At 65.4% G+C, this 52,851-nt stretch carries 61 protein-coding genes and 1 tRNA gene (1 of these 62 running past the window's edge); 41 read left to right on the top strand and 21 right to left on the bottom strand.

Annotation, left to right across the window (positions count from 1 at the left end):
• Positions 1–24 precede the first annotated feature (24 nt).
• The 10 genes from AC1RRP_RS03880 (at position 25) to soxB (ending at position 8,971) form a co-directional block, all read left to right on the top strand.
• Positions 25–1,338, top strand: coding sequence for an OmpP1/FadL family transporter (locus AC1RRP_RS03880; RefSeq protein ID WP_493033392.1), 1,314 nt, complete (start codon positions 25–27; stop codon positions 1,336–1,338).
• Between the two features lie 119 nt (positions 1,339–1,457).
• Entirely contained in the window at positions 1,458–1,775 is a 318-nt protein-coding gene (locus tag AC1RRP_RS03875) for a hypothetical protein (RefSeq protein WP_493033390.1), read from the top strand.
• A 101-nt stretch (positions 1,776–1,876) separates the two neighbouring features.
• On the top strand, positions 1,877–2,212 hold the full coding sequence (locus tag AC1RRP_RS03870) for an ArsR/SmtB family transcription factor (protein ID WP_493033388.1): 336 nt from the start codon (positions 1,877–1,879) through the stop codon (positions 2,210–2,212).
• Positions 2,213–2,268: 56 nt separating this feature from the next.
• Entirely contained in the window at positions 2,269–3,633 is a 1,365-nt protein-coding gene (gene soxC, locus AC1RRP_RS03865; protein WP_493033386.1) for a sulfite dehydrogenase, read from the top strand.
• Positions 3,617–4,723, top strand: coding sequence for a c-type cytochrome (locus tag AC1RRP_RS03860; protein WP_493033384.1), 1,107 nt, complete (start codon positions 3,617–3,619; stop codon positions 4,721–4,723). The genes soxC and AC1RRP_RS03860 overlap by 17 nt, the downstream gene beginning before the upstream one ends.
• 72 nt (positions 4,724–4,795) lie before the next feature.
• Positions 4,796–5,251: a thiosulfate oxidation carrier protein SoxY gene (gene soxY / locus AC1RRP_RS03855; protein ID WP_493033382.1), complete on the top strand. Its 456-nt coding sequence runs from the start codon at positions 4,796–4,798 to the stop codon at positions 5,249–5,251.
• 52 nt (positions 5,252–5,303) lie between these two features.
• Positions 5,304–5,615 carry a thiosulfate oxidation carrier complex protein SoxZ gene (gene soxZ / locus AC1RRP_RS03850; RefSeq protein ID WP_493033380.1) on the top strand — a complete coding sequence of 104 codons (312 nt, stop codon included), beginning with the start codon at positions 5,304–5,306 and terminating at the stop codon, positions 5,613–5,615.
• Between the two features lie 83 nt (positions 5,616–5,698).
• Positions 5,699–6,493: a sulfur oxidation c-type cytochrome SoxA gene (soxA, locus tag AC1RRP_RS03845; RefSeq protein ID WP_493033378.1), complete on the top strand. Its 795-nt coding sequence runs from the start codon at positions 5,699–5,701 to the stop codon at positions 6,491–6,493.
• Between the two features lie 15 nt (positions 6,494–6,508).
• Positions 6,509–7,165 (top strand): sulfur oxidation c-type cytochrome SoxX, encoded by a 657-nt coding sequence (gene soxX, locus AC1RRP_RS03840; RefSeq protein ID WP_493033376.1) that lies wholly within the window; start codon positions 6,509–6,511, stop codon positions 7,163–7,165.
• Between the two features lie 69 nt (positions 7,166–7,234).
• Positions 7,235–8,971 carry a thiosulfohydrolase SoxB gene (soxB, locus tag AC1RRP_RS03835; protein ID WP_493033374.1) on the top strand — a complete coding sequence of 579 codons (1,737 nt, stop codon included), beginning with the start codon at positions 7,235–7,237 and terminating at the stop codon, positions 8,969–8,971.
• 59 nt (positions 8,972–9,030) lie between these two features.
• Here the strand turns inward: soxB and AC1RRP_RS03830 are convergent, their stop codons facing one another.
• Positions 9,031–9,567, bottom strand: a complete 537-nt coding sequence (locus tag AC1RRP_RS03830) for a DsrE family protein (RefSeq protein WP_493033372.1) — start codon at positions 9,565–9,567, stop codon at positions 9,031–9,033.
• 170 nt (positions 9,568–9,737) lie between these two features.
• Here AC1RRP_RS03830 and AC1RRP_RS03825 point away from each other — a divergent pair, with 170 nt between their 5' ends.
• Complete coding sequence (locus AC1RRP_RS03825) at positions 9,738–10,217, top strand: hypothetical protein (protein WP_493033370.1); 480 nt, start codon at positions 9,738–9,740, stop codon at positions 10,215–10,217.
• A 5-nt stretch (positions 10,218–10,222) separates the two neighbouring features.
• Here AC1RRP_RS03825 and AC1RRP_RS03820 read toward each other — a convergent pair.
• The 5 genes from AC1RRP_RS03820 to AC1RRP_RS03800 all read right to left on the bottom strand — a co-directional run bounded on the left by AC1RRP_RS03820 (position 10,223) and on the right by AC1RRP_RS03800 (position 13,326).
• Positions 10,223–10,297 (bottom strand) — tRNA-Arg (locus AC1RRP_RS03820).
• 134 nt (positions 10,298–10,431) lie between these two features.
• Entirely contained in the window at positions 10,432–11,643 is a 1,212-nt protein-coding gene (locus AC1RRP_RS03815) for a vWA domain-containing protein (RefSeq protein ID WP_493033368.1), read from the bottom strand.
• 13 nt (positions 11,644–11,656) lie between these two features.
• The gene (locus AC1RRP_RS03810) at positions 11,657–12,250 is read right to left on the bottom strand and encodes a GNAT family N-acetyltransferase (protein WP_493033366.1); all 594 of its coding nucleotides are present in this window, start codon (positions 12,248–12,250) and stop codon (positions 11,657–11,659) included.
• A 1-nt stretch (position 12,251) separates the two neighbouring features.
• Positions 12,252–12,473, bottom strand: coding sequence for a hypothetical protein (locus AC1RRP_RS03805; protein WP_493033364.1), 222 nt, complete (start codon positions 12,471–12,473; stop codon positions 12,252–12,254).
• 10 nt (positions 12,474–12,483) lie between these two features.
• Positions 12,484–13,326: an AAA family ATPase gene (locus AC1RRP_RS03800; RefSeq protein ID WP_493033362.1), complete on the bottom strand. Its 843-nt coding sequence runs from the start codon at positions 13,324–13,326 to the stop codon at positions 12,484–12,486.
• A gap of 99 nt (positions 13,327–13,425) precedes the next feature.
• Between AC1RRP_RS03800 and AC1RRP_RS03795 the strand changes: the two genes are divergently transcribed.
• Complete coding sequence (locus tag AC1RRP_RS03795; RefSeq protein ID WP_493033360.1) at positions 13,426–14,091, top strand: c-type cytochrome; 666 nt, start codon at positions 13,426–13,428, stop codon at positions 14,089–14,091.
• 237 nt (positions 14,092–14,328) lie between these two features.
• Here AC1RRP_RS03795 and AC1RRP_RS03790 read toward each other — a convergent pair whose 3' ends face one another.
• The gene (locus AC1RRP_RS03790) at positions 14,329–14,763 is read right to left on the bottom strand and encodes a DUF1841 family protein (protein WP_493033442.1); all 435 of its coding nucleotides are present in this window, start codon (positions 14,761–14,763) and stop codon (positions 14,329–14,331) included.
• 24 nt (positions 14,764–14,787) lie between these two features.
• On the bottom strand, positions 14,788–15,573 hold the full coding sequence (locus tag AC1RRP_RS03785; RefSeq protein WP_493033358.1) for an IclR family transcriptional regulator domain-containing protein: 786 nt from the start codon (positions 15,571–15,573) through the stop codon (positions 14,788–14,790).
• A 75-nt stretch (positions 15,574–15,648) separates the two neighbouring features.
• Here AC1RRP_RS03785 and AC1RRP_RS03780 point away from each other — a divergent pair, with 75 nt between their 5' ends.
• The 11 genes from AC1RRP_RS03780 (at position 15,649) to AC1RRP_RS03730 (ending at position 26,386) form a co-directional block, all read left to right on the top strand.
• Positions 15,649–16,350, top strand: a complete 702-nt coding sequence (locus tag AC1RRP_RS03780) for a 3-oxoacid CoA-transferase subunit A (RefSeq protein WP_493033356.1) — start codon at positions 15,649–15,651, stop codon at positions 16,348–16,350.
• Between the two features lie 2 nt (positions 16,351–16,352).
• Positions 16,353–16,994 (top strand): 3-oxoacid CoA-transferase subunit B, encoded by a 642-nt coding sequence (locus AC1RRP_RS03775; protein WP_493033354.1) that lies wholly within the window; start codon positions 16,353–16,355, stop codon positions 16,992–16,994.
• Between the two features lie 13 nt (positions 16,995–17,007).
• The gene (gene pcaF / locus AC1RRP_RS03770; RefSeq protein WP_493033352.1) at positions 17,008–18,210 is read left to right on the top strand and encodes a 3-oxoadipyl-CoA thiolase; all 1,203 of its coding nucleotides are present in this window, start codon (positions 17,008–17,010) and stop codon (positions 18,208–18,210) included.
• An 87-nt stretch (positions 18,211–18,297) separates the two neighbouring features.
• A complete protein-coding gene (locus AC1RRP_RS03765) occupies positions 18,298–19,302 on the top strand; it encodes an NAD(P)-dependent oxidoreductase (protein WP_493033350.1) in 1,005 nt (334 codons plus the stop codon).
• Positions 19,303–19,305: 3 nt separating this feature from the next.
• Positions 19,306–20,655, top strand: a complete 1,350-nt coding sequence (locus tag AC1RRP_RS03760; RefSeq protein ID WP_493033348.1) for an amidohydrolase family protein — start codon at positions 19,306–19,308, stop codon at positions 20,653–20,655.
• Positions 20,656–20,734: 79 nt separating this feature from the next.
• Positions 20,735–21,682 (top strand): tripartite tricarboxylate transporter substrate binding protein, encoded by a 948-nt coding sequence (locus AC1RRP_RS03755; protein WP_493033346.1) that lies wholly within the window; start codon positions 20,735–20,737, stop codon positions 21,680–21,682.
• A gap of 72 nt (positions 21,683–21,754) precedes the next feature.
• Positions 21,755–22,672: an ABC transporter substrate-binding protein gene (locus AC1RRP_RS03750; protein WP_493033344.1), complete on the top strand. Its 918-nt coding sequence runs from the start codon at positions 21,755–21,757 to the stop codon at positions 22,670–22,672.
• Positions 22,673–22,691: 19 nt separating this feature from the next.
• Complete coding sequence (locus AC1RRP_RS03745) at positions 22,692–23,276, top strand: carboxymuconolactone decarboxylase family protein (protein ID WP_493033342.1); 585 nt, start codon at positions 22,692–22,694, stop codon at positions 23,274–23,276.
• A 72-nt stretch (positions 23,277–23,348) separates the two neighbouring features.
• Complete coding sequence (locus tag AC1RRP_RS03740) at positions 23,349–24,305, top strand: Bug family tripartite tricarboxylate transporter substrate binding protein (RefSeq protein WP_493033340.1); 957 nt, start codon at positions 23,349–23,351, stop codon at positions 24,303–24,305.
• Between the two features lie 13 nt (positions 24,306–24,318).
• Positions 24,319–25,194 (top strand): NAD(P)-dependent oxidoreductase, encoded by an 876-nt coding sequence (locus AC1RRP_RS03735; RefSeq protein ID WP_493033339.1) that lies wholly within the window; start codon positions 24,319–24,321, stop codon positions 25,192–25,194.
• 130 nt (positions 25,195–25,324) lie between these two features.
• Positions 25,325–26,386 (top strand): maleylacetate reductase, encoded by a 1,062-nt coding sequence (locus tag AC1RRP_RS03730; protein WP_493033337.1) that lies wholly within the window; start codon positions 25,325–25,327, stop codon positions 26,384–26,386.
• A 27-nt stretch (positions 26,387–26,413) separates the two neighbouring features.
• Here AC1RRP_RS03730 and AC1RRP_RS03725 read toward each other — a convergent pair whose 3' ends face one another.
• Complete coding sequence (locus tag AC1RRP_RS03725; protein WP_493033335.1) at positions 26,414–27,298, bottom strand: prenyltransferase; 885 nt, start codon at positions 27,296–27,298, stop codon at positions 26,414–26,416.
• Between the two features lie 259 nt (positions 27,299–27,557).
• On the opposite strand from AC1RRP_RS03725, the gene AC1RRP_RS03720 reads away from it, so the two are divergent.
• Both AC1RRP_RS03720 and AC1RRP_RS03715 read left to right on the top strand, forming a co-directional pair.
• On the top strand, positions 27,558–28,007 hold the full coding sequence (locus AC1RRP_RS03720) for a MarR family winged helix-turn-helix transcriptional regulator (RefSeq protein WP_493033333.1): 450 nt from the start codon (positions 27,558–27,560) through the stop codon (positions 28,005–28,007).
• A 36-nt stretch (positions 28,008–28,043) separates the two neighbouring features.
• On the top strand, positions 28,044–28,472 hold the full coding sequence (locus tag AC1RRP_RS03715) for an organic hydroperoxide resistance protein (RefSeq protein ID WP_493033331.1): 429 nt from the start codon (positions 28,044–28,046) through the stop codon (positions 28,470–28,472).
• 63 nt (positions 28,473–28,535) lie between these two features.
• Here the strand turns inward: AC1RRP_RS03715 and AC1RRP_RS03710 are convergent, their stop codons facing one another.
• Positions 28,536–29,531 (bottom strand): Bug family tripartite tricarboxylate transporter substrate binding protein, encoded by a 996-nt coding sequence (locus tag AC1RRP_RS03710; RefSeq protein ID WP_493033329.1) that lies wholly within the window; start codon positions 29,529–29,531, stop codon positions 28,536–28,538.
• Between the two features lie 141 nt (positions 29,532–29,672).
• Between AC1RRP_RS03710 and AC1RRP_RS03705 the strand changes: the two genes are divergently transcribed.
• Complete coding sequence (locus AC1RRP_RS03705; protein WP_493033327.1) at positions 29,673–30,158, top strand: c-type cytochrome; 486 nt, start codon at positions 29,673–29,675, stop codon at positions 30,156–30,158.
• Here AC1RRP_RS03705 and AC1RRP_RS03700 read toward each other — a convergent pair.
• From AC1RRP_RS03700 to AC1RRP_RS03680, 5 genes are all read right to left on the bottom strand, one after another.
• The gene (locus AC1RRP_RS03700) at positions 30,131–30,958 is read right to left on the bottom strand and encodes an alpha/beta fold hydrolase (protein WP_493033325.1); all 828 of its coding nucleotides are present in this window, start codon (positions 30,956–30,958) and stop codon (positions 30,131–30,133) included. The genes AC1RRP_RS03705 and AC1RRP_RS03700 overlap by 28 nt on opposite strands.
• A gap of 135 nt (positions 30,959–31,093) precedes the next feature.
• On the bottom strand, positions 31,094–32,059 hold the full coding sequence (locus AC1RRP_RS03695; RefSeq protein ID WP_493033323.1) for a tripartite tricarboxylate transporter substrate binding protein: 966 nt from the start codon (positions 32,057–32,059) through the stop codon (positions 31,094–31,096).
• Positions 32,060–32,099: 40 nt separating this feature from the next.
• Positions 32,100–32,564: a GlcG/HbpS family heme-binding protein gene (locus AC1RRP_RS03690; RefSeq protein WP_493033321.1), complete on the bottom strand. Its 465-nt coding sequence runs from the start codon at positions 32,562–32,564 to the stop codon at positions 32,100–32,102.
• 143 nt (positions 32,565–32,707) lie between these two features.
• Positions 32,708–34,366, bottom strand: a complete 1,659-nt coding sequence (locus tag AC1RRP_RS03685) for an FAD-dependent oxidoreductase (protein ID WP_493033319.1) — start codon at positions 34,364–34,366, stop codon at positions 32,708–32,710.
• 4 nt (positions 34,367–34,370) lie between these two features.
• Positions 34,371–35,300, bottom strand: a complete 930-nt coding sequence (locus AC1RRP_RS03680; protein WP_493033317.1) for a LysR family transcriptional regulator — start codon at positions 35,298–35,300, stop codon at positions 34,371–34,373.
• Positions 35,301–35,417: 117 nt separating this feature from the next.
• On the opposite strand from AC1RRP_RS03680, the gene AC1RRP_RS03675 reads away from it, so the two are divergent.
• From AC1RRP_RS03675 to AC1RRP_RS03635, 9 genes are all read left to right on the top strand, one after another.
• The gene (locus tag AC1RRP_RS03675; protein ID WP_493033315.1) at positions 35,418–36,248 is read left to right on the top strand and encodes an intradiol ring-cleavage dioxygenase; all 831 of its coding nucleotides are present in this window, start codon (positions 35,418–35,420) and stop codon (positions 36,246–36,248) included.
• Positions 36,249–36,298: 50 nt separating this feature from the next.
• Positions 36,299–37,390, top strand: a complete 1,092-nt coding sequence (locus AC1RRP_RS03670) for a C4-dicarboxylate TRAP transporter substrate-binding protein (RefSeq protein WP_493033313.1) — start codon at positions 36,299–36,301, stop codon at positions 37,388–37,390.
• A gap of 144 nt (positions 37,391–37,534) precedes the next feature.
• Positions 37,535–38,083, top strand: coding sequence for a TRAP transporter small permease subunit (locus AC1RRP_RS03665; protein WP_493033311.1), 549 nt, complete (start codon positions 37,535–37,537; stop codon positions 38,081–38,083).
• Positions 38,076–39,395: a TRAP transporter large permease gene (locus tag AC1RRP_RS03660; protein WP_493033309.1), complete on the top strand. Its 1,320-nt coding sequence runs from the start codon at positions 38,076–38,078 to the stop codon at positions 39,393–39,395. Before AC1RRP_RS03665 ends, AC1RRP_RS03660 begins: the two co-directional genes overlap by 8 nt.
• A gap of 13 nt (positions 39,396–39,408) precedes the next feature.
• Positions 39,409–39,714, top strand: a complete 306-nt coding sequence (locus tag AC1RRP_RS03655; RefSeq protein ID WP_493033307.1) for a YciI family protein — start codon at positions 39,409–39,411, stop codon at positions 39,712–39,714.
• A gap of 13 nt (positions 39,715–39,727) precedes the next feature.
• Positions 39,728–40,030 (top strand): Dabb family protein, encoded by a 303-nt coding sequence (locus tag AC1RRP_RS03650; RefSeq protein WP_493033305.1) that lies wholly within the window; start codon positions 39,728–39,730, stop codon positions 40,028–40,030.
• A 30-nt stretch (positions 40,031–40,060) separates the two neighbouring features.
• On the top strand, positions 40,061–40,678 hold the full coding sequence (locus AC1RRP_RS03645; protein WP_493033303.1) for a nuclear transport factor 2 family protein: 618 nt from the start codon (positions 40,061–40,063) through the stop codon (positions 40,676–40,678).
• Between the two features lie 47 nt (positions 40,679–40,725).
• Positions 40,726–41,724 carry a Bug family tripartite tricarboxylate transporter substrate binding protein gene (locus AC1RRP_RS03640; RefSeq protein WP_493033301.1) on the top strand — a complete coding sequence of 333 codons (999 nt, stop codon included), beginning with the start codon at positions 40,726–40,728 and terminating at the stop codon, positions 41,722–41,724.
• A 92-nt stretch (positions 41,725–41,816) separates the two neighbouring features.
• Complete coding sequence (locus AC1RRP_RS03635; protein ID WP_493033299.1) at positions 41,817–42,401, top strand: malonic semialdehyde reductase; 585 nt, start codon at positions 41,817–41,819, stop codon at positions 42,399–42,401.
• 298 nt (positions 42,402–42,699) lie between these two features.
• Here AC1RRP_RS03635 and AC1RRP_RS03630 read toward each other — a convergent pair whose 3' ends face one another.
• Complete coding sequence (locus AC1RRP_RS03630; protein WP_493033297.1) at positions 42,700–43,407, bottom strand: GntR family transcriptional regulator; 708 nt, start codon at positions 43,405–43,407, stop codon at positions 42,700–42,702.
• 37 nt (positions 43,408–43,444) lie between these two features.
• On the opposite strand from AC1RRP_RS03630, the gene AC1RRP_RS03625 reads away from it, so the two are divergent.
• On the top strand, positions 43,445–44,302 hold the full coding sequence (locus tag AC1RRP_RS03625) for a dioxygenase family protein (protein WP_493033295.1): 858 nt from the start codon (positions 43,445–43,447) through the stop codon (positions 44,300–44,302).
• Between the two features lie 19 nt (positions 44,303–44,321).
• On the opposite strand, the gene AC1RRP_RS03620 is transcribed toward AC1RRP_RS03625, so the two are convergent.
• Positions 44,322–45,194, bottom strand: a complete 873-nt coding sequence (locus AC1RRP_RS03620; RefSeq protein ID WP_493033293.1) for a fumarylacetoacetate hydrolase family protein — start codon at positions 45,192–45,194, stop codon at positions 44,322–44,324.
• Positions 45,195–45,244: 50 nt separating this feature from the next.
• Positions 45,245–46,222 carry a Bug family tripartite tricarboxylate transporter substrate binding protein gene (locus AC1RRP_RS03615; RefSeq protein ID WP_493033291.1) on the bottom strand — a complete coding sequence of 326 codons (978 nt, stop codon included), beginning with the start codon at positions 46,220–46,222 and terminating at the stop codon, positions 45,245–45,247.
• A gap of 283 nt (positions 46,223–46,505) precedes the next feature.
• On the opposite strand from AC1RRP_RS03615, the gene AC1RRP_RS03610 reads away from it, so the two are divergent.
• Complete coding sequence (locus AC1RRP_RS03610; protein ID WP_493033289.1) at positions 46,506–47,261, top strand: sulfite exporter TauE/SafE family protein; 756 nt, start codon at positions 46,506–46,508, stop codon at positions 47,259–47,261.
• 3 nt (positions 47,262–47,264) lie between these two features.
• On the opposite strand, the gene kefC is transcribed toward AC1RRP_RS03610, so the two are convergent.
• Positions 47,265–49,109, bottom strand: a complete 1,845-nt coding sequence (gene kefC / locus AC1RRP_RS03605) for a glutathione-regulated potassium-efflux system protein KefC (RefSeq protein ID WP_493033287.1) — start codon at positions 49,107–49,109, stop codon at positions 47,265–47,267.
• An 86-nt stretch (positions 49,110–49,195) separates the two neighbouring features.
• Here kefC and AC1RRP_RS03600 point away from each other — a divergent pair, with 86 nt between their 5' ends.
• On the top strand, positions 49,196–49,810 hold the full coding sequence (locus AC1RRP_RS03600) for a nucleotide-binding protein (protein WP_493033285.1): 615 nt from the start codon (positions 49,196–49,198) through the stop codon (positions 49,808–49,810).
• A gap of 163 nt (positions 49,811–49,973) precedes the next feature.
• Positions 49,974–50,429 carry a MaoC family dehydratase gene (locus tag AC1RRP_RS03595; RefSeq protein ID WP_493033283.1) on the top strand — a complete coding sequence of 152 codons (456 nt, stop codon included), beginning with the start codon at positions 49,974–49,976 and terminating at the stop codon, positions 50,427–50,429.
• A 6-nt stretch (positions 50,430–50,435) separates the two neighbouring features.
• Here the strand turns inward: AC1RRP_RS03595 and trmL are convergent, their stop codons facing one another.
• Both trmL and AC1RRP_RS03585 read right to left on the bottom strand, forming a co-directional pair.
• Complete coding sequence (gene trmL / locus AC1RRP_RS03590; RefSeq protein ID WP_493033281.1) at positions 50,436–50,903, bottom strand: tRNA (uridine(34)/cytosine(34)/5-carboxymethylaminomethyluridine(34)-2'-O)-methyltransferase TrmL; 468 nt, start codon at positions 50,901–50,903, stop codon at positions 50,436–50,438.
• Positions 50,904–50,913: 10 nt separating this feature from the next.
• Positions 50,914–51,609 (bottom strand): ComF family protein, encoded by a 696-nt coding sequence (locus tag AC1RRP_RS03585; RefSeq protein ID WP_493033440.1) that lies wholly within the window; start codon positions 51,607–51,609, stop codon positions 50,914–50,916.
• Between the two features lie 61 nt (positions 51,610–51,670).
• Here AC1RRP_RS03585 and AC1RRP_RS03580 point away from each other — a divergent pair, with 61 nt between their 5' ends.
• Both AC1RRP_RS03580 and coxB read left to right on the top strand, forming a co-directional pair.
• Positions 51,671–52,561: a biotin synthase gene (locus AC1RRP_RS03580; RefSeq protein ID WP_493033279.1), complete on the top strand. Its 891-nt coding sequence runs from the start codon at positions 51,671–51,673 to the stop codon at positions 52,559–52,561.
• 182 nt (positions 52,562–52,743) lie between these two features.
• Positions 52,744–52,851, top strand: partial view of a cytochrome c oxidase subunit II gene (coxB, locus tag AC1RRP_RS03575; protein WP_493033438.1) — the beginning only. 1,062 nt of this gene lie beyond the right edge of the window; the window shows 108 of its 1,170 coding nt (coding positions 1–108); it begins with the start codon at positions 52,744–52,746; its stop codon lies off the right edge, out of view.

Below are 52,851 nucleotides of genomic sequence, written 5' to 3'. Positions count from 1 at the left end.
GAATTTTTATAACAGGAGACAAACTTGAAGCAGAGTCATATTTTCCGCAAGACCGCCTTCGCCCTGGTCATGGCCGGTCCGCTGACAGCCGCCATGGCCACCAACGGCTATTTCTCGCACGGCTATGGCATGAAAGCCAAAGGCATGGGCGGCGCGGCCGTGGCCACGACCGACAGCGCCTTTGCGGGGGCCAACAATCCGGCCGCGGCCGCTTTTGCCGGCAATCGCCTGGAACTCGGGGTAGATGTCTTCATGCCCAAGCGTGGCTACAGCCGTACCGGCAGTGCCGGTGTCGGCGCGGGCAGCATCGACGTGGCGCAGGACAGCGACAGCAACACCTTCTACGTGCCCGAGTTCGGCTACAACCGTGCCGTCAGCGACACGATCGGCGTCGGCCTGGCCGTGTATGGCAATGGCGGCCTGAACACCGAATATGCCGGCGGCAAGATCAACTGCGGCTCCGGTGCAGGTACCGCCAACGGCATGTGCGGTTCGGGCAAGCTGGGTGTGGACATGATCCAGCTTGTGGTGGCGCCGACGTTTGCCTACAAGCTCAATCCCAGCCACTCGCTGGGCGTCTCGCCGCTGCTGGTGCATCAGCAGTTCAAGGCCGACGGCCTGCAGGCATTCGACAACGCTGCCGGTTTCCCGGCCATGACGAGCGCCAAGGGCAGCGTGACGAACAACGGCTATGACTCAAGCAACGGCTTTGGCGTTCGCCTGGGTTACCTGGGCAAGCTCAGCAACACCTTGAACGTGGGCGCCTCTTATTCGCCCAAGATCAGCATGTCCAAGTTCGACAAGTACAAGGGCCTGTTTGCCGATGGTGGCAATTTCGACATTCCGGAAAATTATTCGGCAGGCCTCAGCTTCCAGGCGACGCCGGCAGTCCTGGTGGCCTTCGACTACAGCTTCATCAAGTACAGCGGTGTTCCCTCGGTGGGCAACCCCAGCAACAACACCGGCTTGCTGGGCACCGCGGACGGCAAGGGTTTCGGCTGGTCCGACATCAATGTGTACAAGCTGGGCATCGAGTGGCAGCAGTCGGGCAACCTGACGATGCGTGCCGGTGTCAACGTGGGTGACAACCCGGTCAAGAGCCGCGATGTCAGCTTCAACATCATCGCGCCGGGCGTGATCACGACCCACTACACGCTGGGCGGCACCTACGCGCTGTCCAAGCAATCGGAAGTGACGCTGGCCTACATGTATGCACCGGAGAATTCTGTTTCCGGCTCCTCGATGTTCAACAGCATCGCCGGCGCGGGCGCCGGCGGCAACGAGACCATCAAGATGTCGCAGCAGTCCCTGGGTATCCAGTTCGGCTGGAAGTACTGAGCAGGTCTGAGGCCCAAGGTCAAAGGGCCGGGCTTGCCCCGGCCCTTTTTTCCATCGGCACGACCGGCCACTCTGGTGGGTGCTTGCCCCCAGTCGCCGTCTTCGCTAACCTAATGACCATGCACAAATACCTCGCCATCCCGTTTTTCATGCTCGGCAGTGTGGCCGGAGCCCAGGTCCCCCCGGTGTTCCAGGGTGCCGATCTCAAGCTGGGCGAGAAGCTGATCGCCGAGAGCAAGTGCGTGGCCTGCCACCAGCAGAAGGTGGGCGGTGACGGCAGTGCCATGTACAAGCCGGCAGGACGCATCAACACGGCGGGTTACCTGCGTGGCATGGTCGAGCAGTGCAATACGGAGCTCAATCTGGGCTTTTTCCCGGAAGAGGTCACGGCCGTTGCCGCTGTCCTGAACCGGGACCACTACCGTTTCACAAAGTAAAAAATAAACCCCCCAGGGTTTAGTCGAGATACGCGTAAACACCTAGGGGTATATTTCGTGAAATCTATATATTCGCGTATGTGAATATTTAGAATCAGCAAATGAATAACGGGGCGGCAGCAAAAACGACGATCGCCGGCTACGAAGCCGCCGCCGAGCTGTTCGGTGTGCTGTCCACACCGATCCGGCTGCGCATCATCGGCGCGCTGTGCGGGGGTGAGAAGAACGTGACGCAACTGCTGCAGGAGATCGCGGTGTCGCAGCCCAATATGTCGCAGCAGCTCAATGTGCTGTACCGGGCAGGCGTGCTGGACAAGCGGCGCGATGGCGCGCAGATGTATTACCGCGTTGCGGACGAGACGGTGGTGCGGGTGTGCAAGGCGGTGTGTGCGCGCACGGATGAGGGAACAGAGGGGCGCGAGGCTCAGGCGAACTGAGTCGAGCGTGGGCAGAGAAATCGCCAGCTGATGGCAACGATAGCAAGGAGAGTTTGATGCAGGACAACTTGAGTTCGGGCAGGATCCGCAAGGCGCCCGAGAATTATCTGGACCGCGACGGGATCAAGACCGTCGTGGCGGAGGCCAAGCAAGGCCGCCGCAGCTTCATCCGCAACGCGTTTGCGGCTGCCGCGGCGGGTGCCGCCGGTACGGCTGCGCTGGCGCAGGGCAATCCGGTGCCCACCGAGGGCGGGGACCCCAACATCCTGAACCTGCCCGAGCACAGCACGGGCCTGGGCCAGGGCGTGGCCGCCGATGGCGGCTACGGCAAGCCTTCCAGATTTGAATCCAACGTGCAGCGCCGCCAGAGCCCGGGTCTGACCCAGACCACGCAGGCTTCGGTCTCGTTCGCACCCTTGCAGTCGCTGTTCGGCATCGTCACGCCCAGCGGCCTGCACTTCGAGCGTCACCACCAGGGCTGGTGGGACATCGACCCGTCCAAGCACCGCCTGATGGTCAACGGCATGGTCAAGGCCAACAAGGTCTTCACCATGGACGAGATCATGCGCCTGCCGGCCGTCTCGCGTTTCCACTTCATCGAGTGCGGTGCCAACACCGCCGTCGAGTGGGGCAATGTGGCCGTGCCGACCGTGCAGTACACGCACGGCATGATCTCCTGCAGCGAGTTCACTGGCGTGCCGCTGATCACCCTGCTGGAGCTCGCCGGTGCCGACCTGAAGAAGGGCAAGTTCGTGCTGGCCGAGGGCGCCGACGGCTCCTCCATGACCCGTACGATTCCCATGGAGCTGATCACCTCGGGTGAAGTGATCGTGGCCTACGGCCAGAACGGCGAGATGCTGCGCCCCGAGCAGGGCTACCCGCTGCGCCTCGTGGTGCCGGGCGTGCAGGGTGTGAGCTGGGTCAAGTACCTGCGCCGCATCGAGGTGGGCGACATGCCCTACGCCGCCAAGGACGAGGCCGTGCATTACATCGACCTCCAGCCCAGCGGCCTGCATCGCCAGTACACCAGCATCCAGGAATGCAAGAGCGTGGTGACCACGCCTTCCGGTGGCCAGGTGCTGCTGGACAAGGGCTTCTACAACATCTCCGGTCTGGCCTGGTCCGGCCGCGGCAAGATCAAGCATGTGGACGTGTCGGTCGACGGCGGCCGCAACTGGCGTCGCGCCCGTCTGGAGTCGCCGGTGCTGTCCAAGGCGCTGAGCCGCTTCAACATCGACTGGGTGTGGGACGGCAAGCCCGCCATCATCCAGAGTCGCGCGACCGATGAAACGGGCTATGTGCAGCCCACCTACAAACAACTGCGCGCCGTGCGCGGCACGCGTTCGATCTATCACAACAATGCCATCCAGTCATGGCTGGTGCAGGAAAGCGGTGAGGTGAAAAATGTCCAGGTTTCGTAATGCCGTTCTGACGGCCGCCCTGCTGGCGATGGCCGGTGTTGCGCTTGCCCAGTCCGACAAATATCCGGGTGTGGGACGCAACGCCACGCCCAAGGAGGTGGCCGCGTGGGATATCGACGTGCGCCCCGACTTCAAGGGCCTGCCTGCCGGGTCCGGTTCCGTGGCCAAGGGCCAGGACGTGTGGGAGGGCAAGTGCGCTCACTGCCACGGCATCTTCGGTGAATCCGGCGAAGTGTTCAGCCCCCTGGTGGGCGGTACCACGGCCGAGGACATCAAGACCGGCCGCGTGGCCAAGCTGACCGACTCTTCCTTCCCGGGGCGCACGACCTTGATGAAGGTGGCCACCGTCTCGACGCTGTGGGACTACATCAACCGCGCCATGCCCTGGAATGCGCCCAAGTCGCTGAGCACCGATGAGGTGTACGCCGTGACGGCCTTCCTGCTGAACCTCGGCGGCATCGTACCCGACGACTTCGTGATGTCGGACAAGAACATCCGCGAGGTGCAGGCCCGCATGCCCAACCGCAACGGCATGACGACCGAACACGCCATGTGGCCGGGTCCGGAGTTCAGCAAGGTCAGGAAGGCCGATACCAGCAATGTGGCCTGCATGAAGGATTGCACGCCGGAGCCCAAGGTGGCCTCCTTCCTGCCGGACTATGCGCGCAATGCCCACGGCAACCTGGCCGAGCAGAACCGTCTGGTTGGCCCGCAGCATGGCGCCGATACCACCAGGCCCGAGCGCAAGGTGGGCGAGGCGCTGCCGACAACACAGCCTGCGGCGGCCAAGCCGGCGCCGGCCGCCAAGCCCAAGGCCGAGGCCCCCGCCGCTGGCGGCGACAACAAGGCGATCCTGGCGCTGCTCTCCAAGTACAGCTGCACGGCCTGCCATGCCATGGACAAGAAACTGGTGGGTCCGAGCTTCGCGGACATCGCCAAGAAGCATGCCGGCAAGGCTGACTACCTGGCCGGAAAGATCAAGAGCGGCGGCTCGGGTGTCTGGGGTCCGATCCCGATGCCGGCACAGTCCTTGAGCGAAGCGGAAGCAAAGACCATTGCCGCATGGTTGGCTGCAGGTGCGGGAAAATAGCGGGCTAAGTGCAAATACCGATAGGGCAGGGTAGATTTTTTTATTAGCATGTACTTATTCAAGGAGCATCACATGCAAACTCGTCGCGAGACACTGAAACATAGCGCCGTGGTGGCGGGCCTGCTGGCCTCTGCCGGCCTGATCCCGCAGCAGGCTGCGGCTTACGAGAAGGTTGCCTTCGACGCCAAGAGCGCGGCCGATGTGACCAAGGCGCTGGGCGCCGGCGCTCCGGTGGAGAGCAAGGACGTGACCATCGGTGGCCCGGACATCGCCGAAAACGGCGCCGTGGTGCCGCTGACGGCCAGCACCACGCTGGCCGGCGTCAAGCGCATGCTGATCCTGGTGGAGAAGAACCCGGCTGCGCTGGTGGCCATGTTCAATGTCAGCGATGCGGTTGAAGCCAACTTCGCCACGCGCTCCAAGATGGGCCAGTCTTCCGATGTCTACGCCGTGGCCATCATGAACGACGGCAAGGCCTTCTTTGCGAAGAAGGAAGTCAAGGTCACGCTGGGCGGCTGCGGCGGTTAAGCGCTGACAGCCCGTCCATCCACAGCATTCATACAGATTTAGGAGTATCAAAATGGCAGATCCGATGCGCATTCGCGCGCAAGCCGCTGGCGACAAGGCCACCGTGCGCGTACTCATGAGCCACGAAATGGAATCCGGTCAACGCAAGGACTCGGCAGGCAAGGTTGTGCCGGCCTGGTTCATCCAGGAGGTGAGCGCCTCTCTCAACGGCAAGGTCGTGCTGACCGCCGAGTGGGGCCCGGCCGTGTCGAAGAACCCTTTCATGCAGTTCGTCGTGAAGGGCGCCAAGGCCGGTGACAAGATCGCCGTGACCTGGAAAGACAACAAGGGCGACAGCCGTACCGACGAAGCCACGGTATCCTGATTCCCCTGCACTGAACGACGAATGGAGAAGGGTGAGACCCTTCTCCATTTTTTGCTTTCATAACAACCGACGAGGTGACAAAGATGAAACGTTGGACCCTGGCGCTCGCCGCCACCATGATCAGCGGTGCTGCGCTGGCGCAGAAGTCCGCCAGTGACGGCATCGCCGAATACCGCGCGATGCTGGCCGACGGCAACCCGGCCGAGTTGTTCGAAGCCAAGGGGGAAGACCTGTGGAAGCAGAAGCGCGGCCCCAAGAATGCCTCGCTGGAACAGTGTGATCTGGGCAAGGGCCCGGGTGTGGTCAAGGGCGCTTTCGTCGAGCTGCCCCGTCACTTTGCCGACACCAACAAGGTGCAGGACCTCGAGTCCCGCCTGGTGAGCTGCATGGAGACTTTGCAGGGCTTCAACGGCGCCGAGATCGCCAAGACGGCCTATGGTCGCGGCGAGCAGGCCAACGTGACCGCGCTGGCGACCTGGATCGCCGCCGAATCGCGCGGCATGAAGTTCAACCTGCCCAACAGCCATCAGCAGGAAAAGGTCATGTACGAAGTGGGCAAGCGCCTGTTCTTCATGCGCGGCGGCACGCACGACTTCTCCTGTGCCTCCTGCCACGGTGAAGACGGCAAGCGCATCCGCCTGCAGGACCTGCCCAACCTGACGAAGAACCCGGGCGACGGCATCGGCTTTGCCGCCTGGCCGGCCTACCGCGTCTCCAACGGCCAGATGTGGAGCATGCAGCTGCGTCTGAACGACTGCTACCGCCAGCAGCGTTTCCCTTACCCGCTGTTTGGCAGTGACGCCACCATCGCCCTGGGCGCCTACATGGGCGTCAATGCCAAGGGGGCCGAGAACATCGCCCCGGCCATCAAGCGCTAAGTGGAGACCGATACCATGAAGAAACAGACCCAATTCCTCATCGCTGCCGGCGTGGCGGCTGTTGTGCTGGTCGCTGGCTGCTCGAGCATGCCCAGCACGGCCGAACTGGACAGGCTGACCCAGGACATCGCCAAGGCATCCTTCCGCGACCAGGGCCAGGCCAAGGTCGACCGCCTGGTGCTCGATGATGCCAACCTCGAATGCATGAAGGCCGACGTGGCGGGCCAGCCCATCGACGAGAAGACGGCCAAGGCCATTGAGGCGGCGAACTTCGCCAGCATCAAGTGGCCCGCAGGCGGCCAGTACATCGGTGACTGGAAAGAGGGCGAGAAGCTCGCCCAGAGCGGCCGCGGCATGACCTGGACCGATGCAGCCGGCAGCGAGAACGGTGGCAACTGCTACAACTGCCACCAGATCAGCAAGGAAGAAATCTCCTTCGGCACGCTGGGCCCGAGCCTGTACAACTACGGCAAGATGCGCGGCGTCAGCAACCTGAATGCACCCGAGTCCGCCGCCATCATCCAGTACACCTGGGGCAAGATCTGGAACTCGCGTGCCTACAACGCCTGCTCGCAGATGCCGCGCGCCGGTCACAAGGGCATCCTGAACGAACAGCAGGTCAAGCACATCATGGCTTTGCTGCTCGACCCCAAGTCGCCCGTCAACCAGTAAGCGATCTACCATCGGCCCGGGGTGCAGCCCCGGGTTCTTTTTCCCCTAAACATCAGTGGATGCGAAAACATGAATCTTTCCAAACGTGAATTCATGCAGGTGCTCGGCGCGGGCACCATGGCCGGCATGGGCATGGGCACTTACGCCGAGGCCGACGCGGCCACGGCGGCCCAGGGCCTGTACGACATTCCGAAGTTCGGCAATGTCTCCTTCCTGCACATGACCGACTGCCACGCGCAGCTCAAGCCCATCTACTTCCGTGAGCCCAACGTGAACCTGGGCATCGGCAGCATGAAGGGCAACCTGCCGCATCTGGTGGGCGAACACCTGCTCAAGGTGGCCAAGGTGCGTCCCGGCACGGCCGAGGCGCACGCCTTGACCTACCTCGATTTCGAGAAGGCCGCCAGGCGCTATGGCAAGGTGGGCGGTTTCGCGCACCTGGCCACCCTGGTCAAACGCATGAAGGCCAGCCGCCCCGGCGCGCTGCTGCTCGACGGTGGCGACACCTGGCAGGGTTCGGCCACCTCGCTGTGGACCAATGCCCAGGACATGGTCGACGCCTGCAAACTGCTGGGCGTGGACGTGATGACCGGCCACTGGGAATTCACCTACGGCATGGAGCGCGTCAAGGAGATCGTCGAGAAGGACTTCGCCGGCAAGATCGACTTCGTGGCGCAGAACGTCAAGACCAATGACTTCGGCGACCCCGTCTTCAAGCCCTACGTGATCCGCGAGATCAACGGCGTGCCCTGCGCCATCATCGGCCAGGCCTTCCCCTACACCCCCATTGCCAACCCGCGCTACATGGTGGCCGACTGGGCCTTCGGCATCCAGGACGAGAACATGCAGGCCATGGTCAACGAGGCGCGTGGCAAGGGCGCCCAGGTCGTGGTGGTGATCTCGCACAACGGCATGGACGTGGACCTGAAGATGGCCAGCCGGGTCTCCGGCATCGACGCCATCATGGGTGGCCACACGCACGACGGCATGCCCGTGGCCAGCATCGTCAGCAACAAGGGTGGCAAGACCATCGTCACCAACGCCGGCTCCAACAGCAAGTTCCTCGGCGTGCTGGACTTCGACGTCAAGGACAAGAAGGTCAGGGACTTCCGCTACAAGCTGCTGCCGGTGTTTTCCAACATGCTGCCGGCCGACAAGGAAATGGACGCGCTGATCAACAAGATCCGTTCGCCCTATGAAAGCAAGCTCAATGAAGTGCTGGGCGTGACGGAAGGCACGCTGTACCGCCGCGGCAACTTCAACGGCACCGGCGACCAGCTGCTGCTCGACGCGCTGCTGGACGTGCAGGGCGCCGACATCGCCTTCTCGCCGGGCTTCCGCTGGGGCACCAGCCTGCTGCCGGGCCAGGCGCTCACGCGCGAGTGGCTGATGGACATGACCGCCACCACCTACTCCTACGCGACCGTCAGCCAGATGAGTGGCGCCACCATCAAGACCGTGCTGGAAGACGTCTGCGACAACCTGTTCAACCCCGACCCCTACTACCAGCAGGGTGGCGACATGGTGCGTGTGGGCGGACTGAGCTACAGCTGCAATCCGCTGGAGTCCATGGGCAAGCGCATCTACGACATGCGCCTGAACGGCAAGCTGATCGAGGCCGACAAGAGCTACAAGGTGGCCGGTTGGGCCCCGGTGGCCGAGGAAGCCCGGACCGCCGGCAACCAGCAGGTCTGGGACGTGGTCGAGACCTGGCTCAAGGCCCGTGGCGGCAAGATCAGCGCCCGCAAGCTCAACATGCCCAAGGTCGACGGCGTGCTGCCCAATCCGGGCTACGCCGCGCTGTAAGGCCTGGCACCCCCACGACAACGGGCCCCGACGGGGCCCGTTTTTTCATGCCCCGGCGCTCAGCGGATCTGCTCGATGGAAAACTTCTTGTCCTGCACGGTGGCCGGGATCAGCGCATACCCCTGGTTCTGCCAGTGCATCAGCTCGGTGATGGCCGAAGGCGTGACCTCGACGAAGTCCTGCATGTCGGCCGCGCTGTAGCCGTAGTCCTGCAGCGCCAGGCCGCAGACCTTGAATTTCACGCCCATGTCGGCGTAGTAGCGCATGCGCTGCAGCACCTCCTGGTAACGCTCCTGGTTCTTCTTCGCCAGCGTCACGATCTCGGTGCCGTGCATGAGCACGATGATGCTCATGTCCTCCGGGAACATGCTGTAGGGCGCCTCGGTCAGCGGGTTGACCAGGCCGCGCACCCAGTAGAGGGCGGCCCCGAGCTTGGCTGGATCGTCGAGGAACACGTCGACCAGTGCCTTGGGATTTTTGTACGGCGTCTGCACCACCTTGCCCTGGGCCCAGGCCGGTGCCGCCGCGCACAGGTTGAGCAGAAGGGCAGCAGCGCAGGCGAAGCGCAATGCGCGCGGGAACAGCAATCTCGGCATGGTGAACTCCTTGCGGTCCGGAAACGGGACCAGAATGTCAGAATATGCCATCGACCACACGATCGGGATGCAGCGTGATGCAGAGGTTTGTTTTACCGCTAGCCCTGTGCGTTCTGGTGAGCGGGTGCGCGACCTGGTTGCCTGAGGCTTACACCAACACGACGCCGTTCATGAGCTACGACGAGGCACGCCTGGCCGTCGAGGCGCTGGTGCCGATGAAAAGCGACAGGGCGGCGCTGGAGAAAAGCGGCTTCAATCCGGACAAACATCCGAACACGACCCGGTTGACCCATGCTGATGTGGCCCGTCGGTTTCTGCCCAGTGCCATTCTCAAGCGCGAGGATCTGGATACGGGCATTGTGCTGTGCCTGGAGTCGCGTGATGCCTGCCACGGGCTGGACATCATCGGAGCCAAGATCGCGAAGCAGCGCAAGGGCAGTTTCTGGGCCGATTTCCTCAATTTCCAGCGCCGCACGGAGACGACGGGCTGGCGTTTTAATGCCGTGGTCCTGATGGTGAATGACCTGGTGGTCTACCGCTCGGTGAGCGGCCAGCCTGCGATCGACGAGAAGGAAGTGACCCGCAACCCGCTAGGACCCTTCCAGGACATCGGTCCACCGACCGCGACCAGCGCGGTACCGATCAAGTAGGGGTCTGGTGCCCCCGACAGGAATCGAACCTGTATCTGCCCCTTAGGAGGGGGCCGTTCTATCCATTGAACTACGGTGGCTGGGACCTCGCCATTGTAAATGGCGACGTCCCAGCCACCTTGTGGCCGTATGTGGGCACCTCCCTCCCGGCCTCCCTCCGCCCGCGGAGGGAAGGAAGGTTCAACCGCGTATTGCGCGGGCTGGCCTCTGCTTCCTATTTCGTCAGCAGGCGCATCGCTTCCTCGATGCCCTTGATGGTCAGCGGGTACATGCGGTTGCTGGTCAGCTGCTGGATGATGCTGATGCTCTGGCGGTATTGCCAGACGCCCTGGGGTTCGGGGTTGATCCAGGCGAACTTGGGGAAGGCGTGGGTGAGGCGCTGCAGCCATTCGGCGCCGGCTTCCTCGTTGTTGTATTCCACGCTGCCGCCGGGCTGCAGGATCTCGTAGGGGCTCATGGTGGCGTCGCCCACGAAGATCAGCTTGTAGTCCTTGTTGTACTTGCGGATGATGTCCCAGGTCGGGAACTTCTCGCTGTAGCGCCGGCGGTTGTTCTTCCACATGAAGTCATAGACGCAGTTGTGGAAGTAATAGAACTCCAGGTGCTTGAACTCGGTCTTGGTGGCGCTGAAGAGCTCCTCCACGCGCGCGATGTGCTCGTCCATGGTGCCGCCCACGTCCATGAGCAGCAGTACCTTCACGTTGTTGTGGCGCTCGGGCACCATCTTGATGTCCAGGTAACCCGCGTTTTCGGCCGTGGCGCGGATGGTGTCGGGCAGGTCCAGCTCCAGCTCATGGCCTTCCCGCGCAAAGCGGCGCAGGCGGCGGAGTGCGACCTTGATGTTGCGCGTGCCCAGTTCCTGGGTGTCGTCGTAGTCCTTGTAGGCGCGCTGGTCCCAGACCTTGATGGCGCTCTTGTTGCGGCTCTTGTCCTGGCCGATGCGGATGCCCTGGGGGTTGTAGCCGTTGGCGCCGAAGGGGCTGGTGCCGCCCGTGCCGATCCACTTGCTGCCGCCTTCGTGGCGTTCCTTCTGTTCCTCGAAACGCTTCTTGAGCGTTTCCATGAGTTCGTCCCAGCCCATCTTCTCGATGGCGGCCTTCTCCTCGGGGCTCAGGTTGAGCTCCAGGTTCTTGCGCAGCCACTCCAGGGGAATGTCCTTGGTGAAGTCGGTCAGCATCTCCACGCCCTTGAAGTAGGCGGAGAAGGCACGGTCGAACTTGTCGTAGTGCTTCTCGTCCTTCACCAGGGAGGTGCGGCTGAGGTAGTAGAAGTCGTCGATCGAGTAAGCGGAGGTGGCGGCGTCGTTGTCCGGCACGGCCTTGGGGCCGACCACGCCTTCCTTGAGCGCCTCCAGCAGGGTCAGGTACTCCTTGACCGAGACCGGCAGCTTGGCGGCGCGCAGGGTGTAGAAGAAGTCGATCAGCATGACAAACTCCTCTTCAACGCGGTTTATCCAGCAGGTACAGCAGCTGGGCCCGGACCTCGGGCCACTCGCCTTGCGCCAAGCTGTACATCACGGTGTCGCGGATGGTGCCGTCGCGGCGCAGGGCGTGGCCGCGGATCACGCCGTCTTTTTTCGCACCCAGGCGCTCGATGGCGGCCTGTGAGGCGTGGTTGAAATTGTCGGTGCGCCAGCCCACGACGTGGCAGCCCAGGGTATCGAAGGCGTGCGCGAGCATGAGCAGTTTGCAGGTGGTGTTGACGTGGGTGCGCTGCGCACTTTTGGCGTACCAGGTGTAGCCGATCTCCACCCGTTTCACGGCCGGCAGGATGTCGTGGTAGCTGGTGCTACCCAGCACACGGCCGCTGAGTTCGTCCAGCACGGCGAAGGCAAAGCGGCTGCCGTCCTCGCGCATCTTCAGCGCGGTCTCGATGTAGCCACTGGTTTCCTCGGGCCGGGGCACGCCGGTCACGCGCAGGTTCCAGAGTTCACCGTCCGCTGCTGCGGCACGCAGGCCGGCTTCGTGTTCGGGCCCCAGCGGCACCAGCTGCACGCCACGTTGTGCCAGGGTGACGGGCTCGACGAAAGCCATCTCAGGCTCCGCTGCCCTTGCGGCTGCGCAACCAGCGGCGCGCCAGCTGCAGGCCCAGTCCGCCGCCCAGGCCCACCAGCAGGATGGCGCCGATGCTGGCGTTGCCGTAGCCCTCGGCAAACAGGTCCCAGCCCAGCAGGTGGCCGGCCCAGTAGCCAGCCAGGGCACCGCCGACAAAACCGACGGCGTCGGACAGGCCTTCGAGCAGGAGTTTGTTCGTCATCGCCCGGGCCTCAGCGGTTGTTGCGTTGCATGAAGACCAGCTTCTCGAACAGGCTCACGTCCTGTTCGTTTTTGAGCAGGGCGCCCACCAGCGGTGGTACGGCCACCTTCTCGTCCTTGCTGTGCAGGGCTTCGGCCGGGATGTCCTCGGCCAGCAGCAGCTTGAGCCAGTCCAGCAGCTCGCTGGTGGAGGGCTTTTTCTTCAGGCCCGGCAGGTTGCGCACGTCGAAGAAGGTCTTCATGGCCGCACCCAGCAGTTCCTGCTTGAGGCCGGGAAAGTGCACGGCCACGATCTTGGCCATGGTCTCGGCGTCGGGGAACTTGATGTAGTGGAAGAAGCAGCGGCGCAGGAAGGCGTCGGGCAGTTCCTTCTCGTTGTTGGAGGTGATGAAAACCAGGGGGCGGTGCTTGGCCTTGATGAGTTCACGCGTCTCGTAGCAGTAGAACTCCATGCGGTCGATTTCGCGCAGCAGGTCGTTGGGGAATTCGATGTCGGCCTTGTCGATCTCGTCGATCAGCAGGGCCACGGGCTGGTCAGCCGTGAAGGCCTGCCAGAGCACGCCCTTGACGATGTAGTTGTGGATGTCCTTGACCTTCTCCTCGCCCAGCTGGCTGTCGCGCAGCCGGCTGACCGCGTCGTACTCGTACAGGCCCTGCTGGGCCTTGGTGGTGGACTTAATGTGCCACTGCAGCAGCGGCAGCTTGAGGGCTGCGGCCACTTCCTCGGCCAGCATGGTCTTGCCGGTGCCGGGCTCGCCCTTGACCAGCAGGGGCCGTTTGAGCGTGATGGCGGCGTTGACCGACAGCATCAGATCCTGGGTGGCGACGTAATTCGAGGTTCCTTGGAATTTCATGGGCGACAGGGGCGTTCTGGTGCGGGTAAACCCGGGGAGTGGCGAAAGATATAATGTCAGGCTGATTTATATCAACCACAGGCTGATTGTCCTCGCAAAATGAACAAACTGTTGCTGACGCTCTCTTCCCTGCTTGTCGCTTCTGCGACGGCATTTTCCGCCCATGCCCAGGACGTCAAGGGTGATGCCAAGGCCGGCGAGAAAAAGATCGCCATGTGTATCGGCTGCCACGGCATTCCGGGCTACCAGGCCAGCTTCCCGGAGATCTATCGCGTGCCCATGATCTCGGGCCAGAACGCCAAGTTCATCGCCTCCGCCCTGAACGCCTACAAGAAGGGCGAGCGCAAGCACCCGTCCATGCGCGCCATTGCCGAGAGCCTGACGGACCAGGACATCGCCGACGTGGCGGCCTACTATGAAGACCATGGCACGGGCGGCGCTGCGGCCCCGGCCAAGGCAGCACCCGCTCCCTCGGCCAAGGTGGCCGAGCTGCTGAACAAGGGCGGTTGCGTGGCTTGCCACGGCGACAACTTCAACAAGCCGATCGACCCGAGCTATCCCAAGGTCGGCGGCCAGCCGGCTGATTACCTGTTCGTCGCGCTCAAGTCCTACAAGACCGAAGGCAACGCGACCTGGGGCCGTGCCAATGGCATCATGGGCGGCATCGCCAAGCAGTTCTCCAATGCCGAGTTGAAGGAACTGGCTGGCTACGTCAGCAGCCTGCCGGGTGACCTCAAGACCGTGCCGCAGAAGAAGTTCCGCTGAAACGGTTCTTCGCAGCCCACACAAAAAAGCCGCTCCTTGAGCGGCTTTTTTGATGGGGCCCTGAGGTCCTGGCCCTGGTACTGCGCCCCAGAAGTATCGAAACATGAAAGCGCGCCTTCGCGCGCATGGCCGCGTTGCAAATCCTCGCCATAGCGAACGCTAGGGCTGTGGTTTGCGCCTGGCCCTGCCCACGAATCCATCGCTTTCATCATGTTCCTCTACCTCTGGTTTGCAGTACTAGTCTTTGGTGGCGTGTTGCTGCACGCAATCGATATAGGCCGCGCCATCCGGCGGGCGGCCCGCGCGCTGGCTTTCCCAGACCATGCGGCCCAGACAGTCCATCACCTCGTGGTGGGCCGCGTGCAGGTCATTGCGCCTGGCCGCCAGCAGTTCCACGGCCTGGCGGATGCCGCGCGGCTGGTCGATGCTGCACTGCTCGCTGATCGACAGGTGCATGGACAGGTGCAGGAACGGGTTCTCGCGGCCTGACTCGGCCTGTGCCATGCGCTTCAGGGCCCCGTCCAGGTCGGCGAACTCTGCGTGGTACTCGGGGTGCTCGTCTATCCACTGGCTGGCCAGCAGCTCTATGGCTTCCAGGGGCTGGCCGGCACGGGACTTGGCGTAAACGCCGCAGAAGAAGCGGCGCACATCGGCTTGGGAGGGCTGGAACATCATGGCCGCAATTATCCGGGGGGCTCAGCTGAGGCGTTGCGAGATCGTGCGCGCTGCCTGCAGCAGGGCGGGCAGCAGGGTTTCCTGTGCCACCTTGGCATTGGTGCGGTTGGCCTGGCCGCTGATGTTGAGCGCGGCGATGCAGCGGCCGGCACGGTTCGTGATGGGCGCGGCCAGCGAGATCAGGCCCTCCTCCAGTTCCTGGTTCACCAGGCACCAGCCCTGGCGGCGTACCTGCTGGACCTTGGCCAGCAGGGCGTCCAGGTCAGTGACCGTGTGCCTGGTCAGGGCCTTGGGGCGTGAGGCCTTCAGCCGTTTCATCAATTCATCGTCGCTCAGGTCGGCCAGCAGCACCCGGCCCAGCGAGGTGCAGTAGGCGGGCAGGCGCGAGCCCACGCCCAGGGTGTTGCGCATGATCTTGTGGGTGGGCACGCGCAGCACGTAGACGATGTCCGTGCCTTCGAGGACCGCGGCCGAGCAGGACTCCTTCACTTCTTCCGCCAGCGCCTCCATCACCGGCTCGGCGAGGTTCCAGATCGGCATGGAGGACAGGTAGGCAAAACCCAGGTCCAGGATGCGCGCGGTCAGGCGAAAGAGCCGGCCGTCGCTTTCCACATAGCCCAGCGTCTGCAGCGTGAGCAGGATGCGGCGGGCGCCGGCACGCGTGAGGCCGGTGCGCGCCGCCACCTCGCTGAGCGTCTGTTGCGGCGTCTCGGCGCTGAAGGATCGGATCACCTCCAGCCCGCGTGCGAAGGACTGCACATAGCTGTCGCCGGGCTGGGGCGCTGTCGCGGGCGTGGCAGGGGACATGGGGAAGGTGGCGGGGGCTTGGATTAGAATTCATTATACGAACAAATGTTCGTAATACGAACAGGAGCGGATTCGATGATCAACAAGATTGCGGCCTCGGTGGCTGAGGCGCTGGCCGGCGTGAAGGACGGTTCCACCGTCATGATCGGCGGCTTTGGCACGGCGGGCATCCCGCTGGAGCTGATCGACGGCCTGATCGCGCAGGGCGCGAAAGACCTGACCGTGGTCAACAACAATGCCGGCAACGGCGAAACGGGCCTGGCCGCCTTGCTGGCCACGGGCCGCGTGCGCAAGATCATCTGCAGCTTCCCGCGCCAGGCCGACAGTTTTGTCTTCGACGGTCTTTACCGCAGTGGCAAGCTGGAGCTGGAGCTCGTGCCCCAGGGCAATCTGTCCGAGCGTATCCGTGCGGCCGGTGCCGGCATCGGCGGCTTCTTCACGCCCACCGGCTACGGCACCGAGTTGGCCCAGGGCAAGGAGACGCGCGTGATAGCCGGCAAGGGGTATGTGCTGGAGCAGCCCATCCACGGCGACGTGGCGCTGATCAAGGCCGAATGTGGCGACCGCTGGGGCAACCTGACCTACCGAAAGACGGCGCGTAACTTCGGCCCCAGCATGGCCATGGCCTGCCAGCAGACGATCGCGAGCGTGCACGAGCTCGTCGAGCTCGGCGGGCTCGACCCCGAGGCCGTGGTCACGCCGGCCATCTACGTCAGCAAGATCGTGAAGATTCCCCGTCAAGCGACCCAGGCGGGCGGTTTCAAGAAGGCAGCATGAACATGAGCTATCAAAAACGTAGCAAAGACCAATTGGCTGCGCGTGTGGCCCAGGACATCCCCGAGGGCGCGGTGGTCAATCTCGGCATCGGCCAGCCCACGCTGGTGGCCAACCACATTCCGAAAGCGCGCGAGGTGCTGCTGCACAGCGAAAACGGCCTGCTGGGCATGGGCCCGGCACCGGCTGCGGGACAGGAAGACTACGACCTCATCAACGCCGGCAAGCAGCCGGTCACGCTGCTGCCCGGCGGCTCCTACTTCCACCACACCGACAGCTTCGCGATGATGCGCGGCGGCCACCTGGACATCTGCGTGTTGGGCGCCTTCCAGGTGTCTGCCACGGGTGACCTGGCCAACTGGCACACGGGCGAGAAGGACGCGATCCCCGCCGTGGGCGGCGCCATGGACCTGGCGGTCGGCGCCAGGCAGACCTGGGTGATGATGGATCTGCTGACCAAACAGGGCGAGAGCAAGATCGTGCAGGCCTGCAGCTACCCGCTGACCGGCATTGCCTGCGTCAAGCGCGTCTACACCGATGTCTGCACGCTGGACTGCACGCCACAGGGTCTCAAGCTCGTCGACCTCGTCGACGGACTGAGCCACGCCGAACTGGAAACAATGATCGGCCTGCCGATCGCGCAATGAAAAAGGAACGAACATGAACCAGGCCTACATCTGCGATGCCATCCGTACCCCTTTCGGCCGTTACGGCGGCGTGCTCTCCAGCGTGCGCACCGACGACCTGGGCGCCATTCCGATCGCCGCACTGATGGCGCGCAACCCCAAGGTGGACTGGGCGGCCCTGACCGACCTGATCTACGGTTGCGTCAACCAGGCCGGCGAGGACAACCGCAACGTGGGGCGCATGGCGGCCCTCCTGGCGGGTCTGCCGCCCGAGGTGCCGGCCTCCACCGTGAACCGCCTCTGCGGTTCGGGCCTGGACGCGCTGGGCAGCGCCGCGCGCGCCATCAAGGCCGGCGAGGCCACGATGATGATCGCCGGCGGCGTGGAGAGCATGAGCCGCGCGCCTTTTGTGATGGGCAAGGCCGAGAGCGCCTTCAGCCGCAGTGCCGAGATCTTCGACACCACCATCGGCTGGCGCTTCGTGAACAAACGCATGAAGCAGAAGTACGGCACCGACTCCATGCCCGAGACGGCCGAGAACTTGGCTGACGAATACAAGATCAACCGCGAAGACCAGGACAGGATGGCCCTGGCCTCGCAGCTCAAGGCCGTGGCCGCGCAGAAGGCGGGCTATTTCGACGCCGAGATCACGCCCGTGACCATCCCGCAGAAAAAGGGTGAGGCCATCGTGATCAGCAAGGACGAGCACCCGCGCGAGACCTCGCTGGAGGCGCTGGCCAAGCTCAAGCCCATCGTGCGCGAAGGCGGCACGGTGACGGCGGGCAACGCTTCGGGCGTGAACGACGGCGCCTGCGCCCTCTTGCTTGCCGATGAGGCTGCCGCGAAGCGGTACAGCCTGACGCCGCGCGCGCGCATCGTGGGCATGGCCACCGCCGGTGTGGCGCCGCGCATCATGGGCATAGGCCCTGCGCCCGCCACGCAAAAGGTGCTGGCCCTCACGGGCCTGACCATGGCGCAGATGGACGTGATCGAGCTCAACGAGGCCTTTGCCGCCCAGGGCCTGGCCGTGCTGCGCCAGCTGGGTGTGCGCGACGACGATCCCCGCGTCAACCCCAATGGCGGTGCCATCGCCCTGGGCCACCCGCTGGGCGCTTCGGGCGCACGTCTCGCCACGACCGCTTTGAACCAATTGCACAAGAGCGGCGGCCGTTACGCCCTGTGCACCATGTGCATAGGCGTGGGGCAGGGCATTGCGGTGATCATCGAGCGCGTCTGAACGTCGTAAGCGGGTTTGACCCTAGATAAAGCCGGGCCTTGCCCGGCTTTATTTCATTCACCGGAAAACTGATTTTCCCAGGCCGCCTTGTCCTCGGACCGTCTTTGCTCAACACTGCGGGATTCAGGATGCGACGCATCCACTACGCATGAACGAGGAGACTTTTTGATGAGCAAGAAAATCGGCTGGATCGGCCTGGGCCGCATGGGCGAGGCGATGGTGACCAAGCTGCTGAAGGCCGGCCATGCCGTCCACGTCTGGAACCGCACCGCCTCCAAGGCCGCACACCTGGCCGAGTACGGTGCCAAGATCGAAACGAACAAGATCGACCTGGCTGGCTGCGACGTGGTCTTCACCATGGTCTCCACCACCGACGACCTCAAGGAGGTGCTGTTTGGCCCCGGCGGCCTCGTGACCGGCGCCAAGAAGCCGAAGATCGTGGTGGACAGCTCCTCCATCTCCCAGGAAGGCTCGGCCGAGATCCGCGAGAAGCTCGAAGGCATGGGTGTGGGGTATCTGTGCACCCCGGTCTCGGGCAATGCCAAAGTGGCCAAGGCCGGCAAGCTTCTCACGGTGTCGTCCGGCCCCAAGGCGCTGTACGAGCAGGTCGAGCCCTATCTGCAGGCCATGGCACGCAAGGTCATGTGGGTGGGCGAGGGTGAACTGGCCCGCATCTGGAAGATCGCGCACAACACCATGTTCGGGGTGATCATCCAGAACCTCTGCGAGATCACCGTGCTGGCCGAGAAGGCCGGTATCCCCCGCAACGTGTTTCTTGAAAGCATCAACGATTCGGTGCTGGGCTCCATGTACACGCGCTACAAGACGCCCGTGCTGAGCAATCTGAATTTCGACCAGGTCACCTTCACGCCGAAGCTCCTGCTCAAGGACATGGACCTGGGCATGAGCGCGGCCAAGGCCCACGGCGTGCCCATGCCCTCGGCGGCGGCCACGCGCGAGTCGATCGCACGCATGGTGGGCCACGGTCATGACAACGTGGACTTCGCCATCCTGCTGCAGGAAACGGCCAACGACGCCGGCCTGCAGATCAAGCCGCTGAACCTGCAGATTCCTGACGGCCTGAGCAGTTAAGCCATGTGTGCAGCGCGCACCCTGATCCGCGGCGCGACCGTCATCACCATGGACGCGTTGGGCGACCTGCCACGCGCCGACGTGCTGGTGACGGGTGATCGCATCACGGAGATCGCGCCCACGATCCAGGCCGACGATGTGCAGGTGGTGGATGCCACGGGCTGCATCGTCATCCCTGGGCTGATCAATGCGCACATGCACACCTGGCAGACGGCCTTGCGCGGCCTGGCCGCCAACTGGACGCTGCTGGAGTATTTCAAGAACATGCACGCGGGCCTGGCCACGGTATTCGAGCCGCAGGACCTGCACATCGCCACGCTGGTGGGCGCGCTGAACCAGCTCAATTGCGGCACCACCACCCTGGGCGACTGGTGCCACAACAACAAGACCCCGGCGCACAACGACGCGGCGGTTCAGGGGCTGCTGGAAAGCGGCATCCGTGCCGCCTTCTTCCATGGCACGCCCAAGCCCGATCCGAAACCGGGTGAGCGCCCCTTCTGGGAAGTGCCGCACCCGCGCGCCGAAGTCGAGCGCCTGCTGAAGAAACATCAGGGCCATGCGCTGCTCAGCGTGCATGCGGCTGTTCTGGGTCCGCACTATTCCACGCTGGACGTGGCCCTGCACGACTTCCGCATGGTGAAGGAGCTGGGCATCATCGGTTCCCTGCACCAGGGCGGTGGTGCCGCGCGTACGCCGGACGGCTGGGAAAAGCTCGAGGCCGAGGGTCTGCTGGGCCCGCAGATCAACATCGTGCACGGCCATGCCCTGAGCGACGCGCAGCTCCAGCGCTTCTGCGAACTCGGCATGAGCTTCTCCGCCGCGGCCGAGAACGAGATGACTCAAGGTCACGGTCACCCCATCACGGGGCGCCTGCGTGCCCTGGGCAAGGCGCCTTCGCTGGGCGTGGACCTGGAGAGCGTGCTCAGCGGCGACATGCTGACGCAAGCGCGCGTGGCCCTGGGCATGCAGCGCAGCCTGGACAACGTGGCCTACCGTGAGCTGCACGGCACGATCCCGCCCACCTCCACCGTCACCACGCGCGAAGCCCTGTCCTGGGTCACGGTGGAAGGCGCGCGCATGCTGGGCCAGCTCGATCGCATCGGCACCCTGGCCGCGGGCAAGCAGGCCGACCTGGTGCTGGTCCGCGCTGACGATCTGAACATGCAGCCCGTGCACGACCCCGTGAGCACGGTGGTGATGCAGACCACGCTGGCCAATATCGACAGCGTGATGGTGGCCGGGCGCTGGAAGAAGCGTCACGGGAAACTGGTCGATGTGGACCTGGCCCCCAAGCTTGCCGCGCTGCAGGCTTCGGGCCGCAAGATCACGACGGCGTTGGGCTTGTCGCGATAAGAAAAAAAGCAAGCTGCCTACGCCTGGAGGCCGAGGGCAGCGGTGAGTGTTCGAGCCATACCTATCAAAGGAGACAGACATGAAACGTGTTCTTATTTCTGCAGCGCTGCTGCTGAGTGCCGGCCTGGCGCTCGCGCAGGCTTATCCGAGCAAACCGATCCGCATCGTCGTGCCGTTCACGCCCGGCAGCGCCACGGACATCATGGCGCGCATCGTGGGCGAGAAGCTCGGCACGGCCTGGGGCCAGACCGTGATCGTCGAGAACAAACCCGGTGCCGGCGGCACGGTCGGCTCGGCCTTCGTGGCCAAGAGCGAGCCCGATGGCTACACCCTGCTGGTGGTGTCCACCGGCCATGTGGTCAACCCGGTGCTCTACCCGGGCCTGAGCTACGACACCGTGGGCGACTTTGCCGGCATCACGCCGCTGGCCTCGCTGCCCAATGTGCTGGTGGTCGGCGCGGGCAGCCCCATCAAGAACGTGCAGGATCTGATCGCCGCAGCCAGGGCCAATCCCGGCAAGCTCAACTACGCCTCGGCCGGCACGGGCAGCGCCACCCACGTGAACGCCGAGAAGTTCCGCGCCGTCACGGGCCTGCAGGCCACCCACATCCCCTTCAAGGGCACACCCGAGACCATCACCGAGACGGTGGCCGGTCGTGTCGACTTCATGTTCACGCCCGTGCTCTCCTCCATCCCGATGATCCGCGACAACCGCATGCGCGCCCTGGCGGTCAGCACGGCGCAGCGCTCCTCGGCCTTGCCGGACGTGCCCACGGTGTCTGAAGCCGGCGTGCCCGGCTTCGTGTTCGACTTCTGGATCGGCCTGCTGGCGCCGGCCAAGACGCCGCGTGAGGTCGTCAACAAGCTCAACCAGGAGGTCAGCAAGGCCCTGGCCCAGCCCGATGTGAAGGAGCGCATGGCCAAGCTCGGTGGCGAACCGATGCCGATGAGCCCCGAGCGCTTTGACGCCTTCATCCGTGAAGAGCACACGACCCTCAGCGTCATCATGAAAGACGCGCCCAAGTAAGACCCTGGCCGCCCGTATCCCCCCGTGCCCGAATGCACCGGGGCGTTCCGAACCCATGCGAGACCTCTGCCCATGCAGCTACTGCGCGTCAATATCTTCAATACCTCCAGCAACCTGCCGCTGCTCGCGGCGCAGGAGGCCGGATTTTTTGCGCGGCGCGGCCTGGCGCTGGAGGTCCAGCCCACGCCGAACTCCGATGCACAGCGCGCCGGCCTGGCTGCGGGCAGCTTTGACATCGCCCACGCCGCGGTGGACAACGCCGTGGCCATGGTGGAGGCGGGGCAGGACGTGGTCATCGTGCTGGGCGGCGACGCCGGCATGAACGAGTTCATGGTGCGCCCGGAGATCAAGACCATCGCCGATCTGCGCGGCAAGGTGCTGGCTGTCGATGCGCCCAACACGGCCTTTGCCCTGGTGGCCAAGAAGATCCTCAAGAACCACGGCCTGCTGGAAGGACGTGACTACACCGTGCGCCTGGCCGGCGGCACCGGCCCGCGCGCTGCGGCCATGGTGGCCGATCCGCAGCTGGCGGCGGCCATGATCAATCCGCCTTTTTCCTTCACGGTGCGCCAGCAGGGCCTCAAGAGCCTGGGCAGCCAGTTCGCCTTGCTGGGGCCCTACCAGGCGACCGGCGCTTTCGTGCTGCGCAGCTGGGCGAGCGCCCATGCGGGGCTGCTGCAAGACTATCTGGCGGCGTATATCGAAGGTCAGCGCCTGGTGATGAACCCTGGCCACCGTACGCCGATGATCGATCTGCTGATGCGCAGCTTCAAGCTCGACCCGGTGGCCGCTGCCGGCACCTACGAGGCGCTGCTGACACCGGGCGCCGGTCTCGCGCCGGACGCCCGCTTCAATACAGAAGGTTTTCGCGCCGTGCTGGCCATCCGTGCCGAGATGGAGGGCATGTGGGGCGGCACCCCGCCTGCCGCGGACAAGTACCTTGACCTTTCCCATTTCGAGAAAGCCATCCAGGCGGTTCGCGCCGTCTGAACAAGAAAGGGCATTGAGCATGAGCCATCCGCAGCGCATTCCCTATATCAAGCCGGAAGCCATCACCGACCCGGCGATGATGGCTGAGTTCGAGCGCGCCGCCCGTGAAGGTGCGCCCCGACCGGAGAGCCACGCCATCCGGGCTCACGTGCCCAAGGTGTTCTGGGCCTTCACCAACGCATGGAACGACACCTTTGTGGAGGGCGTGTGCGATCACGCGATCAAGGAGCTGTGCCGCCTGTACGTGTCGCAGGCGGTCAATTGCAACTATTGCGGCAACCAGCGTTCCATGAAAGCGCAGGCGCAGGGCCTGCTGGAAGACGATGTGAAGGACCTGCTGGATTTTGACAAATCCGCGCGTTACACGGCGAGCCAGAAAGCTGCGCTGCGCCTGGCCGAGGCCATCACCTGGGGTCTCGAGTCCACTGATGAGCTGTGGGCCGGTCTCAATGCACACTTCGAAACGCCGCAGATCGTGGAACTGGGTTTCTTCATAGGCCTGACCATGGGGCAACAGCGCTGGAACCGGCTCATCGGCATGGGGCAAAGCCAGTTCATGGCCGGCATGACGGGGGGGATCGCCCCCGCTGCGGTCGCCCGTTGAACCGAGGTCCGGACGTCGGGCCGAAGCATTGAATTTTGTAGTTGTGCCTGTTGCAATCCAAGGAGACAAATCATGAAACATCTGCTTACGGCCATGGTCGCGCTGCTGTTGGCTGGCAGCTCGCTGGCCCAGGGTTACCCGGCCAAACCGATCAAGTTCATCGTGCCCTTTACCGCGGGTAGCGCCACCGACATCGTCGCGCGCACCGTGGGCGAGTCCATGAGCCGCAGCATGGGTCAGCCCATCGTCATCGAGAACAAGCTCGGCACTGGCGGCACCATCGCCGCGGCCCAGGTGGCCAAGAGCGAGGCCGACGGCTACACCATCCTCGTGCATTCCTCGGCCCATGCGCTGAACCCGGCGCTGTATCCCAACCCCGGCTACGACACGCTCAAGGACCTGACGGGCGTGACCGCCCTGGCCGCCATACCCAATGTGCTGGTGGCGCAGCCAAGCAAGGGCTGGAAGACCCAGGCCGATCTGATTGCAGCGGTCAAGGCCAGCCCGGGCAAATTCAACTACGCCTCGGCCGGCATCGGCAGCGGCACGCACATGAACGCCGAGATCTTCCGCCTGCAGGCCGGCATCGACGCGTTGCACGTGCCCTACAAGGGCACCCCCGATGCGATGAACAACGTCATTGGCGGCTCCAACGACTGGTTCTTCGCGCCCCTGGCCTCGGCCCTGCCGCTGATCCGCGACAACCGCCTGCAGGCCCTGTCGGTCAGCACCAAGATGCGCGCCTCCACCCTGCCGGACGTTCCCACCAGCATCGAAGCGGGTCTGCCCGCTTCCGACTACACCCTGTGGGTCGGCATGATCGTGCCCGCGGCCACTCCGGCGGCCGTGATCAAGAAGCTCAACGAAGAGGCGCTCAAGGCCTTGAGCAGCCCCGAGCTCAAAGAGCGCATGGCCAAGCTGGGTGCCGACCCCTTTCCCCTGAGCCCCGAGGCCTTCAATGCCTACATCAGGAGCGAGATGGAGGTGGCCGCACGCATCGTCAGGGCGGCCAACCTGAAGGCTCAGTGAGACGGACCTCCCCATGAAGATCCATTTCACCGGCATCGGCAAGATGGGCCTGCCCATGGCCGGCCACCTGGCCGCTGCCGGGCACGCCTTGACCGTCAGTGACCCCTGCGACGAACGTTGCGAGCTGGCGCAGGAGCAGGGCCTGGTCCTGGCCAGCGATGCATCGGCTGCCATGGCGGCGGCCGACGCCATCTTTTCCTCGCTGCCGCACGACGCGGCCTTGCGCGCGGTCGCCGCCCAGGTGGTGTCCGCCGCCCGGCCCGGCACGGTCTATGTCGATACCAGCACCGTGTCGCTGCAGGCCTCGGCCGAGGTGGCCCAGGCGCTGGAGGGCAGAGGTCTGGCCTATCTGCGCACCGCCGTCTCGGGCAACAACAAGATGGCCGAGGCCGCGCAGCTCACCGTGCTGGCTTCCGGCCCGCGGGTCGCCTACGAGCAGATGCTGCCCTTGCTCAAGACCCTGGGCCCCAACCACTTCTACCTGGGTGAGGCCGAGCAGGCGCGCCTGATGAAGCTGGTGGTCAACCTCATGATCGCCCAGACCAGCGCCATGCTGGCCGAGGCGCTGACCCTGGGTCGCAAGGGCGGGCTGGATTGGCAGGCCATGTGGCAGGTGCTGAGTGCCAGCGCCGTGGCCTCGCCCATCGTCAAGGCCAAGTCCGAGCAGCTGAGCCGGCGTGACTTCACGCCCACCTTCACGGTGGAGCAGATGATCAAGGACCTGGACCTGATTCTGGCCGCCGGTGCCGCCAGCAACGTGCCCCTGATGCAGACAGCGATGACCCAAAAGCTCATGCACGCCGCCGTGGTGCAGGGCAATGGCCTGGACGATTACGCGGCCATCATCAAGGTGCTGGAACGCGGCGCGGGCCTGAACCCGAAACTATGAACACCCCCGTGGCGGCTGCGCCACCTCCCCCCTTGCACGGGGCAACGCCAGTGGCCCGGCGAAGCCGGTTCCACGGCGTTCCCCGCATGGACTCTGGTGCGCGTGGCATATTTGTCGTTTGGAGCTTGCCGTGAAAAATTTCGTCTACACCGCCCAGCCCGCGCGCGTCGTTTTCGGCGCGGGCTCCCTCTCCCAGCTGGCCAAGGAGATCGATGCCCTGGGCTGCAAGCGCGCGCTGGTGTTGTCCACGCCCGAGCAGCGGGCTTCGGCCGAGAGGGTGGCGGATCTGCTGGGTGCGCGTGCGGCCGGTGTGTTCGACCGTGCGGTCATGCACGTCCCCATCGAGACTGCGCGTGAAGCGCGCGAAGTGGCGAAGCAGCTCGGGGCCGATTGCGCGGTGGCCATCGGCGGCGGCTCCACCACAGGCCTGGGCAAGGCCATTGCACTGGATTCGGGCCTGCCCATCCTGGCCATCCCCACCACCTATGCCGGTTCGGAGATGACCCCCATCTACGGCATCACCGAGGCCGGTCTCAAGAAGACCGGGCGCGACCTGCGCGTGCTGCCGCGTACCGTGATCTACGACCCCGAACTCACGCTGAGCCTGCCCGTGGGCTTGAGTGTCACCAGCGGCATCAACGCCATCGCCCATGCGGCCGAAGGCCTGTACGCGGTGGACAGCAACCCCATCATGGACCTGATGGCCGAGGAGGGCATCGCCGCCCTGGGTCGCGCCTTGCCGGCCATCGTGCAGGACGCGCGCGACATGGCTGCGCGTGCCGATGCGCTGTATGGCGCCTGGCTGTGCGGCACCGTACTGGGCCACGTGGGCATGGCCTTGCACCACAAGCTCTGCCACACCCTGGGCGGCAGTTTCAACCTGCCGCATGCCGAGACCCACACCATCGTGCTGCCGCACGCGCTGGCCTACAACAGCCAGCATGCGCCGCAGGCCATGGCGCGCATCCGGCGCTCGCTCGGCGGCGCCAGTGCCGCGCAGGCGGTCTACGACCTGGCGAAAAACAATGGTGCACTCGTGGCGCTCCAGGACATCGGCATGAAGGCCGCCGATCTCGACAAGGCCTGCGACATCGCGCTGCAGAACCAGTACCCCAACCCGCGCCCCCTGGAGCGCACGGCCCTGCGCCAGCTCTTCCAGAATGCTTTTGAGGGCCTTCGTCCGGCGGCCTGATCTGGCTCAGACATCTGGGAAGAACGGTCAGAACCGGGCGATCGACCAGAAACCGGCCGCCATGGCCAGTCCATGCAGCAGCGCGGCGGCGATGGTCAGCACGATGGCCGGGCGCAGTGCCTGTGGTGTCCGGGCCGCTCGCCAGAACAGCACAAAAGCCAGCAGCGACAGGGGCCAGGACAGCAGCCCCCAGAGGGCGGGCTCGGGTTGGTAGAGCAGCCAGACGCCGCCCGCCAGCCAGCCATGGGCCAGCGTGCTGATCAGCAGGTAGGCCAGCGCGGCGCCGCGCGGGCCCAACAGCACCGCCAACGTGCGCTTGCCGACCTGTGCGTCCGACGGCGCATCGGGGACGCCGTTGATCAGCAGGATGTTGCCCACCAGCAGCGCGTAACTGAGCGCCGTGACCACGGGGATGATGAAGAGACTGCCGCGCTGCACGGCATCCGCGCCGATGACCACCAGGCCCCAGACCAGGGCCACCACGAATTCGCCCATGCCGTGTTTCATCAAGGCCAGCGGTGGCGCCGAGTAGGCCCAGGTCAGCAGCACACCGGCCAGCCCCAGCACGATCACCCAGCCCGTGCTCTTGACGGCCAGCAGCAGGCCGAAAGCGCACAGCAGGAAAGCCAGCAGGTAAAAGAGTTCGCGGGTCTGCTGCGGGCTGACGACCCGGTTCTGGATCAGGCGCGAGCCACCGGTGTAGGGATGGATGCCGCCGGTGTTGGCCGCGTCTGCGCCATTCAGGGCATCGTGGTAATCATTCAGCACATTGCCGGCGGCATGGGCCAGACAGGCCAGCAGGAGCGTGGCCATGCCGGTCAGGGCATGGGGGCCATGGCCGCAGGCGGCGGCAATCGCGATGCCCAGCAGCACGGCGACCACGGTGATGCTCAGGAAGCCGGGGCGGGTCATCCGCAGCAGGGTCCGCAGGGGGAGGGCGGGAGCAGGAGCAGGAGCAGGAGCAGGAGCAGGAGCAGGAGCAGGAGCAGGAGCAGGAGCAGGAGCAGGAGCAGGAGCAGGTGTCGACATGGGAGGGCCTTGCAAGAACAGATCAACCCAGACCCGCAGTGTTCGGGGCGCTGTGAACGCCGGGCTGAAACAACCCGCATTCTGACAGGGTTATCCGGCAAATGAATTGCACGCAATTAAATTGCAATCAATAATTCAAGCCATGCCCCATGCCAAGATTTACTCCGACCAGGCCTTGCAACTCGACAAACAGCTCTGTTTTGCGCTGTACTCCGCTTCGCACGCCATGTCCAAGGCCTACAAGCCGCATCTGGACGCGCTGGGCCTGACCTATCCGCAGTACGTGGCCATGCTGGTGCTGTGGGAGCGCGATGGCCTCACTGTCTCCGAGATCGGCGAGCGCCTCTACCTCGATTCGGGCACGCTCACGCCGCTGCTCAAGCGGCTGGAGAGCGCGGGTTATATCAGCCGCCTGCGTGATGCGGCCGACGAGCGTCGCGTCTTGATCCAGCTCACCGCCAGCGGTCGCAAGCTCAAGGCCCGGGCCGCGCCGATACCGGGCTGCATGCTCGAAGCGGCGCAGTGCTCCTTGAGTGAGCTCACCGCACTGACCCGCCAGGTCCAGCAGTTGCGCGACCGCCTGCAGGCCTGACTTCTTCTCTCTTTCAACCACCCCCAGGAGCTCACCATGCCCACCGTACTCGACAAAGTTGTCTATACCGCCAAGGCCCACACCACCGGCGGCCGCGAAGGCCGTGCCACCACTGACGACGGCCTGCTCGACGTCAAGCTGTCTCCGCCCAAGGCCATGGGCGGCGCCGGCGGCGCGACCAACCCCGAACAGTTGTTCGCCGCCGGCTACTCGGCCTGTTTCATGGGCGCGGTCAAGCATGTGGCCGGCATGAAGAAGGTGGCCGTTCCGGCCGATGCCGCGATCGACGCGGAAGTCGACATCGGTCCGATCCCCCAGGGTTTCGGCATCGCCGTGCGCCTGGCCGTGAGCCTGCCCGGCCTGGACCGCGCCGTGGCGCAGGATCTGGTGGACACCGCCCACAAGGTCTGCCCGTATTCCAACGCCACGCGCGGCAATATCGTCGTGGACCTGCGCCTGGTCTGAGCCCATGAAAAAAGCCGCCGGGCTCCTGGAGCCCGGCGGCTTTTTCTTGGCGGTCGGGAATGATCAGCCCGGTTTGATCCCGGCCTTGATCACCACTTCTTTCCAGCGGGCCTGTTCCCTGGCGACGAAATCGCCGTACTCCTTGGGCGTGCCGCCGCCGGGCGTGGCGCTTTCGGCGTCGTGCTTGGCCATCACGTCAGGTGCCTTCATGGCCTTGGCGCATTCCTGCTGCAGACGGGTGATGATGGCCTGCGGGGTGCCGGCGCGGGCGTGGATGCCGTACCACTGCTCGGTTTCGAAACCCGGATAGAACTCGCTGACGGAGGGGACATCCGGCAGCACGGAGATGCGCTTGGGCGAGCCCACGCCGATGCAACGGATCGCCCCGCTCTTGATGTGCGGCAACAGCGCCGGCGTGCCCGCCGAGAAGAAATCAACCCGGCCGGCGAGAAAGTCCGTCAGTGCCGGACCCGTGCCGCGGTAGGGGATGTGGGTCATGAAGATCCCGGTCTTCAGTTTCAGCGCCTCGACGGCCAGGTGGCCCGCACTGGCGTTGCCGGCCGACGCGTAGTTGAGCTGGCCCGGCTTGGATTTGGCGTAGGCCACAAAGGACTTGAGGTCCGTCACGGGCACGTCCTTGTGCACGCAGAACAGGCTGGGGATGCGGTTGAGCAGGGTGACCGGCACGAAGTCCTTGTTCACGTCGTAGCCCGCATCGGGATAGATCAGCGGGTTGACCGCCATCAGGCCGATATGGCTCATGACGATGGTGTAGCCATCGGCCGGTGCGCGCATGAGCTCCTGCATGGCCGGCACCCCACCGCCACCACCCTTGTTGTCGATGACGAAGTTGGCCCCCATCTGCTTGGTGAGTTCCGCCGCGATGCTGCGCGCCACGATGCTGGAGGTGCCGCCGGGTGCGAAGGGCACGATCCAGCGGATGGGTTTGTTGGGCCAGGCGCTCTGGGCCTGTGCTGCGACGCCGGAGCCGGCCAATCCGGCTGCGCCCATCAGCTTCAGGTAGCCGCGGCGGTCCAGCTTGCTAAGGTCTAGGTTCATAGGTCTCTCTCTTTCGTACGGAAGCTTGTTTTATGTCGTAAATGCGGTGTCAGTGCAATCTGTAATAACACTAATGCTGACACAATGGTGCGGTACCCGGCCGGCGAGCCGGGCCGGGCATGAAGCGCAAAGGAGCTGATGATGGAAAAAATTTCGTGGTGTTCGGGTGTGGTGTCGGTGGCGCTGCTGGTCGTATTGACCGGTTGCACGGTGGACTTGCAGAACCGCCACGCCTCGCAGGAGGTCGCTCAGCTTTCCGTCGCACCCGGCTCGGTCTACCTGGGCTGGCGTGTGTTCCAGGACAAGTGTGCCGCTTGCCACGGAGCCGCCGCCACCGGCACGGCCAGCGCGCCTGACCTGCTGCCCCGCGTGCGTGCCATGGGTGAACGCCAATTCGTGAGCCTGGTGCTGCAGCGCTACGACCTGACCCAGCCGGCCACGCAAGCGCGCAGCGGGACGGCTGCGGGCGAGGCACAGATCGAGGTCATCATGCAGCGCAAGGATGCCCCGCTTGCCATGCCGGTCTGGCAGAGCGAGCCGCGCGTGAATGCGCACATCCTCGATCTGTACGCCTTCCTCTCGGCACGCGCCCAGGGCCGTCAGGGAGCGGAGCGGCCCACGCCCTGAGCCTGAGGCGCCAGATGCGCGGCCAGCAGCGCCGCGCAATCCTGCGCATGCGTGCTGATCAGGAAGTGGCTGGCACCGGCCACCACTGCAGCCCGTGCCTGGGGCAGATGGGCCGCCAGCACCTGCGTCATGGTCACCATGGCCGGGTTGGCCTGCTCGCCACGCACCAGCAGCACGGGCCGGGTCAGTCGCGCCAGGTCGGCACCACTGAAGTCGTAGCCAAAGTCGGTGTGCCAGTCCAGCACGTTGGCCGGCGCGCTCTGGCGGCAGTAGTCCTGCACGGCGGGCGGCATGGCTGCAAAGGAGCCGGTCCCGCCCCAGAAATCGATGATGCGGCCCGGGGCGTCGTGCTCGGCCTGCGCCACGGCCTGCTCGAAGGCCTGGCTCATGCGGCGCGTGGCGGCGTGCAGATCGGCGTGCCCGTGATGGTGCAGCAGGGCCAGGGGATTGGCCTCGAAGAGCGCCAGGCTGGCGACCTCGATCCGGCCACTGAGTGCTGCGGCCAGTGCCACCGTGCCCCCAAAGGAATGCCCCACCAGATGGACGGGCCCCGGCACGCGCCGGGCCACGGCTTCCAGCACACGCAGCTCGTGGGACATGTCGGCATCGCCGGCGCGGCGCGTCTCCGCGGTCTGGCCATAACCGCACAGGCTGGTGGCCACGCAGCGCCACTGCGGCGGCAGCAGGCGCTGGATCGGTTTCCAGGCGGCCGGCGTGCTGTAGGAGCCGGGCACGAAAAGCACGGTCGGCCCATGGCCGGATTCGGTGTAGTCGATGCCTGCTGCCGGTGTGCTGCTCATGGGTGGTGACCTGAGGGATGCGTGAGCCCATTGTGATGGACTTGCGCGCCCGGCGAAAACCCGGTGCAGCAGGCATGCAAGGGTCGACCACCGTCCGGTCCACTGTCGTCTCGCTGTGCAGTGAGGCGCCGCGCCTTATTCGAGCTGGATACCCGCGCTCTTGACCACCATGCCCAGGCGCTCGATCTCGGAGGCGATGAACTTGTCGAACTCGGCCGGCGTGTTCGGCGCCGGTGTCACGCCCTGGGCACCGAGCGACTTGAGCACCTCGGGCGAGCGCAGGATGCGGCCGACCTCGGCGGAGATCTGTTCCACGACGGGGGTCGGCGTTCTGGCGGGGGCGACCAGGCCGTACCAGTGGTCGTAGACCACGCCGGGCACGAATTCCGAGATCACCGGGACATCCGGCATGAGCGAGGCGCGCTGCGCCGTGCTCACGGCCAGGGGAAGGAGCTTGCCGTCCTTGATGAAGGGCAGGGTCAGGCCCAGCGGTGACCAGTAGTAGGCCGAGCGGCCGGCCGTGGTGTCGATCAGCGCGTCCGTGGTGCCCTTGTAGGGTACGTGCACGATGTCGAGCCTGGCCATGGCCTTGAACATCTCGCCATTGAAGTGCGTGCCGCTGCCCACGCCGGCCGAGGCGAAGTTGAGCTGGCCGGGCTTGGCGCGGACCATGGCCAGCAGTTCGGGTGCGGTCTTCACGCCCAGCGAGGGCGCCACCACCAGCACATTGGGCACGCTGGTGCCGAAGCTCACGCCGCGGAAATCCTTCAGGGTGTCGTAAGGCAGCTTCTTGTACAGCGTGGGGTTGATGGCGTGCGAGGCCGAGGTGAAAAGCAGGGTGTGGCCGTCGGCGTCGGCCTGGGCCACCAGGCGGCTGCCGATGGTGCCGCCCGCGCCGGGCCGGTTGTCGATGACCACGGGCTGGCCCCAGGCCGCCTGCAGACCGCGGCCGATTTCGCGCGCCACGATATCCACCTGGCTGCCGCCGACGAAGGGCACGACGATGCGGATGGGTTTGCCGGGGAACTTGTCCTGCGCCTGCGCCGGCAGGGCGCCAGCCAGCAGGGCGAGGGTCAACACTTTCGCGAGTCGTATCAGCATGGGGGTCTCCTGAGTGTTTCTGGTCTTTGAGGGAAAGCTGTCAGGCCAGTGCGGCCATGCCGGCGCGTGCCACCTGGGCGTCCTGGCTCGAGAGCACGCCCGAGACGCCGATGCCGCCGACGATCTGCCCGCCCAGCACCAGCGGGAAGCCGCCTTCGAGCGGGGTGATGCCGGGTACGGCCAGAAAGCGCAGGCCCTCGCCGCCGGCGGCGATGCCGTCCTGGAACATCTTGGTCGGGCGACGGAAGTTGACGGCGGTCAGTGCCTTGCCCGTGGCGATGGACAGGCTGGAATGCTGGGTCTGGTCGCGCTTGAGCGCCAGCACCACGTCACCGCTGGCATCGGCGATCACGATGGCCACCGGCCAGTGACAGCGCTCGGCCTCGGCTTCGGCGGCCTGCAGGATGGCCTTGGCCTGCCTCAGCGTGAGTGGCGCGCCGTAGGGCAGGGGGGCGTCCAGTGCGGGTGGGTCAGCAGGGCCAGGCCGGCCCGTTCCTTGACTCATGCAGCGTCTCCTTGTTCTTGTAGGGAGCGGCCATGATAGGAACGATGCGCGCGATGGGGTAATACCGATTTGCGAGAGCCGCTATAAGCCTGGCTTATGGGCCGGGCCAGCTTGCGCGGCTGCAAGGGGCCGTTCGGGAGTGCTCAGCGCTGTGCCGTGGCTTGTGCCAGCACGGCCGTGGCGGTGCTGGCGTCGTGTCCGCGCCAGGCCACGATCTGGTCCGGACGGATGAGTGCCAGGGGGGCCTCGTAGAGGGATGCCAGTTCCGGGGCGGTATGCCGCACCACCTGCAGGTCCAGGCCCAAGGTCTGCGCCGCCTGCTCGAAAGCGCGTGTGTCCGGTGCGTCGGGTCCGAGCGCGAGCAGCGTCCATTCGAAGTGGAAGGTGTCGTAGAGTGAGCGCCCGTCCGCCAGCCAGGCGTGCGGCGGCCGCCCGCCCGGGCAGGCGCTGGGCACGTAGGTGTTCGGTGCATCGGGAGGCGCAGATGTGCCGTCCGCCACGATGATGGGGCTGCCGTCGTAGCGCCCGCCGAAGGTCACGCCCGGGATGTTGAACTCGCGGCGCACGTGGCCGTTCAGGTAGTCCGAGGCGGTCGCCCGGGCCAAGGCGCCGGCGGGGCTGTCTTCTTCGAGCTCGGGGGCCGCGTCGTACAGGCCGATCGAATCCGCAAACTGACGCGCGTAGCCGGTGTTGCGCATCGCCAGGGGCCGGCGTTCACGTTCGTAGCTCTCCAGCAGATCGGCGCCGGCCTGGCCCTTGAGCACGGCGGCCAGTTTCCAGCCCAGGTTGACGGCGTCTTCGACCGCGGTGTTGTAGCCCAGGCCGCCGGTGGGTGTGAACAGGTGCACCGCGTCACCGCCCAGCAGGACGCGGCCGCGCTGGAAGGACTCGGCCACCAGGGCGTGGCCAGCCAGCCAGGTCGCCATGGACAGGATCTCGATCTCGATGTCCTGCCCGTAGGCCAGCGAGAACAGGCGCCGCGCATCGGCTTCGGTCAGCGCCTCGGTGGCGTCGTCATCGGCCATCTGGATGTGGAAGGCGAATTCGCTGACGCCGTCCACCGACATGATGAAGGCGCGCAGCTGCGGGTTGACCACCACATACATCCAGGCCCGGTCGTTGGCGTTGCGGGTGTAGAAGTCGGGCGCCTTCAGGTAGACCGCGAGCATCTTGCCGCCCATGAACTTGCGCTTGAATCCGGTGTCACCGCCCCAGGCGATGCCCAGCTGTTTGCGCACGAAGCTGCGCGCGCCGTCGGCCCCCACGAGGTAGGCCGCCTGCACGGCGAGCGGGTCGCCGCCATCGACGGGCTGCACCACAGCCTCGATGTGGGCGCCGGTGTCGGTAAACGAGCTGAGCTGCCAGGCGTAGCGCACGTCCACCGAGGGCAGCCGCTGCGCATGCTCGCGCAGCTTCACTTCCACGAATTTCTGCGAGACGCGGTGCGGCAGCTCGGCGGCGCTCCATGAACCGGACATGGCCTTGATCGCCTGCGGCGCCGCCGCTGCGGTCGGCAGGCGCAGGCGGGCCAGCTCGGTGCCGGCAAAACGGGTCAGGTAGGCGATGTCGGTGGGATGGTCCGGCGGCAGACCCATGCTGCGGATCTCCTGCGCAAAACCCAGGCGCCGGAAGTGTTCCATGGTGCGGGCTTGCGTGGCATTGGCCTGCGGGTTGAAGGCGGTGCCGGGTTTGGGGTCGACCAGCAGGGAGCGGATGTTGCGCCGCCCCAGCTCGTTGGCCAGCATCAGGCCGCAGGGGCCGCCGCCGGCGATGAGCACGTCTGTTTGCAGCGAGGTGGCCATCAGTTCAATTGACGCCGAAGCGCCCGGTCCATTTCTGTTCGTAATTCATTTTCACGAAATGCTCGGCCATGAAGTCGATGAAGGTGCGGACCTTGGCCGACAGGTGCTTGCGGCTGGGGTAGGCCAGGTTGACGGTCAGGCGCGGCAGGTCCCACTCGTCCAGCACGGGCACCAGGCGGCCGGCCACCATGTCGTCGTAGACGATGTAGGTGGGTTGTACCAGGATGCCCATGCCGTCAAGCGCGGCGGCGCGCAGGATCTGGCCATCGTTGGATTCGAGCAGGCCCTTGACCTGCAGGACGGTGCTCTGCTCATCGCGCGTGAAGCGCAGCTCGCCGGGGTTGTTGGCGTAGGTGTAGATCAGCAGCTTGTGCTGGGCCAGCTCTTCCAGCGTCCTGGGCCGGCCATGGCGGGCCAGGTAGCGCGGGGCGGCGACCAGGATGCGGCGCGTCTGCGCCAGGCGGCGCACGGTGATGTTGGAGTCGGGCTCGAACTCGCGGGTGCGGATGGCCACGTCGATGTTGTTGTCGATGATGTCCAGGTAGCGGTTGGCGGCCTCCACGTGCACGGTGACGTTGGGGTAGCGCTCGGTATAGGCGCGCAGCAGTGGCGCGATGTGCTGCATGGAAAAGGACAGCGAGGCGCTGATGCGCAGCATGCCCGTGGGGTTGAGCGTGTGCGCGTTCACCACGTCCTCGGCATCCTTCAGGTCCGCGAGCAGCGTTTTGGCCCGGCTGAAGAATTCCTGGCCGGTATCGGTCAGGAAGAGGCGGCGGGTGTTGCGCTCCACCAGGCGGGCGCCCAGCCGGTCTTCCAGCGCCTGCAGGTGGCGGCTGGCGGCGGCGTTCGAGAGGCCCAGCACCTCGGCGGCGCGGCTCAGGCTGCCCGTTTCGGCCACCTGGACGAACAGCTCAATTTCGGCAAAACGGTCCAAACCGGTCTCCAGTTTTTTCGCTGCGCGGAAAAGTCATTTGCGGCAGCGCTCTTTCCCAAATTGTCGTGGACTTTTACAGTCCGTCAGCTAAGAAAGAACCCGTAGGAGACCTCCGATATGCGCAACCTCAACGAGGACACCATCACCCAGGCCGTGATCGAACGTTTTTCCAGGACGCCCGATCCGCGCCTGAAGGAGATCATGACCAGCCTGGTGCAGCACCTGCACGCCTTTGCGCGCGAGGTGCGGCTGACCGAGGAGGAATGGTTCAAGGGCATCCAGTACCTGACCGACACGGGCCACATGTGCAGCGCCACGCGCCAGGAGTTCATCCTCCTGTCCGACACCCTGGGCCTGTCCATGCTGACCGTGGCCATGAACAACGACAAGCCGGCCGGCTGCACCGAGCCCACGGTCTTCGGCCCCTTCTTCCTGGAGCAGGCGCCCGAGTACCAGCTGGGCGATGACGTGGCCAATGGCGCCAAGGGCGAGCCCTGCCTCGTGAGCGGCACGGTCAAGGGGCTGGGTGGCGAGCCGATTCCGAATGCGCTGATCAACGTCTGGCAGGCCGATGCCGACGGCAACTACGACGTCCAGTACGAGCACCTGGCCCATCCGCAGGCACGCGGCATCCTGCACGCCGACGCGCAGGGGCGTTTCCATTTCAAGACCATCCTGGCCGAGGCCTACCCGATCCCCAGCGACGGTCCGGTGGGCGCCATGCTCAAGGCCACCAACAACCACCCGTGGCGGCCGGCCCACCTGCATTTCATGATCGAGGCGCCGGGCTACGAGCGCCTGATCACCCATGTGTTCCGCGACCACGACCAGTACCTCGACTCCGACGTCGTGTTCGGCGTGCGCTCCACGCTGATCGCGGACTGGGTCAGGCAGGCAGACGGCAGCTACAGCCTGACCTACGACTTCGTGCTCAACCCCGACAAGTGAGAGATGGCCGCAGAGCCATACAGACCCACCACCAACCCGAGGAGACAGACATGCAGAAGCGACAGATCATCCAGTCCGCGCTGTGCGCGGTGTTGCTGGCCACCGGCGTCATGGCCGCCCAGGCCCAGCAGACCTTCAAGCTGACCATCGCGTCCAGCCACCCGCCGGCCATCCCCTGGGTGGGCCTGATGAGCACGGTCTTCGTGCCCGAGGTCAACAAGCGCGTGGCCGAGCTCAACAAGGGCTACAAGATCGAGTGGCGCGAGGCCTACGGCGGCCAGCTCTACAAGGCCAATGCCACGCTGACCAGCGTGGAGCAGAGCGTGACCGACATCGGCTGGGTCTTCCACAACCTGGAAGCCGCCAAGATGCCGCTGGCGCAGTTCGGTACCGTGACACCCTTCACCACCGACGATGTGCGCATCATCCTGGATGTGGTCAACGCGATGCACGAGACGGTGCCCGCGCTCAAGCGCGAATGGGAGCGCAACAACGCCGTCTTCCTGGGCGCCACCGGCGTGGACAGCTACCACCTCTTCACCAAGCAGCCGATCAAGAGCTACGACGAACTCCGGGGCCGCAAGATCTCGGCGCCGGGTTCCATCGGCCTGTGGCTGCGCAACTCGGGCGCGGTGCCGGTGGACGGCTCGCTGACCAGCTACTACACCGACATCCAGTCGGGTGTGTCCGACGGCACCATCTCGATCGCCACCGGCATCCTGCCCAACAAGATCTACGAGGTGGCGCCGCACATCACCAAGGTGAACATCGGCGCGCTCTACATCGGCGGCATGGCCATGAACAAGGACAGCTACGAGAAGCTGCCCAAGGAAGTCCAGCAGATCGTGCGCGACGCCGGCAAGCTCTATTCCCAGGAACTGGGCAAGGTGCTCATGCAGCGTTATGAAGGCGCACTCAAGACCATGGTCGAGGCTGGCGCCAAGCAGTCCGTGCCGGTGACGCTCACCGAGTTCAGCGCGGCCGAGCGCGCCAAGTGGGTCAAGACCATGCCCAACCTGGCGGCCGACTGGGTCAAGAACAATGCCTCCAAGGGGCCGACCAAGGACATCGTCACGACCTACATGAACGAACTGCGCAAGCGCGGCGTCACGCCCGCGCGCGACTGGGACAAGGAGTTGTGACGCACCCCCAGGCTGCGCGCACTGCGTGTCGCTACGCCACCCCCCTGCAGGGGGCAACGCCAGTGGTCCGGCAAAGCCGGTTCCACGGCGTTCCCCGCCTGGGGTTTCGCGCTCATGGCGTGTCTGACGCTTGCTGAGGTTGACTTGTCTTACGAAACAAATACAGACCTGGAGTCCGCACCGCCACCGTCTGCGCCCGACAGCTGGTTCGGCCGCCTGGTCGATGGCCTGAATGCCGCAGGCTCGGTGCTGATCGGCGCCATCATGCTGCTGATGTGCGCTGACGTGTTGTTGCGCGACCTGGTCAACCGCCCGATCGACGGCGTGGCCGAGCTCGTTGCCACCAGCATCGTGATCATCGTCTTCCTGCAGCTGCCCTCCACGCTGCGGCATGGCCGCATGTCACGCGCCGACCTTTTCATCGATCCCTTCATCGCGCGTCGTCCACGCGCCGGTCTGCGTCTGCGTGCGCTGTTCTCGCTGGCCGGCGTGTTTGCCTGCGGCGTGATCGCCTATGCCACCTGGAAGCCGCTGGCGCGGTCCTGGAGTGACAACGAGTTTCTCGGGGTCGAGGGCCTGTTCACCTTCCCGACCTGGCCCATGCGTGCCGTGGTGCTGCTCGGTGCGGCGCTGGCGGCCATTCAGTACCTGTTGCTGGTCGTCCAGGATCTGAAGGAGTCAGCGCATGACTGATCTCCAGGTCGGCCTGCTGGCCATCGTGCTGATGCTGGCCGGCATCTATTTCGGCATGCACATCGGGGTGGCGTTGATCGTCACGTCCTTCGTCAGTGTCGCGCTCATCAAGTCGCCTGACGTGGCGGCGCGTTTCGTGGCGGCCTCGGCCAACGACGCCATCCGTGACTACCTCTTCGGCGTGATCCCCCTGTTTGTGCTCATGGGCATGCTGGTGAGCGTGAGCGGGGTGGGGCGCGACACTTTCGACGTCTTCCAGTGGCTGATGCGGCGCGTGCGCGGCGGCCTGGGCCTGGCCACGGTGGGCGCCAATGCGGTGTTTGCCGCCATCACCGGCATCTCCATCGCCTCGGCCTCGGTCTTCACCAAGGTGGCCGTGCCCGAGATGATCCGCCACGGCTACACCCGGCGTTTTGCGGTCGGCGTGGTGGCCGGCTCCTCGGTGCTGGGCATGCTGATCCCGCCCTCGCTGCTGATGATCATCTACGGCGTGCTGGCCGAGGAATCTGTGGGACGCATGTTCATCGCCGGCATCATCCCGGGCGTCGTGCTGGCCCTGGGTTTCGCGCTGCTGATCGTGGGCATGGCCTATCTGCGCCCGGGCATGATCATGGAGCAGGGCGCCGAGGCGGCGGTGCGCGAGGAGCACCACGAGACCTGGGGCAGCGCCGCCATCAAGTTCATCCCCATCCTCATCCTCATCACCCTGGTACTGGGCGGCCTTTACGGCGGCCTGTTCACGCCGACCGAGGCCGGAGCGGTGGGGGCGGCCGGTGCGCTGGTGATTGCGCTGGTGCGCCGCCGCCTGGACTGGCGCAAGCTGTGGAAGGTGCTGACCGAGACCGGTTATGTATCGGTCTCGGTGCTGTTCCTCATCATCTCGGCCATGCTCTACAGCCGCATGCTGGCGCTCACCGGCATGCCGGCGGCTGTGACCGAGGGCATCACCAGCCTGGGGCTGGGGCCCTGGGGCTTCCTGGCCGCGTATGTGGGCATCGTCGTCACGCTGGGTTGCATCATCGACTCGGTCTCCATCATGCTGATCATGCTGCCCATCGTGCTGCCGATTGCGCGGGCCTTCGGCATGGACATCGTCTGGTTCGGCGTGATCACCGTGGTGGCGGTGGAGATCGGCCTGCTGACGCCGCCCTTCGGCGTCTCGGTCTACACCGTGAAATCGGCGCTGAACGACGCGCGCATCACGGTGCGCGACATCTTTGCCGGCGCTTTCCCTTTCGTGCTGATGATGGTCGCCGTGCTGGTGCTGCTGGTGATTTTCCCCAAGCTGTCCACCTGGCTGGCTTATATGTAATGGAGTAGATGAGATGCTGTTTGCCTTCATCCTGATTGACAAACCCGACCATGGCGATATGCGCCAACGGGTGCGCCCCATGCACAAGGACTACCTGGCCGCCGTGGCCGATCGCATGGCCTTCGCCGGCCCGTTCACGCACGACGATGGTCAGACCATGCTGGGCAGCCTGCTGGTGATCGACTTCCCCAGTCGCGATGCTGCGCACGCCTGGCTGGCCGAGGAGCCTTTCACGAAAGCCGGGCTCTACGCCAGCACCACCATCCACGCTTTCAAGAACCTGTGGCCCCAGAAGGCCGGGTTCCCGCCCGCTGCATGACCGGAGCCGGTTTGTGATCAAGCACATCGTCATGTGGAACGTGCGGGGCGACACGCCGGCCGAGAAGGCCCAGGGCGTTGCCCGGCTGCAGCGCAGCTTCGAGAGCCTGCGCGGGCGCATTCCGGGCCTGCTGCACCTGGAGATCGGCGTGGACAGCAGCCGTATCGACTACGCCTGCGACGTGGTGCTGTATTCCGAGTTCGAGAGCCAGGCCGCGCTGGACGCCTATGGCACGCACCCCGAGCACCTGCGCGTGAAGAACGAGCTGGCCGACCTGCGCATTGCACGCCACCAGGTCGATTACGCCGCGCCCTGAATTTTCTTTTTTTGATTTCCGAGGAACACCATGAACAACTCTTTCAACGACGAACTGCTGATCCGCCAGATGGTGGAGCGCTGGGCCGTGTGGCGCGATGCCGGCGACTGGGAGCGCTTCGCCACCGTCTGGCACCCCGAAGGCGTGATGATGGCCACCTGGTTCCAGGGGCCGTTTGCCGAGTTCATCCGCGTGACACAAGAGGGCTGGGCCAAGGGCGTGAGCATCCTGCACTTCCTGGGCGGTTCGGCCGTCGAGGTGGCGGGGGACCGCGCCATAGCCCAGACCAAGATGACGATCTCGCAACGTGGCATGGTCGAGGGCGAGAACGGTCCCGTCCTGTGCGATGTGGTCTGTACCGGCCGCTTCTACGACTTCGTGACGAAACACAACGGTGCCTGGAAGCTGATCCACCGCCAGCCCATCTACGAGAAGGACCGCATCGACCCGGTGGACTCCAGCGCCGTGCTCAAGCTCGACACGGCCGCGCTGGCGACCTTTCCCGAGGGCTACCGGCACCTGGCCTACATCCAGACGCGCATCGGCTACACCGTCAAGATGGACATGCCCATGCTCAAGGGACCGGTCGTGGATGAGCTTTACAAGCGTGGCGCGCGCTGGCTGGCCGGCGGTCCGCTGGAGCGCTGAGTCCACGTTCTGGTGCCTGCGCAAATTCCATCTCTGAGGAGACAGACATGAAGAAGATCCCTATGCCCTTGAAGCGCCGCGACATCGTGCGCGCCTTGCCCGCCGCAGCCCTGATGAGCCTTGCGCCCCTGGCCTGGGCGCAGGGCGCCTACCCGAATCGCGCCCTGCGCGTGATCGTGCCGCAGCCGCCAGGCGGGGGTTTCGACTTCGTCGCGCGCGCCCTGGGCGAGCGCCTGAGCAAGCAGATCGGCCAGAGCGTGGTGGTGGAGAACAAGCCGGGCTCGGGCACCCTGGTCGGTACGGACGCCGCCGCCAAGGCCGACCCCGACGGCTACACCCTGCTCATGGGCTCGGTCTCCAACATCGCGCTCAACATGGGCCTGTACGAGAAGCTGTCCTATGACAGCCTGCGCGACTTCGAGCCCGTGGGCCTGGCCGTGAGCTACAGCTACACGCTGATGGCGCGCAAGGACCTGCCCTTCAACACGCTGCAGGACGTGGTGGCCTATGCCAAGGCCAATCCGGGCAAGCTGAACTATGCCTCGGCCGGCAACGGTTCGGGCCAGCACGTGCTGGCCGCGGCCTTGTGGCACCTGGCCGGCGTGAACGTGACGCACGTTCCCTACCGCGGTGCCCAGGCGGCCTACCAGGACCTGCTGGGCGGCCGCGTGGACCTGTTCTTCGATCTCTCGTCCACGGCCCGCGGGCAGGTGCAGGCCGGTACCGTCAAGGCCCTGGCGCTGTCCGGTGCCGAGCGCAACCCCATGCACCCGGAGGTGCCAACCATCCTGGAGAGCGGTGTGGCCCCGCTGGATCTGGAATCCTGGTTCGGTTATTTCGTGCCGGGCAAGACGCCGGCAGCCGTGCAGGAGCGCCTGCGCAGCGAACTGGCCAAGGTCATCGCGCAGCCCGAGCTGCAGGAGACCTTCCGCAAGGCCGGCGGCAAGCCGCTGGCCCTGAACACCGAGCAGACCCGCGCGCTGGTCAGGCGCGACGTGGAGCGCTGGACCCGGCTGGTGCGCGACATCGGCATCAAGGCCGACTGAAACCAGGCAGACCGCCGTACGAAACAGACCCACGCCGGCGCCATTTAGAGCGGCGCCGGATAATCATTTCTTTTCCGCAGGACACCTAGACCATGAAAATCGACCAAGCCGCCCTCGACCAGCTCTTCTTCAACGCCCGCACAGCCAACGGCTTCCTCGACAAGCCGGTGCCGCTCGCGCTGCTGCAGGAGGCCTATGACATCGCCAAGATGGCGCCGACCTCCATGAACACCCAGCCGACCCGCTATGTGTTCCTGAACTCGCCCGAAGCCCGCGCACGCCTCAAGCCGGCGCTGAGCCCCGGCAACCTGGACAAGACCATGGCCGCCCCGGTGACCGTGATCGTCGCGACCGACACCAAGTTCTACGAGCACATGCCGCAGATCTGGCACGGTGCAGGTGCCAAGGAGAACTTCGAAGGCAATGCCACGCTGGCCACCAACACGGCCACGCGCAACGGCACGCTGGGCGGCGCCTACTTCATCATCGCCGCGCGCGCCGTGGGCCTGGACTGCGGCCCCATGAGCGGCTTCGACATCGCCAAGGTCAATGCCGAGTTCTTCCCCGATGGCCGCTACGCCACCAACTTCCTGATCAACCTGGGTTTTGCCGACCACAGCAAGGAATTCAAGCGCAATCCGCGCCTGTCCTTCGAGCAGGCTTGCACCGTGCTTTGAGCACGGTGCAAGCCTGACGGCTGCATTGACGGTCACCCCTCCCAACCCTCCCCTTCCAGGGGAGGGCGAGGCCCGCTCCGGGGTCGCGGTCCGCGCCCTGCGGCGACATGAGGCCCACCCCTCCCAACCCTCCCCTTCCTGGGGAGGGCTTCTACCTGGCTGTATCGCTGTAGGACATGCCTGCACAACGCTTGGCGCGCCAGACAGTCGACGGGGCGGGTCGCCCTTTTTAATCGATGAAAATTATTGAGAGAAATTTTATCGATTAATATCCGGGCCCATGAACCCCTGTAGTCCCTCAGCCCTTTTGCAGGCGCCTGGCATTCTTGAGGACGGAGGCGGAGGTTTTGCGGTAATGGTCGGTCAGGCAGCGCACCGCCTCGTCGGCCTTGCCTTCAATAGCGGCGTGGAACAGGGCGGTGTGCTCGGCATGCTCGTTGCGACTGCTGAAATTCCGGGTTGCAGCAATCTGGCGGTAGCGGTAGGCCTCATTGGTGAGCGAGGCACAGAAGTCGCGCAACCAGCGCGAGGGGCAATTGGCCAGCAGCTGCGCGTGAAATTCACGGTGCAGCGTTTCCCAGGCCGGGTTGGGTACGTAATGGCCGCTTGCCAGAGAGCGCGGCGTGCGCGACAGCTTGTGCAGCAGCAGCACCAGCGCGTCTTCCCACTCGGGTGTGCGGGACGCGATCGACTGGCGCAGGCACAGGCTCTCGATGTCGCAGCGGGTCTGGGTCAGGACCTCAAGCTCGTCCCACTGCAGCGGTGCGACGCTGAAGCCGCGTTGATCACTGCGCGCCACCATGCCTTCGGCGGACAGCCGGTTCAGGGCTTCGCGCACCGGACTGGCCCCGACGCCATAACGCGAGCCCACGGCCTCCACTTTCAGTTTTTCTCCAGGCTTGAAGACACCGTGCAGGATGTCGGCGCGCATGGCGTCGTAGACGGCGCTGGCGCGTGTGGTGCCGGAAGCGGCCGACAGCGTGGGCAGGGCGGGTTTTCTTGACATGTCGTTTGATCGATGAATCGAATTTTAGGGGATGCGCATGAGAAACATCACTCAGCACAACGTGACCGACGCCGTCAGAAAGAGTTTCGAGGCCATCGACGACACCCGGCTCAGGTTCCTGATCGAGCGCCTGGTGACCGCGGTCCATGGGTATGCCCGGGACACCGGGCTGACCCACGAAGAGTGGCGGGCTGCGCTGGACTTCCTGAACCGGTCGGCGGCGATCAGCAGCGCCTCGCGCAGCGAGTTCACACTCCTGTCGGATGTGCTGGGGCTGTCGTCCCTGGTGGACCTGCTGGCGGCATCGCCGGGCGCCACCGAGGGCAGTGTGCTGGGCCCCTTCCACAGCCGGGGTTCACCCTGGGTCGAGAGCGGCGCCAGCCTCATCAAGGACAACCCCGGCGAGCCCGTGCTGCTGCGCGGCCGGGTGACGGACACGCAAGGTCTGCCGATTCCTGCGGCGACCGTGGACTTCTGGCAGAACGCCGATAACGGCCTGTACTGGCAGCTCGACAGCTCGCAGCCGCAGGACAACCTGCGCTGCCAGCTGCGCGTGCTGCCAGACGGCACGTTCGAGCTGATGGTGATCCGTCCGCGTCCGTACATGGTGCCGACCGATGGCCCCATCGGCGATCTGCTGCGCGTTTCGCACCGCGATGCCTGGCGGCCGGCGCACTACCACGTCATCGTGGAGGCCCCGGGCTACCGCACGCTCGTGACCGAGATCTTCGATGCCGAAGATCCCTATGTGGCACAGGACGCGGTCTTCGGCGTGCGCGAGTCCCTGGTGGCGGATTTCAAGCCCGGCAACGACCCGGCCGTGCGGGAGAAATACCAGCTCCGTGGCGCTTACCGGGTAGTGGACTTCTCGGTGAAGCTGGCCACGGCGGCCTGAGCGTCAGGCCCCGGGCCGCTTACTGCTCGTCGGCAATGGGGTTGGACAGGATGCCGATGCCCTCGATCTCGATCTCGCAGATGTCACCCGGCGCCATCCAGACCGGCGGCGTGCGTGCGTAGCCGACGCCCGCAGGCGTGCCGGTGATGATCACGTCGCCCGGCTCCAGCGTCATGCACTCGGTGATGATGCGCAGCGATTCGGCGACATCCCAGAGGAAGTCCCTGGTATTGGCGTCCTGCATGACCTTGCCGTTCAGGCGCGACTGGATGCGCAGGCCGGCGGCTCCCGGCGGCAGTTCATCGGGGGTCACCAGCCAGGGACCGAAGGGGCCCGTGTCATCGAAGTTCTTGCCAATGGTCCACTGGTTGGTCTTGCGCTGGTAGTCGCGGATGCTGCCGTCGTTGAAGCAGGCGTAACCGGCCACGCAGTCCAGCGCATCAGCCGCGCTCAGATGGCGTGCACGCTGGCCAATGACAACGGCCAGTTCCGCTTCGTAGTCCAGCTTGGTCGAGGCCTTGGGGCGGATGATGGGCGCCAGGTGGCCGGTCATGGAGGTGGCGCCGCGCAGGAAAAAGCTGGGGTACTCGGGGCGGGCATTGCCGCCCTCCTTGGCGTGGTCGGCATAGTTGAGGCCGAGGCAGACGATCTTGCCCGGGTGGGGCACCACGGGCAGAAAACGCACGCCGGCCAGCGGCTGGAGGGCGGCGGCCGGGGCCTGGGCCGCGGCCTGGCGGGCGGCTTCCAGACCGCCGGCCTGTGCGATCAGCGCACCCATGTCTTTCGGCAGGCCGGGGTCGGCCACGGCCAGATCGACGAACTCCTGGGCCCCGGCGCTTTTGAGCACACCGATGCGGGACTGGCCTTGTGCCTCGAAACTGAACAATCGCATGTCTGTTTTCTTTCTGGGGTGGAAGGGGTTGAATCCTGGACCGTACGAGCTTATTCGACCTTGGCGCCGGTGCTCTTGACCACGGCCCCCCACTTGTCGACTTCCGCACTCAGGAAAGTGCCGAATTCGGCCGAGCTGTTGCGGGTCGACTCCATGCCCAGGCTGACAAATTTCTCTCTGGATTCCGGCAGCTCCATCGCCTTGTTGATCTCGGCATTGATCCGGTCCACCAGGGCCTGCGGCGTGCCGGCCGGCAGGAAAAAACCGACCCAGGTGTAGTCGTCAAAGTCGGTGTAGCCGAATTCGGTGACCGAGGGAACGTCGGGCAGCAGGGCCGAGCGTCTGGCGCTGGTCACGGCGATGGCGCGTATCTTGCCGGCCTTGATCTGCGGCACGGCCGGCGGCATCGAGGTGGAAGACATGGGCGCGTGGCCGGCCACCACGGCGGTGATCGCCTGCGCCGGCTGGTAGGGCACGTGGGTGATGTCCACCTTGGCCGCGACCTTCAGGCGCTCGACCGAGAGGTGGGTGGTGGTGCCGATGCCCGAAGATGCGTAGCTCAGCTTCTCCTTGCGCGCCAGCTCGATCAGTTCCTTCAGGTCCTTCGCCGGCGTGGCCGGATGGACGGTGATGATGTTGGGCGTGCGCGGCCCCAGGGCGAGGGGCACGAAATCCTTGAGGGCGTCATAACCGGCATGGGGGTAGAGCGAGGGGTTGACGGCATAGGCCACGCTGTGTACCAGGATGGTGTAGCCATCGGCCGCGGCGCGCTTGACCTGTCCGGTGGCGATGTTGCCTCCGGCACCGGGCTTGTTTTCCACGGTGAAGGTGCCGCCGGTGGTTTCGCCGAGCTTCTGCGCCACCACGCGGGCAATGACGTCGGTGAAAGCACCCGGGCCGAAGCCGACCACGATGTTGACCGGCTTGGCCTTGGGCCATTCGGACTGGGCCGACGCCATGCCGGCGCCCAGCAGGCCGCAGGCCGCCAGCACCATGCCAAGGCTTTGCACCAGGGTCGGTTTTTTCATGAAGAGTCTCCAGTCGGGATGAAGGGTCGAGGCTAGCGATTGATTATCGATAAAACCAAAGCTAATCGATTAGTGCTTGCCCTAGTACTGCGCCCCAGAGGTAGAGGAACATGATGAAAGCGATGAATTCGTGCGCAGGGCAACGCGGCCATGCGCGCGAAGGCGCGCTTTCATGTTTCGATACTTCTGGGGCGCAGTACCAGCTACCCTTCACGCCGGCCGGCGGCTCTCTCTTACACTTCAGGCCTGCCCGCACCTGGGCAGGTCTGAAGAGAGTTCCTCCTTGAATTTCCCCGTCATCACCGATCCGTACTTTTATCTGGTATCGGTCCCCGCGGTGCTCTTGCTGGGCATCAGCAAAAGCGGCTTTGGCGCCGGCTTCGGCTCGCTGGCCGTGCCCCTGATGGCGCTGGCGGTGACGGTGCCCCAGGCTGCGGCCATCCTGATGCCGGTGCTGCTGCTCATCGACCTCTTCGGGATCACCGCCCTGCGCAAGGACTTTGACAAGGCCCTGCTCAAGTTCATGATTCCCTTCGGCCTGCTGGGCACGCTGATCGGCACCTTGCTCTTCAAGCTGTTGGCGGCCCAGGTCGTGGCCGGCGTTGTGGGTGTGCTCACGCTGCTGTTCCTGGCCCAGCGCCTGCTGTTCCCGCCGCATGCCGACAGCGTGCCGCCGCCGCGCTGGCTGGGAGGCGTGCTGGTCACCGCGGGCGGTTTCACGAGTTTTGTGGCCCATGCGGGCGGCCCGCCCATCACGGCCTATGTGCTGCCGCTCAAACTGAGCCCGCTGGTCTTTGCGGCCACGATGTCCTGGTTCTTCTTTTTCATCAACCTGGCCAAATGGGTGCCGTATGCCTGGCTGGGCCTGCTGGATTGGCGCAACCTGGCCACCTCCATCATGTTGCTGCCGCTGGCGCCGGTGGGGGTATGGATCGGCGTGCGCCTGGCGCGGCGCATCAATCCCAAGCTGTTTTATCGGCTGATCTATCTGGGACTGCTGCTGACGGGCACCAAGCTGGTCTGGGACGCCTTCCACTGAAGGTCAATGGTTTTTCGCCTCGGCCTGGCTGCGCTCGCGCTCGGCACGCTCCTGCGCCATCTGCTCTTCCAGCTGTTGCCGTCCCTGCTTCACCACGGCGATCAGCTGCTGGCGGTCCTTGTAATGCGGGTGCATCTTCTCGAACAGCTCCAGGTTGTGCTGGCGGAAGCGCCAGGCGAAGGCGCGCGCCTGCTCGTGCGTGTGGCCCAGCAGCTCCAGCACGCTGCGCGCGCTGCGCAGGCTGGACTCGAAGAGCTCGCGCTGCACGAGCTGCACGCCCCGTTCGCGCAGCTCGTGCCAGTGCGTCACGTCGCGCGCACGCGCCACGATCTGCAGGCCGGGGAAGTGCTCGCGCACCAGGTCGACGATCTTGAGCGACTGTTCCTTGTCGTCCACCGCCACCACCAGCACCCGGGCGCTGGCGGCGCCCGCGATGCGCAGCAGGTCCAGGCGGGTGGCGTCGCCGTAGTGCACGCGGTAGCCGAAGCTGCGCGCTGCCTCGATCATGTCGGCGTCGTGGTCGAGCACGGTGCTGGGGATGCCCTGGGCCAGCATGACACGCGCCACGATCTGGCCGTAACGGCCGAAGCCGGCAATGAGCACCGGCGCCTCCTGCGGCTCCGAGATTTCGTCCAAGGCAGCGCCGCCACCGGCCGCGGCCAGGCGCGGCGCCAGCAGTTTGTCCACGGCCACCAGCAGCAGCGGGCTGAGCAGCATGGACAGGGCCACCGCGCCGATCAGCAGCGAGGTCGTCTGCGGGCTCATCACGCTCGCGCCGGCGGCTGTCTGGAACACCACGAAGGCAAACTCGCCGCCCTGCGCCAGCAGCAGGGTGATGACCGGGCGCTCCTGCAGCGGCACCTGCATGAAGCGCATCATGACGAGGATCAGCGCCAGCTTGATGGCCATGAAACCGCCCAGCAGTGCCAGCATCAGCCCGGGTGAGGCACGCAGCACCGACAGGTCGATGCTCATGCCCACGGCGATGAAGAACAGGCCCAGCAGTAGGCCCTTGAAGGGCTCGATGTCGGTCTCCAGCTCGCGCCGGTATTCGCTCTCGGCCAGCAGTACGCCGGCCAGGAAGGCGCCCAGGCCCATGGACAGGCCCACCTGCTGCATCAGCCCGGCAATGCCCACCACCAGCAGCAGGGCGGCGGCCGTGAAGATCTCGGGCGTGCGGCTGCGCGCGATCCAGCGCAACAGGGGGCGCAACAGCAGGCGGCCACCCAGCACGATGCCCCCGATGACGAGCACGATCTTGGCCAGCTCGCCCCAGCGGAAGTCATCATTGGTGGCCTGGCCCGGTTCGGCGCCCAGCAGGGGCAGCAGCGCCAGGATGGGGATGGCGGCCACGTCCTGGAACAGCAGGATGGAAAAGCCGGCCTGGCCGCCCGGGGTGGGCAGCAGGTTGCGCTCGCCCATGACCTGCAGGGCGATGGCGGTGGAGGACAGGGCCAGGCCCAGGGCGGCCACCAGCGGTATCTTCCAGCCGCCCAGCTGGGCCGGGAACAGCAGGCCCAGCGCATAGAGACCGAGGAACAGGGCGGCGGCGCAGGCCAGCACCTGGGCGCTGCCCCAGCCGAAAATGGGCCGGCGCAGGCTCCACAGCCGGCGCGGCTCCAGTTCCAGCCCGATCAGGAAGAGCATGAGCACCACGCCGAACTCGGCGAAATGCAGCACGTCCTGCACCTCGCTGACCAGGCCCAGGCCCCAGGGGCCGATGATGAGTCCGGCCCCGAGGTAGCCGATGATGGCGCCCAGCCCCAGGTATTTGCTCAGGGGCACGGCGATCACGGCGGCGCACAAGTAGACGAAGGTGTGGCTGAGCCAGCTGGGGGTGTGTTCCATGAATGAGACGCTCGGGCGGCAAACCAGGCGGTAGAAGCTTGACCCTACGCTAACATAGGGCTTGGTCAGACTACAAGGAGCGCGTGATGCCGGTCGTCGTGGTTGCCAATCCCAAAGGGGGGGTCGGAAAGTCCACCCTCTCCACCAATATTGCGGGCTACTACGCCAGCAAGGGCCACACCGTGATGCTGGGCGACGCCGATCGCCAGCAGTCCTCGCGGCTGTGGCTGGGTCTGAGACCGGCCACAGCCCGTCCGATCCAGCCCTGGGAGGTCGGCGAGGACCGCGTGGCCAAGCTGCCCAAGGGCACCACGCATGTGGTGCTGGACACGCCCGCCGGCCTCAAGGGTGCGCGCATGAAGGACGTGCTGGACCATGCCGACAAGGTCATCGTGCCCCTGCAGCCCAGCGTGTTCGACATCTTTGCCACGCGCAGCTTCCTGGACGAGATCAAGGAACACCGCCACAAGGGCATGAAGGTCGGCATCGTGGGCATGCGGGTGGACGGGCGTACCCTGTCGGCCGACAAGCTCAGGGCCTTCGTGGAAAGTCTGGGTCTGCCGGTGCTGGGCTACCTGCGGGACACGCAGAACTACATCCATCTGGCGGCGCACGGCCTCACGCTCTTCGACGTGGCACCCAGCCGTGTGGAGAAGGACCTGGAGCAGTGGCAGGGCATCTGCCGCTGGCTCGATACCTAGTACTGCGCCCCAGGCGTATCGGAACATGAAAGCGCGCCTTCGCGCGCATGGCCCTGCGCACGAATTCATTGCTTTCATCATGTTCCTCGACCTCCGGGTTGCAGTACTGGCATCGTCACCGGGATGACAGCGCGGCTGGCGCCACGGCCGCTACAGTGAGCACATGAAAACCTTTCAATCCCTCCAGGAGTTCCCCGCCCTCGTGGGCCAGGAGGTCGCGGTCAGCGACTGGCTCACGATCACGCAGGAACAGGTCAATCAGTTTGCCCAGGCCACGGGCGACCACCAGTGGATCCACGTCGACGTGGACAAGGCCAAGGCCGGGCCTTTTGGCGGGCCGATCGCGCATGGCTTCCTCACGCTGTCGCTGCTGCCGAGGTTCTTCGAAAGCACCCTGGAGATCGTCGAATCAAGCATGGGCGTGAACTACGGCCTCAACCGCGTGCGTTTCATGGCCCCAGTGCCTGTGGGCAGCCGCCTGCGCGCGCGCATGAAGCTGCTGGCCTGCGAGCCCATCGACAACCACGGTGTTCAGATGACGTGGGAAGTGACGATCGAGCGCGAAGGCGCGGCCAAGCCGGTCTGCGTGGCCGAGTCGATCGCGCGGCGTTATCCCTGAGGCGGCCTATGCCGTCGAAAATCCGTTCTGACGCCAAGCCTCGAATACCGTCACCGCCACGGCATTGGAGAGGTTGAGGCTGCGCTGGCCCGCCCGCATCGGCAGCTTGATCTGCTGGCCGGGGCCGAAGGCGGCGCGAACGGTGTCGGGCAGGCCGCTGGTTTCCGAGCCGAAAACCAGCCAGTCCCCGGGCTGGAAAGCCACGTCGTGCACAAAACGCGTGCCACGTGTGGTGAGCGCGAACATGCGCTCGGGCCGCGGCTGTTCGTCGGCCAGGAAAGCGTCCCAGCTGGCATGGCGGTGCAGTTCGGCGTACTCGTGGTAGTCCAGGCCGGCGCGGCGCATCAGCCGGTCTTCCATGGAAAAGCCCAAGGGCTCGATCAGGTGCAGGGTGCAACCGGTGTTGGCGGCCAGGCGGATGACATTGCCCGTGTTGGGCGGGATCTCGGGGTGGACCAGGACAATGTGGAACATGCGTGGATTGTCATTCAGTGCGGGCCAATACCAGCGCAGTGATGTGCGAGGCTCCGGCTGAGCGCAAGGCCTGCGCCGCCGTGTAGAGCGAGGCGCCACTGGTCATCACGTCATCGACCAGCAGCACATTCCGGCCTTCGATCTCCTTGGCCCGCCCCGGGGCCACGCCGAAAGCGCCCCGCACATTGCGCAGGCGTGCCGGTCGCGGCAGGCTGCTTTGCGCCGGTGTGTCATGCAGCCGCAGCAGCACATCGGTCCGGGTCTTGCCAGGCGCCAGATGGCGCGCCAGTTCCAGGGCCTGGTTGAAACCTCGTACACGCAACCGTTCGCGCGACAGCGGCATGGGCAGCACCAGGTCCGCGGCGTCCAGCGCCGGCTCGGCCCAGGGCGTGCTGCGCATCAGCAGGGCCAGCGCCTGCGCCCAGCCCGGGCTGGCACCGAACTTGTAGCGGGCGATCAGGCCGCTCCAGGGGTATTCATAAGCCACGGCGCCCAAACAGAGGTCCAGGGGAGGGGTTTGCTTGATGCATGCGCCGCAACGTTCCACACCCTGCGGCACCGGCAGGGCGCAGCTGCGGCAGCGCGGGCGGGGCTGGGCAAAACGTGCCACACAGGCTTCGCACAGGGCCTGCGCAGGCCAGGCGTGGCAGACCGCGCACTGGCTGGGCAGGGCGGTGGTCAGCCGGTCGAGCAGGGTGCGGAACAGGGTCACTTGCGGACGGGGCCAAAGCAGGCGAGGGGAATCAATATACTCGCCAGCTTCGCCCATGACCGACCACCGTCCCCCCACCATCGACCCTCCCGCTGCCGCGCGCTGGGCCCAGCGGCCGCAAACCGCTTCCGCCTGGCTGCACGAGGAGGTGGGGCGTCGCATGGAGCAGCGGCTGGACTGGATCGTGCGCCAGCCGCAGCGCTGGTTGCACTGGGAACCGGTGCGCGGCGGCTTGCAGGTGCAGGCCCTGCTGGCGCGCCGTTATCCCCGCGCGCAGGCGCTGGTCAGCGCCGCGCTGCCGCAGGAAAAAGAGTTGGCCCTGCGCGCGGCGGCCCGGCCCTGGTGGCATCCGGCGCGCTGGCGTGCGGCGCCCGCCGCGGCGCCGGCCGAACTGCTCTGGGCCAATATGTTGCTGCACATGGCGGCCGACCCGCAGGCCCTGATCCAGCGCTGGCACAAGGCGCTGGCGGTGGATGGTTTCCTGATGTTTTCCTGCTTCGGCCCCGATACCCTGCGCGAACTGCGTGCGCTTTACCAGTCCCTGGGCTGGCCGGCGCCAGCACATGAGTTCACCGACATGCATGACTGGGGCGACATGCTGGTGGCGGCAGGTTTTGCCGAGCCGGTGATGGATATGGAGCGCATCGAGCTGACCTTCGAGACGCCGCAGCGCCTGTTGCAGGAGCTGCGCGAGCTCGGCCGTAACCTGCATCCGGGCCGTTTTGCCGGCCTGCGGGGCCGCGGCTGGTTTGAACACCTGCATCAGGCCCTGTTGCGGCTGGCGGATCCGGCGCAGGACGGCCGCCTCACACTGAGCTTCGAGATCATCTATGGCCATGCCCTGCGGCCGTCCCCGCGCCTGCCCGTGGGCAGCGAGACGCGCTTCTCCGTCGAGGATCTGCGATCGACCTTGATCAAAAGCAAAACCGGCAAGCCCGGTGTTTGATCCAGGTCACACCGGGATTACCCTGATTTGGGCTTGGTTACAATAAGCGGTTGCTGAACTTTCGATTCTCACCGCAGCCTGCTTTTTGCCGACCTCAGGGCGGCAGGAACATCGGCCACAAGCCGCATGCAGGCGAGCCTGGGCAGTCCTGGATTATTTAAGACCTTGAAGAAGTGAACATGATGAAGAGCATTTCTAATAAATTGGCTTCACTGCTGCTCATGGCTGGCGCTTGGGCCGGTACCGCGGCCTTCACCGCAGCCCAGGCTGTCAACGACCTGCCCGGCGGG

Source organism: Hylemonella sp. GW821-FHT12C09, assembly GCF_058807395.1.
This window is presented reverse-complemented; position numbering and strand designations above follow the sequence as displayed.

What these genes read in the sequence shown, in the direction of transcription:
- AC1RRP_RS03875 (WP_493033390.1), top strand. Translation starts at nt 1,458, where the DNA reads ATGCACAAATACCTCGCCATCCCGTTTTTCATGCTCGGCAGTGTGGCC.
- AC1RRP_RS03870 (WP_493033388.1), top strand. Translation starts at nt 1,877, where the DNA reads ATGAATAACGGGGCGGCAGCAAAAACGACGATCGCCGGCTACGAAGCC.
- soxC (WP_493033386.1), top strand. Translation starts at nt 2,269, where the DNA reads ATGCAGGACAACTTGAGTTCGGGCAGGATCCGCAAGGCGCCCGAGAAT.
- AC1RRP_RS03860 (WP_493033384.1), top strand. Translation starts at nt 3,617, where the DNA reads ATGTCCAGGTTTCGTAATGCCGTTCTGACGGCCGCCCTGCTGGCGATG.
- soxY (WP_493033382.1), top strand. Translation starts at nt 4,796, where the DNA reads ATGCAAACTCGTCGCGAGACACTGAAACATAGCGCCGTGGTGGCGGGC.
- soxZ (WP_493033380.1), top strand. Translation starts at nt 5,304, where the DNA reads ATGGCAGATCCGATGCGCATTCGCGCGCAAGCCGCTGGCGACAAGGCC.
- soxA (WP_493033378.1), top strand. Translation starts at nt 5,699, where the DNA reads ATGAAACGTTGGACCCTGGCGCTCGCCGCCACCATGATCAGCGGTGCT.
- soxX (WP_493033376.1), top strand. Translation starts at nt 6,509, where the DNA reads ATGAAGAAACAGACCCAATTCCTCATCGCTGCCGGCGTGGCGGCTGTT.
- soxB (WP_493033374.1), top strand. Translation starts at nt 7,235, where the DNA reads ATGAATCTTTCCAAACGTGAATTCATGCAGGTGCTCGGCGCGGGCACC.
- AC1RRP_RS03830 (WP_493033372.1), bottom strand. Translation starts at nt 9,567, where the DNA reads ATGCCGAGATTGCTGTTCCCGCGCGCATTGCGCTTCGCCTGCGCTGCT.
- AC1RRP_RS03825 (WP_493033370.1), top strand. Translation starts at nt 9,738, where the DNA reads ATGAGCTACGACGAGGCACGCCTGGCCGTCGAGGCGCTGGTGCCGATG.
- AC1RRP_RS03815 (WP_493033368.1), bottom strand. Translation starts at nt 11,643, where the DNA reads ATGCTGATCGACTTCTTCTACACCCTGCGCGCCGCCAAGCTGCCGGTC.
- AC1RRP_RS03810 (WP_493033366.1), bottom strand. Translation starts at nt 12,250, where the DNA reads ATGGCTTTCGTCGAGCCCGTCACCCTGGCACAACGTGGCGTGCAGCTG.
- AC1RRP_RS03805 (WP_493033364.1), bottom strand. Translation starts at nt 12,473, where the DNA reads ATGACGAACAAACTCCTGCTCGAAGGCCTGTCCGACGCCGTCGGTTTT.
- AC1RRP_RS03800 (WP_493033362.1), bottom strand. Translation starts at nt 13,326, where the DNA reads ATGAAATTCCAAGGAACCTCGAATTACGTCGCCACCCAGGATCTGATG.
- AC1RRP_RS03795 (WP_493033360.1), top strand. Translation starts at nt 13,426, where the DNA reads ATGAACAAACTGTTGCTGACGCTCTCTTCCCTGCTTGTCGCTTCTGCG.
- AC1RRP_RS03790 (WP_493033442.1), bottom strand. Translation starts at nt 14,763, where the DNA reads ATGTTCCAGCCCTCCCAAGCCGATGTGCGCCGCTTCTTCTGCGGCGTT.
- AC1RRP_RS03785 (WP_493033358.1), bottom strand. Translation starts at nt 15,573, where the DNA reads ATGTCCCCTGCCACGCCCGCGACAGCGCCCCAGCCCGGCGACAGCTAT.
- AC1RRP_RS03780 (WP_493033356.1), top strand. Translation starts at nt 15,649, where the DNA reads ATGATCAACAAGATTGCGGCCTCGGTGGCTGAGGCGCTGGCCGGCGTG.
- AC1RRP_RS03775 (WP_493033354.1), top strand. Translation starts at nt 16,353, where the DNA reads ATGAGCTATCAAAAACGTAGCAAAGACCAATTGGCTGCGCGTGTGGCC.
- pcaF (WP_493033352.1), top strand. Translation starts at nt 17,008, where the DNA reads ATGAACCAGGCCTACATCTGCGATGCCATCCGTACCCCTTTCGGCCGT.
- AC1RRP_RS03760 (WP_493033348.1), top strand. Translation starts at nt 19,306, where the DNA reads ATGTGTGCAGCGCGCACCCTGATCCGCGGCGCGACCGTCATCACCATG.
- AC1RRP_RS03755 (WP_493033346.1), top strand. Translation starts at nt 20,735, where the DNA reads ATGAAACGTGTTCTTATTTCTGCAGCGCTGCTGCTGAGTGCCGGCCTG.
- AC1RRP_RS03750 (WP_493033344.1), top strand. Translation starts at nt 21,755, where the DNA reads ATGCAGCTACTGCGCGTCAATATCTTCAATACCTCCAGCAACCTGCCG.
- AC1RRP_RS03745 (WP_493033342.1), top strand. Translation starts at nt 22,692, where the DNA reads ATGAGCCATCCGCAGCGCATTCCCTATATCAAGCCGGAAGCCATCACC.
- AC1RRP_RS03740 (WP_493033340.1), top strand. Translation starts at nt 23,349, where the DNA reads ATGAAACATCTGCTTACGGCCATGGTCGCGCTGCTGTTGGCTGGCAGC.
- AC1RRP_RS03735 (WP_493033339.1), top strand. Translation starts at nt 24,319, where the DNA reads ATGAAGATCCATTTCACCGGCATCGGCAAGATGGGCCTGCCCATGGCC.
- AC1RRP_RS03725 (WP_493033335.1), bottom strand. Translation starts at nt 27,298, where the DNA reads ATGACCCGCCCCGGCTTCCTGAGCATCACCGTGGTCGCCGTGCTGCTG.
- AC1RRP_RS03720 (WP_493033333.1), top strand. Translation starts at nt 27,558, where the DNA reads ATGCCCCATGCCAAGATTTACTCCGACCAGGCCTTGCAACTCGACAAA.
- AC1RRP_RS03715 (WP_493033331.1), top strand. Translation starts at nt 28,044, where the DNA reads ATGCCCACCGTACTCGACAAAGTTGTCTATACCGCCAAGGCCCACACC.
- AC1RRP_RS03710 (WP_493033329.1), bottom strand. Translation starts at nt 29,531, where the DNA reads ATGAACCTAGACCTTAGCAAGCTGGACCGCCGCGGCTACCTGAAGCTG.
- AC1RRP_RS03705 (WP_493033327.1), top strand. Translation starts at nt 29,673, where the DNA reads ATGGAAAAAATTTCGTGGTGTTCGGGTGTGGTGTCGGTGGCGCTGCTG.
- AC1RRP_RS03700 (WP_493033325.1), bottom strand. Translation starts at nt 30,958, where the DNA reads ATGAGCAGCACACCGGCAGCAGGCATCGACTACACCGAATCCGGCCAT.
- AC1RRP_RS03695 (WP_493033323.1), bottom strand. Translation starts at nt 32,059, where the DNA reads ATGCTGATACGACTCGCGAAAGTGTTGACCCTCGCCCTGCTGGCTGGC.
- AC1RRP_RS03690 (WP_493033321.1), bottom strand. Translation starts at nt 32,564, where the DNA reads ATGAGTCAAGGAACGGGCCGGCCTGGCCCTGCTGACCCACCCGCACTG.
- AC1RRP_RS03685 (WP_493033319.1), bottom strand. Translation starts at nt 34,366, where the DNA reads ATGGCCACCTCGCTGCAAACAGACGTGCTCATCGCCGGCGGCGGCCCC.
- AC1RRP_RS03675 (WP_493033315.1), top strand. Translation starts at nt 35,418, where the DNA reads ATGCGCAACCTCAACGAGGACACCATCACCCAGGCCGTGATCGAACGT.
- AC1RRP_RS03670 (WP_493033313.1), top strand. Translation starts at nt 36,299, where the DNA reads ATGCAGAAGCGACAGATCATCCAGTCCGCGCTGTGCGCGGTGTTGCTG.
- AC1RRP_RS03660 (WP_493033309.1), top strand. Translation starts at nt 38,076, where the DNA reads ATGACTGATCTCCAGGTCGGCCTGCTGGCCATCGTGCTGATGCTGGCC.
- AC1RRP_RS03655 (WP_493033307.1), top strand. Translation starts at nt 39,409, where the DNA reads ATGCTGTTTGCCTTCATCCTGATTGACAAACCCGACCATGGCGATATG.
- AC1RRP_RS03645 (WP_493033303.1), top strand. Translation starts at nt 40,061, where the DNA reads ATGAACAACTCTTTCAACGACGAACTGCTGATCCGCCAGATGGTGGAG.
- AC1RRP_RS03640 (WP_493033301.1), top strand. Translation starts at nt 40,726, where the DNA reads ATGAAGAAGATCCCTATGCCCTTGAAGCGCCGCGACATCGTGCGCGCC.
- AC1RRP_RS03635 (WP_493033299.1), top strand. Translation starts at nt 41,817, where the DNA reads ATGAAAATCGACCAAGCCGCCCTCGACCAGCTCTTCTTCAACGCCCGC.
- AC1RRP_RS03630 (WP_493033297.1), bottom strand. Translation starts at nt 43,407, where the DNA reads ATGTCAAGAAAACCCGCCCTGCCCACGCTGTCGGCCGCTTCCGGCACC.
- AC1RRP_RS03625 (WP_493033295.1), top strand. Translation starts at nt 43,445, where the DNA reads ATGAGAAACATCACTCAGCACAACGTGACCGACGCCGTCAGAAAGAGT.
- AC1RRP_RS03620 (WP_493033293.1), bottom strand. Translation starts at nt 45,194, where the DNA reads ATGCGATTGTTCAGTTTCGAGGCACAAGGCCAGTCCCGCATCGGTGTG.
- AC1RRP_RS03615 (WP_493033291.1), bottom strand. Translation starts at nt 46,222, where the DNA reads ATGAAAAAACCGACCCTGGTGCAAAGCCTTGGCATGGTGCTGGCGGCC.
- kefC (WP_493033287.1), bottom strand. Translation starts at nt 49,109, where the DNA reads ATGGAACACACCCCCAGCTGGCTCAGCCACACCTTCGTCTACTTGTGC.
- AC1RRP_RS03600 (WP_493033285.1), top strand. Translation starts at nt 49,196, where the DNA reads ATGCCGGTCGTCGTGGTTGCCAATCCCAAAGGGGGGGTCGGAAAGTCC.
- AC1RRP_RS03595 (WP_493033283.1), top strand. Translation starts at nt 49,974, where the DNA reads ATGAAAACCTTTCAATCCCTCCAGGAGTTCCCCGCCCTCGTGGGCCAG.
- trmL (WP_493033281.1), bottom strand. Translation starts at nt 50,903, where the DNA reads ATGTTCCACATTGTCCTGGTCCACCCCGAGATCCCGCCCAACACGGGC.
- AC1RRP_RS03580 (WP_493033279.1), top strand. Translation starts at nt 51,671, where the DNA reads ATGACCGACCACCGTCCCCCCACCATCGACCCTCCCGCTGCCGCGCGC.